Source organism: Deinococcus marmoris DSM 12784, assembly GCF_000701405.1.
GTDB lineage: Bacteria > Deinococcota > Deinococci > Deinococcales > Deinococcaceae > Deinococcus > Deinococcus marmoris.
The window spans coordinates 1-46,844 of record NZ_JNIV01000032.1 but is presented as its reverse complement, the minus strand read 5'-3'; the positions used below and the strand labels follow the sequence as shown (position 1 = coordinate 46,844).

The window sequence follows — 46,844 nt, the reverse complement described above, 5'->3', positions numbered from 1 at the left end:
TGCCCTGATCAAAATCGTGTCGCAGGTGGACAGCAAGCTGCTGTTGTTCGTCTGGACTCAGCACCGTGGGTGCGCCCTGGTTGTGCGCCCGGCCATCCCCTAAACCGTCCAGCCCCAGGGTGTGATACCGCTGCAAAATGTGACGCGCCCCAGAGACGGAGTATTTGGTCAGTTCCAAAAGCTCAGTTTCTGTTCTGCCTTCCGCAAGGAAGGCAAAGAACTGCGCTCTGCGCCGCTCCACAGCGCAGGTACTGGCCCGATAAATGGCCCAGAAATCGTCAGCGGAGTGCTGGAGTTGGATGGAAGAGAAGAATTTTTTGATCTGGACAGTCTACAAGATTTAATCGGAGTCCGTATAAAGCGGCACCTTTCCTCAAGGCTGGCTTAAGACGGAGCAAGGCCACGGCCGACAGGGTGAGGCGGGCAGCCACAAACAGGCCCCCTTGCAAGAGGGGGCCTGTTGATGTCGTCTGGCTCAGTTGGCTGTGGCCCTGGGATCCAGCCTGTTACGGAGACGCATCAGCAGTTCCTCGCCGCGCTCGTAGCCGGGGCGCACGAAGACCATGGCCATGTTGCTCCAGTCCTGCACGGCCGCAACCTCCTGGCCACCTTCGTTCAGCTTCAGGTGTGGATATGCGCCGTACTCCACGAAGCACTCGAATTCGGTGGCCACCTCCTCCAGGGTGAGGGTGCTCTGTTCGGTCCAGCGCACCAGAAACGGCAACAGGAACGCGGGCTTGCCGCATGAGCCGCCCAGGCCTACCAGGGGCAGGCCGGCGGCGGTGGGCACCTCGTCGCGCAGTTGGGCACGGACCAGAAAAGCCTGGCGGTCACGCACGAGGGCGGGGCCAGTCTTCAGGGAAGCAACGTAGGGGCCAACAGTGAGCCTGGTCATGGGTGTTCTCCTCAGGGGAGCGCGGAAAGTCAGGAACTTTCCGCGCAGATGGGCTTCAGGCGTGCGCAGGCAGGGAAGGTGGGGCAGCGACGGTGACCGCGTCCGGACTCACGGGGGGGCGGAAGCCGCGCAGCCTCAGCGCGTTGGAGAGGACGAAGACGCTGGAAAAGCCCATCGCCGCCGCCGCGAGCACCGGGCTGAGCAGGAGGCCGAAAGCCGGGTAGAGCACGCCCGCCGCGACGGGAATCAGGACGATGTTGTAAGCGAACGCCCAGAACAGGTTGAGCTTGATGTTGCGCAGGGTAGCCCGCGACAGGGCAAAGGCGTTGGGCACGCCGCGCAGGTCGCCCGACATCAGGATCACGTCGGCGGTTTCCACCGCCACATCGGTGCCGGTGCCAATCGCCAGACCGACGTCCGCCTGGGCCAGGGCCGGGGCGTCATTGATGCCGTCGCCCACAAAAGCCACTTTCTGTCCTTTCGCCTGGAGTTCCTTGACCGCGTCACTCTTGCCGCTGGGCAGGACTTCGGCCAGGACCTCGTCAATCCCCAACTGCCGGGCGATCGCATTCGCGGTGCGCTTGTTGTCCCCGGTGATCATCGCCACCTTCAGGCCCATGCGGTGCAGGGCATTGACCGCCTCCAGACTGCCGGCCTTAATCGGGTCGGCGACGGCGATGATGGCCGCGAGCTGACCGTCGATGGCGGCGTACAGCGGGCTCTTGCCCTCGTCACCGAGCTGCTGCGCCTGCTGCGCGAAGACGCTCACGTCCAGCCCCAGCCGGGTCATGTACCGGTCGGCACCCACCTGCACCAGGTGCCCGTCCACAGTCGCTTCCAGGCCATAGCCGGGCACGGCTTCAAAGGCCCCCGGCTTCAGGATGGTGATGCCCTCGCGTTTCGCGGCGTCCACGATGGCCCGGGCGATGGGGTGCTCGCTCTGGTCCTCGGCAGCAGCGACCAGCCTCAGGACGCCCTCGCGGTCAAAGCCCTGGGCTGTGACCAGATCGGTCAGTTCAGGCCGCCCCCTGGTCAGCGTGCCGGTCTTGTCCATGGCCACCACCTGCACGTCCTGAAGACCCTCCAGCGCGCCCCCGCCCTTGAACAGCACGCCCAGTTCGGCCGCCTTACCGGTGCCTACCATGATGCTGGTGGGGGTCGCCAGACCCATCGCGCAGGGGCAGGCGATGATCAGCACGGCCACCGTCGTGATCAGCGCGAAGGAGAGGGCCGTCTGCCCCCCGAGGAGCAGCCACAGCACAAAGGTCAGCGCGGCGATGCCCAGCACGACCGGGACGAAGACGGCGACAACCCTGTCGGCGAGACCCTGGATGGGCGGCTTGCTGCCCTGGGCCGTCTCGACGAGCTTGATGATCTGCGCGAGGGCCGTGTCCGCGCCGATGCGGGTGGCACGGAAGGTCAGGGCGCCGTTCTGGTTGATGGTGCCCCCCACGACGCCCGCGCCTACCTGCTTGCTCACCGGGACGGGTTCGCCCGTGATCATGCTCTCGTCCACGAAGGAGTTGCCGCTGACGACTTCGCCGTCGACCGGGATCTTCTCGCCAGGCCGGACGGAGATCAGGTCACCCACCAGCACTTCATCGGTGGGCAGGTCGAGTTCCTGCCCGCCCCGCACCACACGGGCCGTCCTGGCCTGCAGGGAGAGGAGCTTTTTCATGGCCTCGCTGGAACGGCCCTTGGCGATGGCCTCGAAGTACTTGCCCAGCAGGATCAGGGTGATGACCACGCCCGAAGCCTCGTAGTACACGTGGGCGGTGCCTTCCGGGAAGATGCCGGGCGCGACCGTGGCAACCAGCGAGTACAGGAACGCGGCCGAGGTGCCGATCATCACCAGGGCGTTCATGTCCGGGGATTTCATCTTCAGGCTTTTCCAACCCAAGCGGTAGAAGCGCCGCCCCGGCCCGAACTGGATCGGCACGGCGAGCGCCAGCATCACCCAGTTCAGGGTGCCCATCACGCCGTGCCCAAAGGAGTTCATCAGCCAGTCGTTCACGGCGGGAACAAGCATCGGCACCATGGCGATCAACATCAGGGGAAGGGCAAACGCCGCGCTGAACATCACCTGCCCGCGCAGGTGGGTGACTTCCCGCGCCCGCGCTTCGCGTTCCTGGTCCTCGCGGCTGAGGCCAGCTTGCTCCTCCAGGACCTCGTATCCGGATGCCCGAATGGCCGCCTTGAGTTGCCCGGGGCTCACGCTGGAGGGGAGGTACTGCACGGTGGCCCGCTCGGTGGCCAGATTGACGCTGGCAGCCAGCACGCCGTCCACCTTCTTCAGGGCACGTTCGACCCGGCCCACGCAACTCGCGCAGGTCATGCCCTGCACGCCCAGCTCAGTGTGGCTGACGATGGGTTCGTAGCCCACGTCCTTCACTTTGTCCAGCAAAGCCTGGGGCGTGGTGAGGGCCGGGTCGTAGGTGACCGTGGCGCGCTCTGTGGCCAGATTGACGTTGGCACCCTCGACCCCCTCCACCTTCTTCAGCCCGCGCTCCACTCTCCCGACGCAGCTCGCGCAGGTCATGCCCTGCACGCCCATCTCGATGGTCTTCGTCATTTCTCTGTTCCTCCGATCCCCCCAGGGAGGATATGAATGCTGCAATCATAGACCCTGGGATGGGGGATTGGCAAGAGGGCTCGGAAGAACTTTCCTGCCAGACGGTAGATTTCTAAGACAGTGTTGACACCCAGGGGGGGAGGGTGTAGCCTGAATTCAGGAGGAAGACCATGACCAAGATTGAACTGGACATCACCGGCATGACCTGCGGGCACTGCCAGACAGGCGTGACCAAGGCCCTTGAGAACGTCCCCGGGGTCACCGGGGCACAGGTGGACCTGAGCACCGGCAAGGCTGTGGTGCAGGGCGACGCTGAACCGCAACAGCTCATCGCGGCCGTCACCGAGGAAGGCTACGGCGCCCAGGTGGCGAACCCATAATGGCAGGGGAGACGACCGCTGCTCGGCTGCTGGACGTGACCCCCCCGGAGGGGGAACACGGCCATACGGGCCACACCCTCTGCATGCCAGAGGACAGCCGCAAGCGCGCCGCGCGTCGTCTCGCCATCGCCCGCGGTCACCTCGAGAGCATCCGCCGCTCTCTGGAAGACCCGGACGTGTACTGCGTGGACGTCCTGCGGCAGATCAAGGCGGTGCAGGGCGCACTGGACGGCGCGGCAGGCGTGATCCTGCGCGGCCACCTTGAAGCGCACGTGGCGACTGCCGCGACTCGGGGTGACGAGAAGGAAATCGTCGACGAGTTGATGGAAGTCTTTAAGTACGCCTGAGGTACGCGCTGAGCCTGCCTTCCCGGGGCGGACGCAGGTCCGCCCCTTCTTGTTGTGAGGTTCTCCATGCCAAACGTCGTCCTGTACGCGACGCCCACCTGCCCCGACTGCCATGCCCTGCGCCTGTGGTTCGCCCGGCACGGGGTTCGCTATGAAGAGCGTGACCTGACGGATCCTGCCGTGGCGGACGAGGCAAAGGCGCGGTACGGCGTGCGCGTCGCGCCCATGACCGTGATCGGCGAGCAGTTCTTTTACGGCACCTTCGACCAGCAGCGCCCAAAGCTCGAAGCGCTTCTGGCCTGACCCTTTACAGGAGCTGAACAGCCCCAACCTACGCTGAACGGATGGGCAGGAGAGACGCATGACGATGCACGATCACAGCGGGCACCAGGGCCATCAGCCTGCACCGGCCGCCGTCCTTGAAGTGGCGTTCAAGAACTGCCATGACGCTTCGGAGTTCGCCGATCTGGAACGGAGCCTCGCGCGGGTCCCTGGCGTGACCTCCGTCCACATCGACCGCACACGCGCGGTGGCGCACCTGGGGTATGACCCGGGAAGGGCCACAGATGCTGGGCTTCGGCGGCACCTGCGTGAGGCCGGCTACAACTGCGCCTGCCAGGACTGCCTGCCGTCCTCGGCTCAGTCCGGTCACCCGAGGGTCGGCCAGAGGCACAGGACGCCCGACAGCAGCGCAATGGTGCATGATCACGCCGCAGCGGACCACCCGGGGGCGGCCGGTGAGCAGGATCCGCAGGCTGCGGCCCGTCACGGCCCCCACGACGGTAGGACCGATGCCGGACATGACGCGCACGCCGGGATGGACCACGACGAACACGCGGGGCACGGCGCGGAGATGGTCAACGACATGCTGCGCCGCTTCGTGGTGTCGCTGATCCTCACCGTCCCGATCGTGCTGTACTCCCCGATTGGCGAGCTGCTGGGCTTCATGGCGCCGCCGCCCTTTGGCCTGTCGATGGCCTGGTTTGGGCTGATCCTCGCCACGCCGGTCGTGTGGTGGGGGGGCTGGCCGTTCATTTCTGCCGCCTGGCGTGCCCTCAAGCGGCGCGAGGCGAACATGATGACCCTGATCGCCACGGGCATCCTGGTCTCGTACGTCTACTCGGTGTGGGCCACCCTCTTCCTGCGGACGGATGAGGTGTTCTTCGAGGCTGCCGCGATGCTCACGACCTTCTCGCTGGCCGGGCACTGGCTGGAGATGCGCTCGCGCTTCGCCACGGGGCGGGCGGTGGAGGCCCTGTTGAAGCTGGCGCCAGGCACCGCCCGCGTGGTGCGGGGCGGGCAGGAAACCGAGGTGCCGCTGGAGCACGTTGTCGTGGGCGATGAGATCGTGGTGCGCCCCGGCGACCGGGTGCCGGTGGACGGCGAGGTGGTTTCCGGCGACTCCTACGTGGACGAGAGCATGATCACGGGCGAGCCCATCCCCGTTCAGAAGACGGCGGGCGAGCCGGTGACGGGCGGCACCGTCAACCAGAATGGAGCCTTCACCTTCCGGGCGACGGCGGTGGGGGCAGACACCGCCCTCTCGCGCATCGTCCAGATGGTGCAGAACGCCCAGGCGAGCAAGGCTCCGGCGCAGCGCTTGGCCGACACCGCCGGGAAGTACCTGGTGTTCGTGGCCCTGGGCAGCGGGTTGATCGCCTTTCTGGTCTGGACTCTCCTGGGAGCGGGCGCCGTGTTCGCCCTCACGGCCGCTGTCTCCACCATCGTGATCGCCTGCCCGGACGCGCTGGCGCTCGCCACGCCGACCGCCATCACCGTGGGCGTCGGCAAGGGGGCGCGGGAAGGCGTGCTGTTCAAGAACGCCACCGCGCTGGAGGGGACGGCCGGGGTGGACACCGTGATCTTCGACAAGACCGGGACGCTGACGGAGGGCAGACCCGCCCTGACCGACCTGGTGCCCACAGCCGGCGTGAATGAACGTGACCTTCTGCACCTGGCGGCTTCTGCCGATCAGCCCTCGCAGCACCCGCTGGCTGAGGCCATCGTCAAGGGGGCTGAGGCCCGGGGCATGACCGTCCGGCGTCCTGAAGCCTTTGACAGCGTCCCCGGCCACGGCGTGGTGGCGACCGTCCAGGGCCAGCGGGTGCTGATCGGCAACCGCAAGCTGATGGACCGGGAGGGAGTAGAGGTCGGCTCCCTGTCGGGTGAGATGGACCGGCTTGCGGCGGACGGCAAGACGGCCATGTACGTGGCCGCAGACGGGCAACTGCTGGGCGTGGTGGCGGTGGCCGACCAGATACGGGCGTCGGCGAGCGTGGCGGTCACGGAGCTGCGTCGCCTGGGCGTGCAGACGGTGATGCTCACCGGGGACAACCGCCGCACGGCGGACGCGGTGGCCCGGCAACTGGGGATCGACACGGTGATCGCGGACGTGCTGCCGGGAGAGAAGGCCGCCAAGGTTCAGGAATTACAGGGCCAGGGCCGCAAGGTCGCGATGGTGGGCGATGGGGTCAACGACGCGCCTGCCCTGGCTCAGGCCGAGATAGGCATGGCCATCGGGGCCGGAACCGATGTGGCCGTCGAGACTGCGGACGTGGTCCTGGTCAAGAGTGATCCGGCGAGCGTGGCGGTCGGCATCGCCCTGGCCCGGCACGTCCGGGGCAAGATCAAGCAGAACCTCTTCTGGGCTGCCATTTACAACCTGCTGGCGATCCCTTTCGCGGCGGGCGTGCTGTACCCGGGCTACGGCATCCTGCTGCGCCCGGAGTGGGCCGCGCTGCTGATGAGCGCCAGCACCGTGATCGTCACGCTCAACGCCCTATCGCTGAACCGACTGCGGTTTGACCGCCCCGCAGTGACGGCGACCTGAGCGCTGCAAAAGAAGTGCCCCACCGCAGATGGTGAGGCCTCGGCACGCTTCAGTGCTGCCCTGCCACTGGAGGCGCGTAAGCAGAGAGTCGCGCACGTCGCTCAGCTCAGCCTGTTCCAGGCAGGGCAGCGCCAGCGGGTGGGCAGGTGCCCAGTAGGCCACGGCCACCGCCATCCGTGGTGACGGAGAGCCGGCCGCCGCGCTGTGCGACCTGCTGGACAACGGTTCCCGTGCCGCTCTGGACAGCGCCTGCGAAGGCCAGGCCTTCGCCTAGCAAACTGTGGGGCCTACGGTCGACCTGCCGGCCCGCCTGCAGCGCGCGGCCGCCCCATTGCTTTCAGACCGGCGGCATGTCGCGTTCCGCTGCTGGACGGGGCAGGGTCAGCACGAAGGCCAGGCCCCCTTCCGGTGGACTGGACACCCTGACCCAGCCGCCATGCCGCGCGATCACCCGCCGCACATTCGACATCCCCAGCCGCCCCAGGGCGGTCCGGCGCACCACCGTGCGGTCCAGCACCTCGAACAGCCGATCCTGGGCGTCCTCGGGGACCCCCTCCCCGTTGTTCCAGATGGTCACCACCACATGCCCGTCCGGCATCTGCGCGCTGACGCCGATACACGGCTCCGGATGGTTCCAGGTGTTCTCTAAAGCGAAAGCCAGCAGCTCCAGGAACGCCTGGTACAGCAGCAGCGCGTCGCCGCGCACGTCGCACAGCTCCACGGTCTCCCAGCTCACCGCCCGCCCCCGGGTCAGCGGTTCCAGGTCATGGCGGACCTGGGTCAGCAGGCGGCCCAGGCTGACGGTCTCCAGGTGCAGGGGTTGCTGGTCCACCCGGGCCAGCGTCCGCAGCTCTTCGGTGCGCTCGGCCAGCATCTCGGCTTCCAGACGCGCGAAAGTGAACAGGCGGCGGACACGCTCGGGGGTGCCCTCGCCCAGATCGGCTTCAGCCAGTTTCAGGAAGCCGTGAATGCGCTCCAGCGGATCGCCCAGGTTCTCGGCCAGCGCGCGGGTGAAGCCGTGCAGCTCCAGGTTGCGCTCCTCGAGTTGCTGGGTGCGCTTGGCCAGCACGGCCTGGGCCGCCTGCTGCGCGTCCAGGATCACGGCGCGGTCCAGCGCCTGGCCGCCCAGCCCGGCCACCGAGAGCAGGAAGGCTTGCTCGTCCTCGTCTCCAGGCGTGTGGAACGGCCCGAAGACCAGCACGGCGACGCCGGGAGCCTGCTGGCGTCCGGGCAGGGGCAGCACCGTCTCGGGGGTGCCGAACGAGGCCACGCCGGACCAGGCGGCCTGACCCCAGGGGGTCTCCGTGTCCAGCGAGGCCCCGGACACCAGGGCCAGGGGCTGAACTTCTGGGGACGGAGGCTCTGAAGGCAGGGGGGCAGCTTGAGCGGGAGTGGGCGCTGAATCGGCAGGCGCGGAGGACCACACCTGATCCACCACCCGGTCCTTCCAGTTCAGCGTCGCGATGACGCCGTGGGGACGGCCGTCGAGCGTCGTCAGGGTGCGGAGCAGGGCTTCTGCGGTCTGTCCCACAGATTGCAAGGGGGCGAGGTCCAGGGCCAGTTGCTGGAGGGTGTGGGCGCGTGTTCGGGCCAGCGCTACGGTGTCGATGGGCGTCGGCTTGAAACGACGCCAGAGAGAGTCAACGCGGTCATCTTCCCATCCTAGTCCTTCCGGCGAGTTGGCGGAGAGGTGCGGGTCCGGTGAGCGAGTCAAGGCGCATCCCCGGTGGCATTTTCGGCTGTCACAGATAGAAAGCGTCGCCTGCCAGGGACACTGTCTCATCCTTTGTGAGAAGCGGACAGGCGTCAAGAGACCAATACGACTACACTGGAGGTTAGGAAAGATCAGATCCGCGTCCCCGTTCCTTGGCGCACCCAAAGGAACGCATGAGCGATCTCCTGGCTTTTCAGTTCCACCAGGCGGCGCTCGACGCCGTTGCTTCTTCCCTGGCCGTCCTGGATCATGACGGCCTGATCGTGGAAGTCAATCTGGCCTGGCTCCAATTTGGGCACGACAATGGTCTGTTGCCCGCTCACTCTTCCGTGGGCCGCAACTACTTCGATGCTTGTGAAGCGGCCGTCTCGGCGGATGGCCAGGCCGCCGTCCAGGGAATCCGTCAGGTGATGGCTGGCGAAGTCCCCCAGTATTTTCAAATGTATCCCTGTCACTCTCCGCTTGAACAACGCTGGTTTCAACTGCGCGTCACGCCTTTTGTCGATGCGCCTTTCGTGATGGTGATCCATGAAAACGTGACCGCTCTGCATAAGTCACAGCAACAGACGCTCAAAGACGCCCAGCTGATCGGTGACATTCTGGAGAGCGTTCAGGAAGCCTGTCTGTCTGTCGACAATGACTGGCGTCTGCTGTACTTGAATTCGCGGATGGCCGATTTCCTGGGCGGAACCATTCAGGAACTGCAGGGCCAGAACTTCTGGGAGATCCTTCCTGAGCCATTGCAGGTCCTGCTGTCCGCTCGGTTCCATGAGGCCGTTCATAAACAGCAGGCCACGCAGATCGAGGTCTTGGACGAAATTTTGCAGCTCTGGTTCGAGGTCCGCCTCTATCCTTATCCTGCTGGACTGACCGTCTATTCCTACAATATCAACGATAAAAAAATAGAAGAACAGGCCCAGATCGACCGCAACACCATTCTGGAGATGACGGTCCAGGGAAAAGACCTGACCCTGATCTTGCAGCAGGTCGCCATGATGCTCGAACGGCAGTGGCCTGCGTACGTCTGCACCGTTCTGCTCAAGCAGAAAGGGCGGCTCTACACCTACGCAGCTCCCAGCCTTCCACCTGAATTTGGTCATGCCATTGACGGACTGAACATCAGTGAGAGCGCAGGCATCTCTGCAACAGCCGCTTCACGTGGCGAACTGGTGGTCGTCGAGGACACGGTCAATGACCCCCGATACGCCGACTCCCTCAACATCCTGATCGCCAACGATTTACGGGCCTGCGCGTGCCTTCCCATCATTGACGGCCCGGGCATCGTCCTGGGAACGATCGCGCTGTACAGCCGGGAGCCGGGGTCTTTTCCAGAGCCGTTGCTGCGCGATCTCAAAAGGGCCAGTCATCTCGCTGCGGTGGCCGTCGAACACTCCCTGCTGGCCCAGCACCTGAGGCACCAGGCCAGCCATGACGCCCTGAGCGGTCTGGCCAATCGGGTGCTGTTCGGGGAGCAACTTCAAAACGTCGTCCAAACGGCGCTCACGACGGAAAGCCCGATGGCCCTGCTGTTTCTTGATGTGAACGACTTCAAAGGCGTGAATGACTCGCTGGGTCATCTGGCGGGGGATCAGGTGCTCAAGAGTATCGCCCAGCGCCTCCAGACATGCCTGCGCCCAGGTGAACTTCTGGCGCGAATAGGCGGCGATGAATTCACGGTGATTGTGCCCGTCACGGATCAGGCGCACGCAGTCCAGGCAGCGCAGCGCTGCCTGGACTGCTTTGCCCTTCCCTTCGTGGTTGCAGAGCGAGAAATCTATCTGAGCGTATCGATCGGGATCAGTCTGACACCGGAAGGTGGACGGACCGCCGAGGCCCTCCAGCGCAACGCCGATCTGGCGATGTACCACGCCAAGAGCAACAGGCTGGACATGGCGGTGTACGAGACCGCCATGAGTCGGCGCGCCTATGACCGCTTTGAGCTGATCAGCCATTTGCGCCGGGCCATTGAGATGAATGAACTCGAGGTGCTCTACCAGCCGCAGGTTCAGTTGGCGGAACGAACCATGATCGGGGTCGAAGCCTTGCTGCGCTGGAAGCACCCGCACCTGGGCGTCATCTCCCCGGTGGATTTTATTCCCCTGGCCGAAGAAACGGGCCTGATCATCCCGATCGGGGCGTGGGTGTTGATGGAAGCCTGTCGCCAGGGAATGCGCTGGCGCAAAGCGGGGCATCCGGCCATCCGGATCGCGGTGAACGTGTCGTCGGTGCAGTTTCAGCATGCTGGCTTCGTCGAGATGGTGGCCGCCTGCCTGCATGAAACGGGGTTGCCCAGCGAGCAACTGGAGTTGGAACTCACAGAACGGCTGGTGATGCGTGACACGGAAACCTCAGTGCGGCAAATGCGGGAACTCCGGGGACTGGGCGTGTCCATATCCATCGATGACTTTGGGACCGGATTTTCGAGTCTGAGTTATCTGGTGCGGCTCCCGATCAATCTGTTGAAAATCGATCGGTCCTTCGTCACTGGTTTGAGCAAGACGTCAACGAGCTTTCCGGTGGTCAAGGCGATTGTCGATCTGGCCCGGAGCCTGAACCTGGGGGTGATTGCGGAAGGCGTCGAAACCCAGGAGGAGTGCGTCACGCTCGAGCAACTCGGGTGTTCTCTGGGACAGGGGTACCTGTTCGCGCGTCCCCGGGTGGCCAGTGAGATCTTTCCTGTCGGAGACAGGAAAGACGTGGGACTGGACGTGACTTGAGGACCCGACTCTGGTCACCCTGTCAAACAGCAGGTCAGACCTCGCACGGGGGGGCGTGGCGTGAGCCACGCCCAGGGGGTGGGTGACGAACGGACCTGCGCGGCTGATCCCAGCAAAGGAGACCACCATGACCGATGCCCGCACCCTGCTGAGCGCCTGGGCCAACCTGCCACCGGAAGTCCGTGCCCTGGCCACGCCCATTGACACCGAGCAACAGTACGACAAGACCGTGGCCACCTATGAGGCCGTCCTGAACGAGGGAGAGAAACAGACCACTCATCCCCTGGACAGTCTGGCCGGGCTGTTGCGGGAGCGCCTGGAGGCTTACGAGGATCTTGTCTTCCTCCTGCCGCCCGCACCGCCACACCGCCTGCTCGCCTTTCTGAGGCAGGAGCGGGCCATGACCCAGACAGAACTGGCCAGGGTGCTGGGCATCTCGCAGGTCAATGCCAGTCGCCTGCTGGGCGGCCAGACGGCGCTGTCATTGAAAGCGGTGCGGACGCTGGCGGCGCAGTTCCGTATTCTTCCAGAGGTCTTCCTGGCCTGGCGACAGGTCCAGGAGCAGGTGAGGAAGTTAGAACCGTTCCAGTGGTCGCCGCTCAGGCCGTGGCCCAGCCATCAGCACAGATGGGAGCTGCACCTGTTTCTCTGGAGACGGGTCGGCATCTGCGCCAGATCAGGACCAGCCGCCAGACCAGCGGAGTGCCCAGTGCAGGCCACGGACCAGGGTCAAGGCGTGAAGGGGCCACGACAAGACTGAAACTGATGGTGAACCTGCAATGGCCAGTGCTGAGACAGGGAAGTGTCAGGTCAGGGTCTTAGACCCTCGGCCCAAGCTGTCAGACAATCCAAAAACCAACCCTGATCTGACGCTTTTTAGCCATCAATCTGACAAATGCCAATCTAGCTGCGGCTGGATGCCCGTGCAGACATTGGACTGACCACTCAAGGACCAGGCACTGGGCTGGCCTGCCAGCTATTGGCCTTCGTTCCTCCATCACGTGGCTGGTTGTCACCTGTAAAGATGAATCCGTCGCCCAGGGCTGCTGCGACGCCCGACACCCGGAGTTCAGGCAAGGAACTCAGGGCCGTCCAGGTCCTGGCTTGCGGGTCATAAGCCGTGACCTGATCGGTCGGCACGTCATGTGACGTCTCGCCGCCCGCCACCACGATCCGCCCACTCAGGACGAACGTGGAATTGGTGGTATGGCTCAACGCCTGCGGCATCGGTGGCAGCGTGGTCCAGCGGTTGGTGGCCGGATCGTAGGCTTCCGCTGAACTGAGGGTGGTCAGGCGGTCGTCGTGACCCGTCTGACCGCCGATGGCGTAGATCAGATTGTTCAGTACCGTCGAACCCAGGTGGTTGCGCCCCACCTGGAGCGGGGCGGCACTCCTCCATTGGGTGTCACCGGCAGCCAAGTCCAGCACCCAGTGCGTATTCAGGTCCTGGTTTCGTTCAGGATTGGTGCCGCCGAAGTAATGCAGCTTGCCTGCCAGATATTCCAGTTGCCCGGCAGCGCTGGCCACTGGCAGATCGGGGAGAGGGATATAGCTATTCTTGACAACGTTGTATTTCCAGACGGCGCGCGTCCCGAAGATCTGCGCGGTCCAGCCTTCGTCGGTGGTGTACCCGCCAGCGTAATAGATGTCGGTGCCGTCAGTGGTCATGCCTGCATGCGTCACGCCCCGCTCAGGCATGGGGGCCAGCGCTGTCCAGCGGTTATTGGCCGGATCATACTTGTGTGCGCGGTTCGTGGGGGTACAGCAGGCTTTGAGGCTATCGAAGCCGCCGAATACGTACAGTTGGCCGCCTACCATCTCGCCCTGCGCCTCACCGACGGGCTGAGGCTGGGGTGCGATTGTTGCGTACGTGAACGTGTTGGTGGGCGCGGGCGGAGCTGGTGGAGTGGGATCGGGTGGCGTTGGGTCTGGCGGCGTGACCTCGGTGGGTTCGCAGTTCACCTGAGCCTCGGCCCAGTCGGCATGGTCATACGCGATACCGTCCCCGCCGTCTGTCACCACCAGCTTCAGTTCCTTGATTCCAGTGATAGCCACTGAAAACATCTTGGCCGCATTCGCCCCCGTCATTTTGCCGCTGTCGCCGCCGCCGAGTAGTTTGCCGTCCCCGAACACCTGAAACACCACGCTGCCACGGTCGGCCACCTCCTCGTCGATGCCTACAGTGGCGCTGAAGGTGGAACACTGACCGTTCAGGGCATAGACCAGCGTGCTGTCCGCGTGAACTCCCAGACCTTTTTCAAAGCTCTGGGTGCCAATCTTGAGGGTCTGGCCGTCCCCCTGTTCTTGATCACCGTTGCTCCTATCCAACTCGGTGGGACCCCAGGCATTGCTGGCTGAGGTGTAGCTCAGATCGGACAGGAAGTTTGGACCCGTCTTGATCGGCCTGCCATCGAGACCGCCCGCCTCGCTCCAGGGATAGGTCTGGCCGCCCGCATAGGGATCGGGCAGTCCTCCAGGTTCGGGGGAAGGAGGGGACGAACAGCCGATCAGCAGGCCCATCCCCAGCAGGATTGTGGCCAGTTCCCTGAACACCCTTGGTCTCAGATTCGCTGATTTCATGGTCCCCTCCTTCGCTCCCTTCACGCCCTCAACACCTTTCCCCACCATTACACAGTCAACCGATCTTTTGGAGGGTGCCTTTTCAAATCAGGGTTAGCGCTCGACGGTGTAGTCCAGACTCAGCGCCTGCCCTTTTGTTCCGGCTGCGAACATCTTGTCGAAGGGCGTGGCGGTCAAGCGGTGCTGACCAGGCGCGAACTGGCCGGAACCGCAAGGGAGGTAATCACCCTTGTTGCCCTTCTGGTCCTTGGTGTCGCCGCACAAGGCGAAGGGGGCCTCGTTCTCCACATAATCGTTGACGCCCTTCTGAGCGAAGCGGACACTGTTCACGCCGCCGCCCACGTTGGCCCGCATGTTCAGGCGCGGTGGCAGTGCCGACAGCCGCAGGCGTGCGCCGGGGCGCAGGGGATCGAAACCAGGAACAGGCTGATTGGTGTCAGCGTTGATCAGGGTGAAGCTGGCCACGGCCAGGGCAGGGACGGGTTTCTGGACCGAAGGCTGGGGACCTGCCACCACCGTGTAGGTCAGTGAAGCTGCCAGCCCCGCTGTTCCGCCGCCATTGGCCGCGTCAAAGGGCGTGACCAGCAAACTGTGCTTGCCGGGCGCGAAGACTGCCGCCGGGCAGGGTTCATAGTTGCCGCCACTGTCGTTGCATAGCGAGTACGGCGCGCCGCCCTGCAATCGGTAATTGCCGTTGCCGTCCAGACCGAACCACACGCTCCTGACTGCGCCTGAGACGTTGGCGCGCACATTCAGCCGTGCGGGCAGCTTGGCCTTGTCCAGCGTGGCCCCGGGCCGAATCGGATCGAAACCAGGAACAGGTTGATCGGTATCGGCATTGATCAGGGTCAGACCTGTGACGGTGGGCGGAGCAGTGGGGTTGACTGAGATGCTCTGGCCCTTGACGGTCTGCGCGGCGGCAGGAAGGGCGAGGGTAGCGAGAGCGAGAGCGCCCAGCAGGGCAGCGGTGGAGAATGTGGTCTGGGACATAGGACTCCTGAGATACGGCGGGATGCCAGAAGATGGCAGGAAGGAGATGACGGGAACCGCCGTCTGTACCCCTGATCTACCGGGTCAGGATGATGGCAGGCTGACTGGGGCGCACATTCGCGCGGTCGCCTCAAGCACCCGAAAATATCCGTTCAGTTCATGGGGAGACAGCCAGATCTAAGGGACACGCCACCTCAATCCTGGCCAGACCAAGCATGTCGTTAAGCAGACTCAGTCGGAAATTCTGGCCTCTAGTTTCTGGTGAGTGGGGTGACCAGCCTCACCTGCCCCAGGGACAACTGAAGACATCCCTAGGCTCTGACTTCGAGTCAATGGAGTGACCCAGCAGGCGTTGAACTGGGGTGTTAGCAGATTTTTGACCTGTTCGCCTGACCATCCATGCATCTGGCGGGTAGACCCAAAATTGACAGAAGTGTTGCGGATGAAGGCTGAGCCTGTCCTATGGGACAGGCTCAGCCTTCTGACCCAGACGGGGTCACCAGCGTTGCGCCGTTCAGTGTGGGCTGTGGCTTACAGCGTCACGGCCTGGCCGTCGTCCGGGACCAGCAGCTGCGCTGCACAGCCCTGCTCCGCTGCGAACGTGCGCAGTTCGTCCCGCGACAGCACCGAGTGGTTGACCGCTTCCATGTGCGAGGCCACCAGGATTGCGTCCGGCGCGGCGCGGTGGACGGCCAGCACGTCCTCCTTGTTCATGATGATCGATCCCAGCCCGACCACCTGCGCGTCGCCGCAGTTGAGGATGATCACTTCCGGGTGATACGCACCCAGCGCCTGCTGGACGTGATCGTTGTAGAGGGTGTCGCCGGCCAAGTACAACGTCTTCTCGTCCGGGTGTCGGAACACCACGCCGCTGACCTCCCCGAGAATCTCGCCGATGGCGGCGATGGCCGCGTCCGAGCCGTGCTGCCCGGAGGTTTTGGTCAGGGTGACGCCTCCAAATTCGCTGGTCTCGCTCAGCAGGCGGACGTCCGTGAACCCGGCGGACCGCACCAGCTGCGCGTCCGCGTCGTGCTGCACGAAGATGGGCAGGGTCCTGGGCACCTGCTGCTGGGCGACGTCGTCCCAGTGGTCCTGGTGGGTGTGGGTGACGATCACGGCGTCCACGGCAAACAGCTCGCTGAGCTGAACGGGCAGCGCCACCGTGGGGTTGCGGCGGTCACTGTTCACGGTGCCCTCCAGGCCAGGATAGGCGCCCTGCTCGGCGAGCATGGGGTCAATCAGGAAGGTCTTGCCGGCGTAAGTGAGCTTCAGGGTGGCGTTGCGAATCTGCTGAATCTGCATGGTGGAACTCCTTGTGCGGTGGGTGGCTGGGTATGAGGAGGGAACGCACAACCGGACAGGTCGGGTGCGGGGAAGAGCGCGGAGCTTCAGTCGGTGGGGCTGACCTGTCCGCCGACCGCCTGGGCTTCCAGGTGCCGGGCGTCCGCTTCGAGCTTCTCGCGCAGGCGCTGGAGGGCAGCGATCCGTGCGTCCACGTCCGCGATCTTGCGGACGTACAAGGCGCGCACCTCCTCCACGGGGGCGTCCAGCGTGGTGTGCCCGGAGCGAAAGCAGGGCACCCGTTCGCGAATTTCGTCGAGCCTGAACCCGGCGCCGAGGAACAGCTGAATGAGCTTGACCCGTTCGACGTCCTCCATCTGGAATGCCCGGTACTGGTTGTCCCCCCGGGTGGGGGTCAGCAGGCCGAGGCCGTCGTAGTGGCGAATGGCGCGGGCACTGACGCCGGTTGCGCTGGCGAGTTGTCCGATCCGCATCGTCTCCACACCGTCAGGGTAGACCCTGACACCTGTGTCAGGGTCAAGGGCTCAGGTCAGACATGGAGCAACGATAAAGACGGCCTGGCCCCTTGGCGGGCGTACAGAATGGAGGGCATGTTCATTCCCGGCCTGACCCTGCCCCCACTTCCAGATGCAACGTTGGTGAGCCTCCCGGGGCCTGCCGGCGAGCTGGGCGGATACTTCTGGCGGCACCCGGGTGAAGCTCCTGCGGCGCTGCTGCTGCACGGCTGGGGGCAGGATGCGGGCGCGATGGTTCATCCGGCCCGGCAGGTGCACGCCGCCGGCTGGCACGCCCTGAGCCTGTCCCAACGCGGTTGGCGGGGCTCGGCGGGCTGTGACGACTACGGCCTGAGCGGGCCAGCCGATCTGGGCGCGGCGCTGGCGTGGCTGACCGGACAACCTGGAGTCCGGGAACCGCTGGTTGTGCTGGGCTTGAGCATGGGTGGACTGAGCGCGCTGCTGAGCGTCTCCGTGCCCGGGGGACAGGCCTCCCGAGCCACGCACGTGGTGGCGGTGAGTGCGCCCACGGATCTGCGTGCGGTGTATGACGCGTCCAGCATCCGCTTCCTGAGGCGCTGCTACGACGCGATTCTGACCCCGGAACAGTGGTGCGAAGGCTCGCCGGTGACCCACGCCGCCGGGCTGAAAGTGCCGACCCTGGTGGTGATCGGCGCGCGCGACCGCATCTGTGCGCCGGAGATCGGCCGGCAGTACGCCGAAGCCGCTGAAGTCCGGCAGATGGAGGACGCGAACATGGCCCACGAGCCGGACGAGGCCCAGTGGGCCGTCATTGTTCGCGAGCTGGTGACCTGGACCCAGAAGGCTGAGGAGAGCACCCACACACTCGGCATCAGGCCAGCCCTGTAACCCTGGGAGAGTGGACATCCCAACAGGCTTCCAGGACCCCCCTACGGTTCACGGGGGCCCTGGAAGCGTCGGCCTGAGAACCGTGATCGTCCGGCTGTTGGAATGTTCGCGCTTGTAGTGTCAACAGCTCGCGCTGAACAACTGGAAGACGGGCGGTGGGCGAGGCGTGATGATTCTGCCGACCGGAGCAGTGAAGACTCTGGGCGCTCAGTCGGCCAGGCGCGACACGCCCCGGAGCCCCCTGATCTGCGTACCCACCCAGGATCTGACGCACCACTGGGACTCGGGCCTGCTTCAGGACGCCGGTCCAGATGAAGGCTCTTCGGGCCAGTCCGTCGGAAGTGCTTGACGGAAGGACGACAACGGGAACCCGGACAACGCATGGGTTCCCAGAAGTTGTGGACGGCAGAAAAAAGGCGATTGGTCCTGAGAACCCAGTGGAGAGACCCGTCCGGGACAGCTCAGTCCGACGCCACCTTTTCCAGCGCGTCCAGCGGCCCAAAGATCAGCGACTGGTGCAGACACACGCCTGCGAAGACACCGTCAGCGGCGGCCATGCTGGCGTTGGCGACGCGCGGCGTCAGATCGCCCGCCGCATAGACCCCCGGTACGGTGGTCTGCTTGAACGCGTCAGTCTGAAGCAGCGGCCCCTGCATCCCCTCCTCGGTGGCACAGCCCAGTTGCCCGGCAATGTCGCTGGCAAAGCGGATCCGTGAACCCAGAAACAGGGCGTCCAGTGGGATCAGGCGTCCATCCTCCAACCGGACACCACTCAGGGCCGGAGACTCACCTTCCAGTGCCGTCACCACGCTCTTTTCTATCTTGATGCCGCGCCCCTTCAATTTCGCCAATGTCAGTTCGTCTGGATGCGGCTGTCCATTCAAGAAGTAGGTGACTGGCCCCCAGTCGGAGATCAGCAGGGCCTGATGGGGTGAGAAGGGGCCAACACTCAGCACGCCCAGCCGCGCGCCCTTGACCTCATAGCCGTGACAGTACGGGCAGTGCAACGCCGTGATGCCCCAGCGCTCCTTGAGGCCAGGAAGGTCAGGCAGGATGTCCACCACACCGTAAGCCAGCAGCAGTTTTTTGGCATGGAACGTCTCGCCGGCTTCAGTGGTCACACTGAAGCCGCTGTCCTCCTGTGCGGCGGCAGTGGCCCGTGCGTCCAGGAAGGTGACATTCGGGTAGCGGCCCAGATCAGCGCGGGCCTGCGCGATCATCTGCGCTGGACCCTGGCCGTCCTGCCCAAAGAAGCCGTGTGAGTGAGCGGCGAAGCGGTTGCGTGGTTGGCTGCTGTCGATGATGCAGACGGGACGGCCACTGCGGGCAATCTGCATCGCACCGGACAGGCCCGCATAACTGCCGCCGATCACGATAGCGTCATAGGGGGCTGCAAAAGAGTGTGACTCAGCGCTGGTCTGGGATGGCATGGGGATTCTCCTTGTGGGTGTGGGCGTAGATCTTGATGCGTTCACTGAAGTCGGTCGAGAGGGCGGACAGGGTCAGGGTGCCGAGCTGCGTGGTAATCAGATTCTCGGCTTCCCGAAAAGCGTCGTTCAGGGCCACGTTGACAGCCTGCTCAATCAGGCAGGTGGGCGCGTCGTGGCGGTTGCCCACCGCAAACAATCGGGGAGAGCCAAGCGCCTGATACACGTCCAACACGGTGGTTTTTGCCGGGTCACAGCTCAGCCGCCAGCCGCCGCCGTGGCCCTTCTCGGAGCGGACCAGTCCGGCGTCACGCAGTCCGGCCATCGTACGGCGCACCACGACAGGATTGGAGTTCATGGCGGTGGCGAGCTGTTCAGAGGGAATGGCATTCTCGGCCTCCATCAGGTGCAGGAGCAGGTGAAGCACGCTGGAAAGTCGGCTGTCTAAATTCATGACACATCAAATGTTGCATGATTTGGCGCAGTCTGTCAATGGCCACCTGAACTCTTGGGGAAGGCTCATCCTGCGTTCTGGGGGCCGGGATCAGAAGCGGGGTGAACAGCGGCTCCAATGGCGAATAACCACAACAATGGGTGTTCTCTGGACGCTGACTTCTGGTCAACAGCGTGACACAAAACGCCCCACGGTGAGCCGAAGTCGTCTCTCGGGCAGGATGTCAGTTTGGGGTACACCCAATCTGACATTAGGTGCGCCACTAAGCCGATCCCCAACGATGTCCATCCTGACTTGAGGGGCTTGAGCTGACACCAGCAGGAGTCCTGTTGAATTCGGATGACAAGTTGGGCTTTGCTGGCCAGCAGGCGTGCCCTGTTCTCAGCTCCTGCCTCATCCGCTTGGCTTTGACTCATGTGACTGCGCTGTGAGGGAGCATATTGGAAACTGCGCCCATGTCTTTGCGTGGCCTCACCTGGACGCCACCTTTCCTGGCCGTCTATCTGGTGTGCTACGCAGCCTGGCTCCTGCTGGGCGCGCCCTCCGGGACCTACGCACCGTTGCTGGCCAATCTGTTGATCGTCCCTCCCTCCCTGCTGGGGGCATTGGTGGTCTGGCAGGTGGCCCGGCGGTCAAAGATGTCTCCCTTCCGGACCTGGCGCTGGTTCAGTTACGGCCTGCTGTTTTATGGACTGGGATTGGTGGTCTACACCATCTATAACGCGCTGGGTCAGTCGCCCTTTCCGTCGCTCGCAGACCTGGCCTACCTGGCGGCCTTGCTCTGCTTCTCCGTGGGCCTGTTCGCCTTAAAGCGTGAGCGGCTGGGCCTCCTGCATACGCTCAGCTTCCTCACCGACGCCGCGCTGGTCACGCTGGTCCTCGGTGATCTGCTGTGGCAAATCTCCATTCGGGACACGCTGAACGAATATGCCCAGCCTTCTCTGGCCCTGTGGGCTTCACTGGCATATCCGGTGATGGACCTGCTGCTGTGCGCCGCCACCGTCACGCTCGCGTTGTGGCGGCCCCTGGGCATTCAGCGGCGTGTGGTTGCCCTGCTGGCCGCCGGGATGCTGTCTTACCTGGGAACTGACGTCGTGTACTACGACATGCTGGCCCGCGAAACCTATGCCCCTGGGGCGCTGATTGATTTTGGCTGGCCGCTTGGCGCGTTCCTGATCGCCTGGGCTGCATATCTCAGCAGTCAGGCCCAGGCCCATTCCCTCCTGCACCACCCGTCCGGTGAACGCTGGAAGCGGCTGCTCCCGCACTACGCGGTGCTGACCGTGTTCGTGGCGTACCTCGGCACCCACCTGCGCGCGCCCCTGGACGTCCCGCAGCAAGTGGTCCTGTGGCTGGTCGTGGCCCTGTTCGTCCTGCGCCAGTTTCTGGTCCTGACCGACAACCAGCACCTGCAAGTGCGGCTCACCCACCGCGCCGAACACGACCCACTCACGGGGGTGCGCAACCGCCACGACCTGGAGGGTGGACTGCAACGCCAGATCGACGAGGCCCGCACCTGGAACGGTACGGTCGCGGTGCTGTTCGTGGATCTGGACCGCATGAAACTGATCAACGACACCTTTGGTCATCCGGTGGGGGACCAGATCCTGCGGGCGGTGGCTGAGCGGTTGGCCGCCCAGTTGCCACCGAACGCCGTGATCTCGCGTTTTGGCGGTGACGAGTTCGTGGCGGTTCTGCCCAACGCTGCTGCGCCCCAGGCAGCCCAGGTGGCCCAGGCCCTGCTGGACGCGGTGGGGCAGCCGTTCCAGATCGGTCCTGAGATGCTGAATCTCACGGCCAGCATTGGGGTGGCGCTGGCCCCTGATGATGCCAGCGACGCCGCCGAGGCCATTGGGCACGCGGACGCGGCCATGTACCGGGCCAAGCAGGCGGGCAAGGGGACCTGGCGCTTTGCCAGTGAGCAGCTCAACGGTCTGCACATGCCACAGGCCCAGATGGAAGTGCTCCTGCGCGGCGCGCTGGAACGCGGCGAACTGTCGATGCACTTTCAACCGTTGCTGGATCTGGGCAGTGGCCGGGTTCGCAGCTTTGAGGCCCTGATGCGCTGGGTCTCCCCGTTGCTGGGGTCAGTTTCACCCGCCGACTTCATCCCGGTGGCGGAGGCCCGCGAGATGATGGGCAGTCTGGGGCAGTGGGCTTTGCGGGAGTCCATTCGGCAGATGTGCGCGTGGCAGACCGAACTCCCCGGCGTGAGCGTGGCGGTCAATGTGTCGGCCATGCGCTTCGCCCATCCAGATTTCGTGGCGGACGTCTGCGCCGCGCTGGCAGATCACGGCGCGCTGCCCCAGCTCCTGACGCTGGAGGTCACCGAGAGTGCCGTGTTGGCAGACGTCAAGCAGGCACGGCATCAACTGATGGAGCTGCGGGCGCTGGGGGTGCGCGTGGCACTGGATGACTTCGGGACGGGCTATTCCAGCCTGGGACAACTGCGCTCGCTGCCAGTGGACGTGCTCAAGATCGACCGGGTCTTTATCCAGGACAGTCAGACGGATGGGGCCTTTATCGAGGCGATGGTGGCTCTGGGGCATAGCCTGGATCTGATGGTGGTGGCCGAGGGGATTGAGGACGCGTGTACGGTGGCCCGGCTTCGTCAGCTGGGCTGTGATCTGGGGCAGGGCTTCTACTTTGCGCGGCCCCAGCCCGCAGATGAGGCGGTGGCGGCGATGGTCCAGGCTCAGGGGAGCCTGCTGTCTGAGTTTCAATGGCAGCCAGACGGTGTGGAGTGACATGAAAGGGGGACAGCTCAGGATTTCAGTCCAAAGCGTCCCCCTTTCCGGTAAGTGGCGTTACCAAGAAGACTTGCCCCGGGGACAACCGAAGTTAGCTCTGGGGTCTCACTCCCAGAAGTCAGCGTGACCACAAGGGGACAGATAGCCTGAGAAGGTGCCCAGTCCGCCCGCTTCTTCCTCGCTGTCTGGGCGGAGCGGGCGGACGATCTGCTCAGCGATCTGGATCCTGCTCAGGCGGCCAGACGAGCTCGTTGCCGGCGAGGGCCGACTCAGCGGTGCCACCAGTGCCAGTGCGGCAGGTGAAAATTTTGCGGAGATAGTCCGCAATTGTTTCCAGCTGCTCGGTCACCGTCTCCACCTGCTCAGCCATCCGTTCCAGCTGCTCAGCCATCGTCCCCTGACTGGCCTGCAACTCGTCCTGGCGGTCCTCCACCCTGGCGAGGGCCGTGTCCAGTGCGTCGAGGCGATCCATCAGCTCAACCACGCTGGCCGGCGGGATCGGCTCGATGTAAAGCATTTGTCCGAATGGAAGCATCAGAAAAAAGACTTCTGATGCTTCCATTCTCTCCTTCGGAGCTGTACCAGTCCCAAATTCTCAGTAAAATCCACTCACTTCGTTCGGTCAAAAGCGAACAGCTCTTTTGACAAATGCTCTACTGGCCCAGCACGCGCTCCAGCGCTGCACGGAACGTCATGTTGGATTGTCCCAGGGTGAGCCTCCGGGCGCGCTGCATGTCGTCCACGGTCTGGCTGTCGAGCCGCGTCTCGGTGGTCCGGCCCGTGAGCTGGGCGTGGATGGCGAGCCATTTATGGACGGTCGAGGGCGTTGTCTTGAGTTCGTCGGCCAGTTCTGATCGGATCATTCCCTGACCGTAACTGGAGGGTCTGTGGTCCACCTGGCCGCGTCCTGCTCCAGGCTGGCCGCGTTGTGCAAACCCGCCGGCTGGACACTCCGGGCCCCTGTCGGGGGCCCGGGCTGGGGGCACCAGGAGCTTGGTGGATCTGACGATGCTGGCGCCAGCGGCATGGCTGCCATAAGGAGAGATCGCTCAGGAGCTGCTGGCCTGTGAGTATCCATATTCATCGCCGGCACTGGTTGATCGCACCCAGACCACCGTGCGCACTGTCGCGTGTGCCTGTACCCACCATGGGTTGTCAGTTGTGGGCGGCGGCCCAGCCTGAGCAGTGTGCGTACGCAGCATCCACGTTGCCCTTGGCGCCGGCGCTCCATTACTGGGGGGCTTAACCTGACTACGCGTCGTGGGCCTGGCTGGGCGTGTGCCTGGCGGCACGCCACTGTGCCGTCAGAGCAGCTCTCATCTTTTTGCAGCGCAAGCCCCAGCAACGCCCGCGTGGACGGATCGGGCGGTTCTGCACAGGACTCAGCAAAACTTTGAATGACCTAGAACTTCTAAGCCGAGCTGTCCTCCCCTTCAACGGGCGCGATCTACCGTGTAAATGCGCGGCTCAGCCACATTTCCCCACGGATTCCCATCCCCGCTCGCCAGCATCGTCGGCAGCGTTTGCACGGGCCGCAGCCACGGTGCAACCCACCGCGCGCGACATCCCACGCTGCAATTCACCGTGCGTTGCATGACGCACCTAGACCTACTGCGCGCTGCATCTCACGCTGTAACCCACCATGCGCTAGATCCCACGCTGCACCCATCGCGCGCGACATCCCACGCCGTAACCCACCGGGCGTTGCGTGACGCGCTCGGACCCACCACGCACTACGTCCCACGCTGCAATTCACCGTGCGTCATGTCGCGTGGGTGACCTACCGCCGGCGAGTGGCAACGCGGCACCGAACACCGCCGGCGGATTGTGCAGGCTCCACCCACCGCTGGCTCTGTCAACCCATCACCAGCAGCATCGGCGGTGAGTGAAGCCACCAAGGGCTGGCGGCGTAATCCCCTTCACGCCGCCAGCGGTGCGTTGTCATTGCGCCGCAGACCTGGGTGGGGAGTACTGGGGATTCCGGCGATGGGTGCTCCGTCAGCATGTCGCGGCAGGTTCTCATCTGCCAGCGTGCTGGATGGCCTGAATGCCCTGCTGCACAGTCAGCTCAGGTAACCACGGGAGGGCGCAAAACTTTGAATGACCTAGAACTTCGCCCCAGTTGTACCAGGGTGGCCGGAAGCGGGGCCGCGTTGACTGGCACCTTCCCAAAGGGTCTGTCTTCCCGTCGGCGGCGCACCAGTCGGCCTTCTGAAGCCCCGCTCCCGGCTCCCCCCGCACGCATCATGGCCAGCACCAGCGCGCCCTGGAGCCACGTTTCGCCGCCGCATGGCTGGACCCACCGTGGGGGTCACCACGCACGTAAACCCATCGCCAACCCACCGTGAGCGGCCACGGGCCGGGCCGTCACCCACCGTGGGCCCACCCGCAGCGCCGGCGGCGGAGAAAAGAGCAGGAGGGTCACCTGGGGAAAGTGAAAAAAGCCTGTGCTGAACGGGACAGAATAGACCAATCCCCTCAGCCAGGAGCAGGAATGAACGACCAGACACACCACACCTCCCACGTGATTCGCGTGGACCGCAGCACCTACCGGCACCTTCAACAGGCCGTCGCCTCTGGGCAATTGCAGCCCAACGCCGAGCACCTGGACGTGATGACCCATGGGCAGATCTACCGCCCGAACGTCCAGATGTTGAACGCCCAGATGCTGATACATGACCGCGAACTCCAGCTTGGTTCTCTGACGATCACTGGCGAGTTTTACCGCGTCCCAGAACAGGAATACACGTCCATCATCACCGCGTCGCTGGGTGCCTACCGCCAGTACCCGGACGTCTACCCGCTGCTGACCGCGCTGCTGTCGCCGATGACGCCGGCGGACGAGACGACGTGGTTGCAGGACGTGCGCTTCACTGTCGCCCAGGGCCGGCAGCTGGCGAGCGGCACGGACATGGTTGACGACATCTGGACACCCACTGCGTGGCTGCGTGACCGCACTCGCCTGATTGAGCTGGGCGGCGACTGGTTCATCGTGCTGTACGTTGCCCAGCCCCCGCGCCGCGCTGTGCCAGAGGGACACGACGTGATCGGTGTCGACATCGGTCTGAATCCGTTGGCGACGGCGGCGTGGGGCCAGCAGCATGCGGTGACGTGGCGCCTGGCTGAGCCGGCTGTGCCCGCCGGCGAGTCGGCTGAGGTGCGCTTGCTCGCCGAAACCCTGACCTACGCCGCGGCGCGCGCGGCGCTGGAGGACCTGATGGTGCAGGTGCTGCCCCAGGCGGGCACGCTGGTGCTGGAGACCATCGGCTACGCGCAGTTTCGGGGCGATTTCACTGCGTCAGCCCGCCGGCGCGCGGTGGCAGATTGGCACCAGTCCTGGGGGCCGCAGCGCGCGTACGCCCGGGGCATTCGGGTGGTGCGGGTCCCTGCAGCGTTCACCAGTCAGACGTGCAGCCAGTGCCGGGTCTACACCCTGGGCACCCGGCAGGGGGCCACGTTCACATGTCCCCAGGGGCATGTTCTGAACACCCACATCAACGCGGCACGGAATTTGGTGCGCCGCTACTGGGGGCTGCAGGCCCGCGCCCGGCGCCGGCGCGTGGCTTGACCGTCACGAACCAGGGGGGCAAAATGCTTTGCCCTCCCACTTTGCACCGACTTGGTCACTTGCAGGCCGCGCTGCCAGCGGAACTGCTGGAACTGGAAACTTGGTTGCCGTGGCTGGCCCTGCCCCGGGGCAATGGCAGGACAGGCAAAGTGCCGGCGCTGCCCAAGGCCGGCACGCTGCGCCCGATTGACTGCCGTGGGGCCGGGGTGACATTGGAGGCGGCCCACGACTTGGCTCGCCGCCACCAGGCAGGAGGGATCGGGATCGTCCTGGCCCCCGACATGGGACTGACTGTGCTGGACCTGGACGCGCCGCTGACCCTGGCTGCTCAGGCGCTGCTGCGGGATGTTGCCGGCTACGCAGAGCGCTCGCCGGGCGGTGGCGTCCATGTGTGGCTGGGCGGCAGTGTGCCACGCAACCGACGGCATCTGGGGATCGAGATGCTCGGCCACGGGTTCGTGACCGTGACCGGCGCGGCGCTGAGTGGACGGGGCCGCGCCCTGGGCACCCTGGGATCCGTGCCGGAGCAGCTGGGCAGCGCGCCCCCAGACTCGCCCAGAGCGCTGGCCCCCACCCTGGCGGACCGCGAGGTGCTGCTGCGGCTGTTCGCGGCCGCCAACGGCGCGCGCGCGCGGGCGCTGTTCGAGAGGGGGGACTGGGCCGGTCTGGGGTACTGTTCGCCCAGCGAGGCCGACCTGGCCGCAGTGCGCATGCTGCGTTTCTATTGCACCGATCCAGAGCAGCTGGCCCGCCTGATGCAGGGCACCGCGCTGTGCCGAGCAAAATGGGGGCAGGGCGATTACCTGGCACGCACCATCCGGCACGCGCTCAATCTCGGTGGACCCGTGTGGTGCGTTCCGGCGGGCTGACTGTACCTGTCACACCGATGATTTTGGACACAGGGAGAGGGAACTCACAGGCCAGCAGAAATGAGCGCTCAGAGAGCAGCAGCAAAAGGCGCCGCCTCAGAGGGCGGCGCTTCAGCGCGTGTGAGAGACCGGAGAGGATCAGGGGGCTGAAGGTGTCGTGGCGGGCAGCAGTCCCAGGGCCCGTGCCGCTGCCATTGGGTTGCCATCGAACCGCCCGCTGACGTTCCAGGCGGCCCTGAGGGTCATGGCCAGCACGGCCACATCGAAGGGGTGCATGGCCTCGATTCGCCACTGCAGGTTGGTCCCATCGATGTCCCACTCCTCGGCCAGACCGTATTCCAGCGCGTCCTCCAGCCACAACGCGAGGTGATGGGCCGATCCCGGCTCAATGCCAGTGCCGTTCATCATGGACAGCAGGGCACCCACCTCGGGCTCCGTCAGGGTGAGTTGCTGAACCGCCCGCTCCGCGTGCACCACGAACATGGCGAGCGAGTCACGGGCGATCTCGTTGATGTGGACGTCCACCGGGGCAGCGACCAAGCGCATCAGCCTCTCGATCCGGGGGTCCCCCTGGACTGGCAGGTTAATTCGGAGATTTTCGTCCATCGAATCTGTTTCCACTGTGTCACGCTCCATTTGAAAGGGCTCGGCCCTTGATTGGGTTGTCATTCAGGCTGGTGGGCGTCAGGATTCGAACCGCTCACGGCGTGCGCCCTCGCTGGCCAGCCAGTGCAGGGCACCAGGCCGACCATCGCAGTTCAAAAACGAGTGGAGATACCGCAGCGCCCGGGGTCCTTGGGTCCACCCGGTCAGCGCGATGATCCAGCCTCTGCGGTCTACCTGGCGGAAAGGGCGATCCAGGTCCCCCTCCAGGTTGTGTCGCCGGGCACGGGCCAGCGCTGCGGGGGCCAGATCCCACACCCGGTCATTTTCCAGAAGCTGGACGATCTCGGCCGGGGGGCGGAAAAGGCGGATCCAGGGGTTAAGCACCTGGCAGGCCCAGGGCAGGTGCGGTGATCCGGGCATCAGGGCACCAAGGGCCTGACTCATGCTCGGCAGATTGGTGGGATCAAAGGGCTTGTCTTTGACCCGGACCTGCCGCCCCTCGGTGTCGATGTCCTCTATCACCGTCTGCGGAAGCAAATCGAGCAGCGCATGGATGGCCAGCAACTGCTCATGGGGGGGGACGGGACGGCCCCAGGTGATGCGTCTTAACGCCACGGCGCCAGGATTTCCAGAGATGATCAGCGCGTTCAGCTGGTCATTTAAAGGGCTGGGCTGAGGGGTGAGGGGCAGGTTGGTCAAAATCAAATTCCTCCAATGGGGGCTGTCTTCCCCAGGGTCATGTTTTAAAGCAATTGGCCTGACTTTGAACCCCCGCACCGACGTGTTGTATCCCGGTGCACATTTTCCGAGGCGTTGATGGCGAGGCGGTGGGGTGGGGCAGACCTGTGACGGGGGTGGGGTGAATGATCGTTACGCCTGAGGGTGCCCGGGGCGCTTTTCTGGGCATGGTGCTCGCTGGAGCGCCGCTGCACCCGGACGCGGTCAGACTGGGCTTGCGACTGACGGACGAGCAACTGGCCGGCGCACTCGCGCTTGCGGCTGAATGGACCGGGCGCTGTGCGGGTGAGCGCTTTTCCATCCGGCAGCGCGGTCCCGGGACGCAGCGCCATGCAGGCTTTGACGGGCCTGGACCTGATGCTTCCTCTGACGGGCTGTACTTCGACTTGGACGCTGTTTCGACGGCTGTCATCGTGACCGCGTTGGTGGCCGAGATGGAATAGGAAAGCGGCGCCCGCCGCAGGCGGGGGCCTGGGCTTTTGTGAGAGCACGACGTGAGAGGCCACGGGGAACCCTTTCCCACGGCTGAGGGCCTGCGGTGCGGGAACCTTCAGAGCTCGATCACCGTCTCGACGTTCGTGGCGGCCTTGCGCGCCTCCGGAGTGACTGAGAACAGTCCGCTGCGGTCGCCGCACAGCAGCCGGCGCGCCTCGTCCATTGCCGGAATGCCGCTCCGGCGCATGTAGTCCAGCGGTGTCTGGCTGCTGAACGGGGGGCGGGCGTTCGGCCGCTTGAACCAGTCCGCCGCAGTGCTGGCGTCGTAGAGGAGGTGCTGCTTGCCGGCTGCCGATCAATTCCCGACGTCACCCAGGTCCCCGTTCCCAGCGGCCCCACCGTCTTTCACGGCACCTACATCGGCACCCTCACCGAAGCCCTCGAGATCATCGCCGCCGCCCCCAGCCTGGACGGCCAGCACCTCTACGCCGCCGCCCGCACCTCCGAGCACACCACCCTGCTGGACCTGGACCCGGCCACCGGACGCGAGCTGCGCCGCGTGAACGTGCCCGTAGGCGAGCCCCGGGATCTCGCAGTGCGGGCAGACGGGGCGCTGATCCTGGCTGGGTGGAAAGGGAGCGCCACGCTGGACCCCGGCACCTTCGACGTCCTGACCCGCCTGCCCTGCGCCGAGCGCGTCAGCGCAGATGGCGGGCGGCTGCTCTCGCTGGAGTTGGTACGCGGTGTAAGCCGGGTCCGCACCCGCGACGTCAGCACGATTCCGACGATCGCGCTGACGTCGCCCTTTGAGCCGGGAGTGGAGAACGTGAGTCGCGACCTGGAATGGGCCGCCATCGAGAACGGGAACGCCGTGATCAACCTCTCGACCGGGGCACGGATCGACACGTCCTCCGGCCACCTGGGCCCATGCCCGACGCCATCCACTTCAAGCCTGGGGGTGGTCGCCCTGGCCGCCTCCGCTGACGGGTTCGTACTGGGGCGTGAAGACCACACCCTGGAATGGCGCAACCTGGACGGCAGCCTGCGGGCCGCGCGCTGGCTGGGCAGTCGTGCGACTCGCTCAGCGCGCCCAACTGGGTGCTCACCCTGCAGGGCACACAGGTGGGCTACCAGTGGGCCACCAGCACGCCAGGCGAGGTGGCCATCGGGCGCTGGGTCCCCGGCAGGGAGCCGCGGTCATCGCGCGGACCACCAAGACCAGCGGGCTGCCCTTTCGCGGTACTTTCGCCCTGGGCACGCCCGAGGCTTACCTGCAATTGATCGCAAGTCCTGCCGAGGGGGTGCGGCTGGGCGGGCGCTGGGAGCAGGCATATGCGCCGCCGCGCTTCCCGGTGACGGCCCAGGTGACGGCGAGCTACGACGGCGAGACGAAATACGCCATCCGGGGCACAGCAAACACCCTGGGCCTGACCTACGCGGTGCAGGGCACCGGCCGCAACTCAGGGGGGGCGGGGAGCATCGTGTTCACCCAGGCGATCTGCGGCATCCCTCCGTTCGCCGGAACCTGCCCCAGCACGGCGTGGGAGGCGAATCTGCTCCAGGGGGGGCAGCAGGTGGGCCGGTTCTTCGGCTTCGATCAGGACCCCAACCGCACTGGACCGGGGCGGGCGATGCAGGAGGGCCAGTTGCTGGTGTCGCTGGACGGGGAGTACCGCAGCTTTGGCTTCCGGCTCACGCCCGGTGCTGGGCCCCAGTAATGACGGACTCCGATTGAAAGGTTGACGCGTGAACCTGAAATCCGGGCGAAGCGAGCAGGAGAAGGTGCAGATTTTGTGGTGGGGAGCCGCCTTGCGGTGCTCTCCCGATTGTTGCGTATTCCGTCTACCCGCTCTGTGTAAAGGTGGCGAACTTCGCCGCCTTTGAGCGCGCTGCGGACAGCACCCTGAGTGGACTGTGCTGATCTGCGCCGCGCGACGGGGGCCAGACGATGGGGCGCTTCTGATCGCTCAGGTTCTCTCCCGCCGGCCTTTGGGCACGGGGGGGGAGGTGTGGGCAGGGTCAGCGTCAGTGGGCCCAGGGGACCGCCAGGTCTCCGGCCTCTTCAGCTGTCAGCTTCTCCTCGAAGTGCGCCCTGGTGCGCCGGCGCCAGCCATGCAGGTCCGGCAGGCCCTCCTCAAAGTACTCGATGCCGCCCCAATCGTCCTCGACTGGGGCTCCAGGTCGGGGCTGCGGCAGATCCAGGGCGTCCACGGCCACCGGCACCTGTTGGGGCTGACCGGCAGGGCGGCGCGCGCCGACTTTGCCGCTGCGCTCCGCCTCGTGCATTTCCGCAAGGTCAAGCCAGTTCCCGGTCTCCTGCATCCACTCGAAATAGGCTTCCGGGTCGAGCGCGAGGAGCGCCGCCATGGCCGCCTGCAGGCCCAGCCACGCCGCGGCGGTGTCGCGCAGACAGGCGCGCAGGCGCAGGTCGCTCACCGCCTCGCGCAGCGCGCCGGCAGCCCCCTGGTGCTCATCAATGTCCAGGCCGAACGCTGGGCGCCACTGCGCGGCCAGCCGCCAGGCCAGTGCCGTGTGGCCCCGACTGTGCTCTGCCGTGCCGCCGGGGGTCAACTGCACCAGGCTCCCGTCGTAGCGCGCCTGGCCGCTCGCGGCGCCGCAGCGCGTGATCTGCGCGTGTCCCCGCAGCAGCAGCCCGGCCGCGTTCACGCGCGCGTCACGCACGCAGCGGTCGACCGTTTTCTCGCTGCAGCCGCCCATCTGGGCGAGCACGCCGCGGGTGATCATGAACGCGCTGGGGGCCTGACCGGGCGCGCGGCCAGTGATCAGCGCCCCCACCAGGGCCACGGCAGTCAGCAGCTCACGGGACGTCGCCGGCAGCTCACCCTGCTGAGCGGCCCACGAGCGCGCCTGGGTGACCAGATCGGCCAGCCCGCGCAGAGTCGCGGGCCCCGCAGGATCCTCAGGCGGGCCACCGACCTCGTGCCACCCGCCACTCAGCTCGTCGTACGCCAGGTTGGGGGTCCACCCGAGGGCCTGCCGCTCCGCCGCCTGGGCGCGCTGACGGGCGTGGCCGATGGCGTTCAGGAGTGACACCGCCACCTGGTTCAGCAGCGGGGACTGCTGCTGGAACGGCCGGTTGCGGTCCACACCACGGGCCACGGCGGCCCGGGCGATGGTGCGGACGTTCGGTGACGTGGACGCTTTCCGGGCAGAACGAGAGGGAGGAGAGAGCGGCATGACGGACATTCTGGCCCCCTGGGCTCCGGCCCACATCCCCATCAGAACGCCCTGGTTGCCAAGCGCTCTCATGCACGCGCCGGTGTGGGGCGCGAGGGCTGACCAGAGGCGTGACAGACGCGGTCCGCAGACTGTCCAGACTTCTCCAGGTACACCTTTGTGCCTTCGGCAGCAGCCTCTTCTTCTAGTTTGGACATGCCTTGCGCTGCCTCAGGGACGGCCTTTTGCGGAAAACGGCCTCCCGTGGCCGTGGGGTGCCAGGCCCCGCCCTGCCCAGTGGGCTTGCCCAGCATGGTGTGAGTCCGGTTCCGGGAGAATTCCCCTTCCGAACTTCGGCGTCTGATCAAGGCGATGCCTGTTGAGGTTGGAGAAGAGATCAGCCGCTCCATCGCCAGCCATTTCGCGGAACTGCGACAACCCGGGACCTGCGCGGGGCGAGGTTCGCCTGTTCTGGAAGGTGGTGTTCGCAGGGGACGGCCCCTGATTCATGGGCTGCAGACGTTCCCGCAGCGGGGTAAAGCTCCGCCCGGGTGACTGGAGACCGGGGCGATAGGCTCTCTGCCGCGATCAGCGCTGCTCCGGTCAGCCGGAACTCCACACTGCCGCTGTTCTTCGGCAACACGCCGCCCCACTGTTCTCTTCCCGCTGAACCCATCACACTGCAGCAACGCTTCAGGCGTCCTGCTGATGACACAATTGACGGATGGCGGCGGCCAAATGTGGATGCACGTTCGAATGGGCCTCCAACCACGCCAGGATGCACCGTGCCGAAGCCTGATTGCTCCCGTAGCCCTGCATCATCCCTGGCAAAAGGGGGGCCACGCCAGGAAAGCGCAACTCAAAGCGCCGCTCTGGCATGAAGAGATCGGCACCGCTCTGTTCGGCACCGTCCTGTTCGGCACCTCGCAGCGCGGCCAGCGCCAATATCTGGTCAACGGCGTAGCCTTGAATGAAGCGGGTGGCCGTCAGCCGTTCTCCCCGCGCTTCCCGGTGCAGGCCCACCAGGAGATGGGTCAGCGCCTCGTTGGTGTGCCAGTCCCGTGAGGGCGCTGGGCGCGTGGCCTGAACACTGGAGGCCGCCGCCAGGTCGGGAACATCCTCTCTTTTCCAGACCACCCGTCCAGTGGTGTAGGAAATGTGCGGCAGCTCACCGAGTTCGAAGACGGCGTACTCGGCGAAGATTCCGTCCTCGAACAGGAGTTTGCACCCATCCGGCGTGTTGCGGAAGCTGAAGGCCACGGGATGCACCTGTTCGAGCCAGTCCAGGGCGCCGAGATACCTGAGCTTGGCTCCCGGCGCGACAATGACGAAAAAGTCCAGATCGGAGTGCTGGTCAAGGCGGTGGGTGTCCAGGCCAACAGAACCGAGCGCCAGCAGCGCAAGAGCGTCCCCACGCTCCCGCAGTGCAGCGGCCAGCGCATCGAGGCGAGCGAGCAGTTGAACAGGGCTGGGCATCAGGGAATTCACTGTACTGCGGGTGATCACCGCATGGGTGGTTGTGCCAGGCCGCAGGAAGCTGAGGTGTGGAAACGAAAAGCCGCTGAGCCGCCACTCTGGTGAACCCTGTAAAATCAGGGCAATCTGAAGCTGTCATCTGACTCCACCACACGTTCAAAGTTCAGAGTGCGGGCACAGGCTGGGTGGCTCTCCGAACTTCACGCAGGTGGACCCCCGTGAGGTCGAGGGTACGCACGTCCAGTTGCTGCATCTGTCCAGCGACGACGACCTGGAGCTGATGTGGGGAGAGGTGGGCACCGCGCACTTCCTCATTCAAGGGCTGGAGCCCGCGCTGGACACGGGCTGTGCTGACAGGCTGGAGTTGGAGTGACACTGATGGCAACGGCACCACTCAGGCCGAAGCATGGGGCAGTTGTGTCCCACACTTCGGCCTTCTCTCTGCGCTTGCAGGCCCCAACACGCTGGCGTCGGCAGGTCCACGGCGGTCTGACGTTGGGGCCTCAGCCGCCAGGCGGCTTGCAAGCCACATCTCAGGCTTAAGCAGGCCCCTGCCTTGACGAACGGGTCCAGTGAATTCAGGTCAGGATGTGAGCTATTTTGCATTCTACGTCGTGCTGGACGGTCATTCCTGGCGGGCGCTATGCTGCGCGGATGCCCGATCACATCGGGGCGCCCGCCGCGCCTTCCTCCCTGGCCGAGCGCCTCCAGGACGTCACTGAAGCCCTCGCTGCAGCGGCCACCTCCGCGCAGGTCTTCGACGTCGTCCTCCGGCCTGCCCTGGAGGCGGTGGACGCGGTTGCCGGCGCAGTCCTGCTGGTAGGCGCTGCGGGCGACCGCCTTGAGATCGCGGCCACGCATGGGCACGCAGGCGGCGCGCAGACCATCTGGCAAGGTGGCCCGCTGGACAACCGCGTGCCGGCTGGGGACGCCCTGAAACAGCAGGCCGCGCTGTTCTTCGAGGACGAGGGCAGCCTGACGGCGGCCTATCCCGGGCTCGATGGGCGGCTCGGTGCCGCCGCTCCGGTGGCGAGCGCCGTGCTGCCGATGGTGCTGGCGGGGCAGGCCCTGGGCGTCATCGTGCTGGACTTCCTTGAGCCGCATCACTTCGCCGCGGAAGAGAAGCGCTTCCTGAGCATCCTGAGCACGCAGTGCGCCCTGGCCCTGGGCCGTGGGCGCCACGCGGCCGCCCTGCAAGGTCAGGTGGCCGCGCACACCCTGGAGCTCGAGCAGGCCCGCGCGCGCGCTGAAGTCCTGGCCACTCTGGGTGACGCGTTGCAGGGCGCTCGCTCGCTGGAGGATGTGGCGGCCCTGGCCCTTGAGCCCCTGGCACAGGGGCTGGGCTTGAGCGGCGCCATGGTTGCGCAACTGGCGCGCGGGAGCCTGGAGGCGGCGGCCATGTGGGGAGAAGTCTTCGCGGCGGCGGATTTGCAGGCCGGGGGCGTCCCGCTGGTGCAGGTGCCCGTGCTGGCCAGGGTTGCCCGCACGGATAAGGGCGAGTACCACGCGGATGACCGTGAGACCTGGGGCGCGCCCACCCCCACCCGTCTGCCCATGCGGGCGTTTGCCGTGGAGCCCATTCACACGCCGGGAGACAGCGTGGCCGGATTCCTGTGTGTCTGGCGCTCCTCAGCAGATGCGCCCTGGCGAGAAGGCGACCGCGACCTGCTGCGCCGCGCGGCGGGCACCCTCGGTCAGGCCCTGGAGCGCGTCCAGCATGCCGCGCAACTCCAGGCCTACACCCAGCAGATCGAGGAGCAGCGCGCGGCGCTCGACGCCTTCGTCGCGTACAAGACCGCGGTGGGCAGCGAGAGCGACGTGCTGGCCCTGGCGCGCCAGGCGGTGCAGGTGGTGCGGGCCAGCCTTCCGAACGTGAGCGCCGCGTACTACGAACTCGACGGTGAGTTGTGGAAGGCGCGGGTGTGGTCTGACGATGTGCTGCCCGAGGTGGCTGCAGAAATTCAGGCGGGCGTGCCCAGAGGCGCCCCCGATTTCAAGGAGGCGGCACACACGCGCGCAGCGGTGTTTGTCGACGGGTGGGAGGCGGAAGTCAACGGTCTGCCCAGCACGGTGGCGTACGGCGCGGTCGCTCTGTTGCCGCTGGTCGTGAACGGCCAGACGCGCAGTCTCCTCGCCGTGGGTACACGCGACGCCCATGCGTGGCAGGAGCGTGAGAAGGCGCTGATTGGGGCGGTGGTGCGCGGCCTTGAGCTGACGCTGGACCGCACGGAGATCACCCGGCGCCTCCAGGAACAGAACGCGGAACTCGACGCGCGCACCCGGGCGCTGGAGGGCTTTGCGGACCTCACCCGCGACCTGAGCGTGGAGGTGGACGAACCGGTGCTGGTGGGGCGCGCCCAGGAGGTGGTGATGTCGCTGCTGACCCCGGGTTACGCGCTGTACTACGAACGTCATGGCGGGTTGTGGCGCAACATTGTGCAGACCGGGGCGCTGGGCCGCAAGCCCGGTGAAGGCGACGCTTTGCAGGCGGTGATCGACGCGGGCTTTCCGTACGACGGGCCGCAGAGCCTGGTCGTGCCCTGGGCAACCCGGCAGCCCTTTTACCAGGACACCTACGTGCGGGGCAGCGACACCGACGCGGCCATCGTGCAGCACGTGAACACCGTGGCCACCCTGCCGGTCTTCGTCAACGGGGAGACCGTGGGCATCATCTGCTTCGTGCTGTTTGATTCGCGCACCTGGACCGGGACGGATAAGGCCGTGATGGTCACGGTGGTGCGCAGTCTGGGTCTGGCCCTGGAGCGTGCACGTGGTGTGGCGGAACTGACCCGGGTGTCGCGCTTCAACGAACTGGTGCTCAGCAGCATCGGCGAGGGGCTGACCACCGTGGACCGTGAGGGCCGCAGCGTGCTGGCGAATCCCGCGGCGCTGAAGATGCTGGGCTACGCGCCTGAAGAATTTCTGGGCCGCCGGCAGCACGCCCTGATTCACCACTCGTACCCGGACGGTTCGCCGCTGCCGATTGACGCCTGCGGGATCTCTGCGGCGTTTACCAGAGGAGAGGTACACCACGCCAACGATGAGGTGTTCTGGCGCGCTGACGGCAGCTCTTTCCCGGTGGAGTACACCAGCACGCCCATCCTGAACGGGGCAGGGGAGACCGGAGGCTCGGTGCTGGTGTTCCGGGACGTCACCGAACGCCAGCGGGCCGAGGAGACCCTCAAACGGGCCAACGAGGAACTTCGCCGCTCCAATGCCGAACTCGAGCAGTTCGCGTACGTCGCCAGCCACGACCTGCAAGAACCCCTGCGGACGGTGACGAGCTTCTCGCAGCTGCTGGCCAGCCGGTATGCCGGGCAGCTCGACGACAAGGGTCAGTTGTACATCCGGCTGATGGGCGAGGGCACGGCCCGGATGGGTCAGTTGCTGCACGACCTGCTCGCGTTCTCGCGGGTGGCCAGCGGCGAGGTGGTGCCGGAGCGGGTGAACATGGGCGCGGTCCTGGCCCACGTCCAGCAGGACCTGGACGCGCAGGTGGGGCAGGCCGGTGGACAGGTGGTCGTGGGCAAGTTGCCCGACGTGCGGGGCAACGCCTCACAGCTGCGTCAGCTGTTCCAGAACCTGATTGGCAACGCCCTCAAGTTCGCCCACGCCGACCGGCCGCCTGAAGTGCGCGTCGACGCCACGCGCGACGGGAACTGGGTGCGCTTCAGCGTGCAGGACAACGGCATCGGGGTCGAGCCGGAATACTACGAGCGTATCTTCACGATCTTCCAGCGGCTGCACACCCGCGAGCAGTACCAGGGAAGCGGCATTGGTCTGTCGATTGCGCGCAAGATCGTGGAGCGGCATGGGGGCCAGCTGTGGCTGGAGAGCACGCCGGGCACCGGCACCACCTTCTCTTGCACCCTCCCGGCGGTGCGGGGCGCATGAGCGGCGACCGGGCCACGGGGCCTGACCGTCATCTGGTGCCCCCGGAAGATCCCTGGGTGATGCGCGTGCTGCTGGTCGAGGATCATGTGGTGGACGCCCTGTTGTTCTCAGAGTTGCTGGAGGTCGAGGGCCTGGCGTGGGAGGTGGTCCACGTGCAGACCTTTGCGGCCGCCGCCTCATGCTGGGAGGGCGGCGGATTCGGTGTCCTGCTGCTGGACCTGTCGCTTCCCGACGGCTCTGGACTGGACCTGATGAGACGCGGGCTGGCGCTGGCCGCAGCAGCGGTCCCGGTGGTCGTGCTGAGCGGGCGTGATGACGCGGCGGTGGCCGCGCAGGCCGTAGAGCTGGGCGTGCGCGCCTACGTGGTGAAGGGGTCACGCGCAGTGCAGGACCTGCGGGCGGTTCTGGAGGGGCAGCGGGGCCTGTGACAGCGGACAGGCCCCATGGTCTGCAGGCTGGGCGATGCCCGAACCGGTCAGGCGTCGGCGCTTGCGCGCGGCCGCTTTCAGGTCTTCAGGCCAAAGGGAGGATTTGTTTTGCAAGGGTGGTGCCCAGCCCGCAGCAGGGGGGTCTGAGCGCGGGCCACCGGTTCGCTGAGGCGGTCGCCCGGGACATGTGCGAGATCGGCCAGATGCCCAAGGCCGGTCAGATGGCTTTCCAGGCCACGCGGCGCTTCTCGCAGCCGCACGGGCGGGCGAAATCCTGAGACATGAGGCGATTTCCCGCACTTTGCGACTCAGGGTTGATTCGCAAATCGGCTAGAATCGAATCATGACGTTCGCCTCGCCCCAGTACGCGCACGAGACGCCGGCGTGGCCGGAGTTCCACTGGGACCACACGGCATTTGGGAAGGCCCTCGCCGACGTGCACTTCCGCCGCGGCGCACTCGTCACCGCCATGGGCGATCTCGGCTTCGCCACCCAGCAGGAGACTGTGCTGGAGGCGCTCGTGCAGGACGTGACGCAGAGCAGTGAGATCGAAGGGAAGCATCTGGACGCGCAACAGGTGCGGTCATCGATCGCCACGCGGCTCGGCCTGGACACGGCGGGGCTCCCGGTGCCGGACCGGCACGTGGAAGGCGTTGTCGACATGATCCTGGACGCCACCCAGCGCTTCGAGGCGCCGCTGACCGCCGATCGGCTTTTCGGCTGGCACGCGGCCCTGTTCCCCACGGGCCGCAGCGGCCTGCACCGCATCATCGTTGGGGCGTGGCGTGATGACCGGCAGGGGCCCATGATGGTCCTCAGCGGCGCTCCGGACCGCCCTGATCGGCAGGTGGTCCATTTTGTGGCACCAGCCGCTGACCGGGTGCCCGCCGAGATGGCGCGCTTCCTGGCCTGGTTCGAAAGTGCGGACCTCGATCCCGTTCTGAAGGCGGCCACCGCACATCTATGGTTCCTGACCATTCACCCGTTCGACGACGGCAACGGCCGCATGGCCCGCGCCATCGCGGATCTGGCGCTTGCCCGCGCAGACGGGAGCAGGCAGCGCTATTACTCCATGTCGGCGCGCATCCGGCTGGAGCGCCAGAGCTATTACCGGGTCCTGGAGGAGACGCAGAAAGGCGGCATGGACGTGACCGGGTGGATCAGCTGGTTTCTGGAGTGCCTTCACGCCGCACTCGACACCACTGAACATCTGATCGCTCAGGTGCGCTTCAAGCGGGCGTACTGGCATGCCCACGGGGGGCAAGACCTCAACGCACGGCAGCGCAAGATGCTGAATGCACTGCTCGACGGCTTTGACAGCAAGCTGCGCTCGAGCAAATATGCGGCGTTCACGGGGTGCTCTCAGCCCACCGCTGTTCGTGATCTGGGCGATCTTGTGGAGAAGAAGTTGCTGCGGGTCATGGACGGCACCGGCGGGCGCGGGACCGCGTATGAACTCGTGCTGCCCGCCGCCCACCCTTGACCGGAGACGCCGCCGCAGTTCCTGCTCACACTCCTGGCACGATCCGGGCATGAAGGCGGGCAGCCCGTGGGCGCAGGCGCGCCGGAAATGGTCATCGGTCTCTCGTGCAAGGTGATTGGCGGGCGGGCGGGGATGTCGACAGTTCCATCGCTCGCCGCCTCGCTGGGCTGCTTTGACGTGAGGCCCTGCACAGGGGTGGGCTTCGCCCAGGCAGAACGTGCAGAGCGGGGTTCGCCTGTTCTGGAGGGTGATGTCTGTCGGGGCCCTCCCCTGGTTCATGAGTCGCGCACGTTCTGATGGGGGGTAAGGGTTCGCCTGTGGGCAGTAACGTCTGGCCATGAATTCCCCTCCCCCCGAGATTTCGCGCCTGATTGAGGCGATGCCTGTAGAGATTGTGGCCCTGGTCTTGGCCGGGCACGTCACCCAGCCCTGCACCATGCACCTGACGGCCCGCACCCTCCAGGCGGCCCCCGATTTGCAGCCCCGCCTGCTGGCCCACATCAGCGACGGCCCCTCTGAACTGGCAACACAGATGGGGTTGGACGAGCCGTTGTCCTGGGCCCTGTGGGGCCTGTGGTACGACATTCAGCACGAACCGGTGTCTGCCCGGGTGACTCAGCTGGATCGCCAGTTGCAACTGGACGTGTTCCTGACGGCCGGTTACCCACATCTACGGGAGACCTACGAGCGCGAACACGGCCTGGTCTGAGCCGCATCTCCTTACTTTCCAACCGCCGCTGGCATGCTGCTGCAGGGCCGCAGCACTCTTACGCTGCTCTGAGGCTCGCGGGCCACTCTCAGGACGCCGAGGCAGCATGGATGGTGGTCCGCATCCTGAGGTGGTCCGCTGGATCCGGAGGGGACTGGCGCCGACCAGCGATTCAGCACGAAACAAACGAAAGGCCGCGTCTCTATCGGGGAGACGCGGCCTGAAGGCGGTGTGGACTCAGGTGGCCGCGAGCGCTTCTCTGGCCAGGCGGCTGGCCACGGCGCCGTCGTACTGGCCGGCGTGGTTGGTCTTGAGCACGTTCATGACCGCCCCGATGTTCGTGGCCCCGGCGTCGATGGCCCCGCGAATGACGCCTGCCAGGTCAGGCTCGCTCATCAGCGCCGCCGATTTCTCGGCGTCCTGCTGCGCCTTGATGGCCGTCACCTCGCCGTGCAGCGCCTGGAGGATGCCCAGTTCCCGGGTGGCCATCTCGGTGTTGCGGCCCAGCTTGGTGAGGTCCTGCACCTCTTTTTCGAGGGATGTGCGCTGCGCGCCTGTGACGCCAGCGATCAGGTCAAGGTGAGCCATTCCAGGCTTGTTCTTGGCCTGGGTCTCGGCGTCGCCCAGCACCCGGCTGAGCACGGCTGCTGTTGCGGCGGCCTGCGGGTCGGTGCGCGCGGCCTTGCGGGCTTCGAGGTGGCGGGCTTTCAGGGTGGTCAGGTCCATGGTGGGGCTCCTTTGTGGGGCGGTGGATCTTGAATCAAAGGACCAGAAGATGGCTCTCCCGGTCCGGGTCTGAGCGGCGCGTCTTTAGAGGGCGTCGAGCAACCCGCGCAGGCCGTGGACCGCCACTCCGGCTGGCTGGGTGACGCCGGGCTGGAAGCAGATGACGGTGTCGCCTGGGCTGAGCGCACGCTGCGGCTGGTCGGTAATCAGCAGTGTGGGGCCTGCGGGCACGTCGGCCACCTCGTCCATCTCCATCATGCGCCCCTCGGCGGCGTCGATCAGGCCCAGCTGCACGCGGCGGGCAAAGTCCTCGCGGCCCTCGGCGGCCTGACGTTTCCAGCTCTGCGCGCCGCAGCGTACAGTCTCGGCGCGGGCCAGGTGAGGCGCGGTCAGCAGAGTCAGCGGCATGCCGCTGCCGGCCTGGGCGATGCTCAGGGCCAGGCTCTGCATCGCGTCGCGCTCGATGACCTGGTAGCCGCCGCGGTCGCCGGCCAGTTCCAGGAAGATGACCTGTTCCTGGCCCGGCTCGCGCAGGTCGATGGCCAGCAGCGTACACGAGGTCTGCTCGCCGCGCAGGTCGAACTTGAGGCGCACGGTTGACAGGTCCATCTCGCGCGCCCCTTTGGCGGTGTCCGCGCGGCTCATCAGCCCGCACGACGCGCGTTCCATCCCCAAGAACGGCACCGAGGTGAACGAGTACACCGAGGCTATGATCAGCGTGGCGCCGCTCTTCCGCAGCTGCTCAAGGTCCAGATCGATGTACTCGGTGGCACCGACCGGCAGCGGCGCGCTGCGCAGGTCGCCGGAATGCACCATGCCGGGGGCCCGCAGGCTACTGAAGGTGCACTGGCCGATCTGCTCGCCTGCAGCGTTGTACGAGACGGCCGACAGGTCCAGGTCCGATGGAGCCGGCGCGGTCCTTCTGGGCCCAGTGCATGAACAGGCGGGCGGTGGTTGTGGCCTCCGTGCCCTGGGGCGTCAGGGGCAGCATGCTGCCGGGGGCCAGCCCTTCCAGGCCTCCGGACGCCGCCCGCGCCGAGGCCGCGACACGCACGCCCACCACCTGCGGGTCCAGTTCCAGCAAGCCCAGTTCGGGCGCCGCCGCGCCGCGGCGCAGCAGCTCGTCTTCCAGGAGGTTTTGCACCTGCCCAATTAGCTCCGGGTGCAGCGTCATGCGGGTGTCGCCCAGCGCGCGTGGTCGCCTTGCCGCGCGAGCGGAACGAACGCGTGTTGTCGGGCATGAACCGGCTGGCCACGTGGGCGTGCAGGCCCGCCACCATGACACTGGTCAGGCGCGGCGCTGATGAGGGTCGTCAGGGTGACGGGTGCTTTCGCGGTGCCCCGGCTTTCCTCGCGCAGCAGGTGGTCGAGGCTGCGTCCCAGACAACGGTTGTTGAGTCCTGTGTCACCGGAACCGCGCGTGCTGGCGCAGGTGGACGAAGGCGGCTAACAGCAGCGCATCGTAAAGCGGCTGAGCGACCCGCCGACGACGCTGGCGTGGCTGGAGGAGCGGGCCATGCAGCGCAGCAGCTGAGGTTGCACAAAGACACGCCCTGGTGGAGCGAAAGTTCTCGGTCCTCCCCGATCAGGGGCCGTCTACGGCTCCGGCGGGCGCCGTCCGTTGACCCGAATCACACGCCCCAAGAGGCGCGGCCTGGCGCATGCCACAGCATCCATCAAGGACTAGCCGAACACACAAAGGCTCCATTCCCAGGGATGGCCCAGCGTCCCCCACCGCCAATCGTCGGCCAGCGTGATGCCATAGTCCCCATTCGGCAGCACGAACCCGTCCCATGGATCTCGGTATCCCAGGGCATCTGGCGCAGGCTCTTCCAGCAGATGGGGGTTATACCGGCAGCAGGTGTGGTGCGGGTCCAGCCCATACACCCACTCATCCGGCCGCGCACAGGCACGGATATGCCCCTTCATCAACGCGAGAAACTCTTCACTGGCGGCGGCGTCCCATTCGGTGGAGAGGGCGCAGGTGACGGAGGGCACGGGTTCACGAAAGCTGGGCCAGTCCCGGGATGACGTGCTGGGATTGAAGTCGAACGTCAACCTGAAGTCGCTCCACACCTGCGAGTCCTCCGGCTCTTTAATTTCCCACCATACGGGTTGGTCTGGCATTTCTACCTCACCTTGCTGGCGTGTTCGCGAATCGTCGGGCCAGCAGATGCTGGCTTTTCCGGGCCAAGGCGGTGTGCTGGGACGACGCGGCGCGCTCCAGCAGCGTTCCTGGGCAGTCGGGCTGTGAAATCAGCTCGAACAGCATGGCGCGCCCCATGGCCTGATCAGGATCCGAAGTGCCCAGATCCCACAGGCAGTCAAATTGCGTTGAGGTCAGGATGCTGTTTGTCCAGAGGAACTGCGCGAACGCTGACCACCGGTAGTGCTCCAGATTGAAGTCGATTCCTTCTGCCCACCGGGCGCAGAGCTCACACAGCACCAAGTGCGTGAGGTCGTGCAACATGCCCCACGCCACCTGGACGAACAGGCGTGCCCGCCCCAGGTGGGCGTTGAGGCCTTCCAGAGGGCCACGAAAGGTGGTGCACGGTCCGAGGCGGGGCAGGCTCCGATTTTGACTGCCAGAGGCTGCCAAGAACGACTTCGAAGTGTTGGGCGAGAACTCCGGGTAGAGCAGAAGGGCAGTGTGACCCGGCGAGACTGCCTCCGTCCGGGGGCTTGACGCCCGTTCATCTACCCCCCAAGCTCATGGGGAGCTTTGGCCTTGATGACCGATTTCGTCGCATGGGCCCCCCTGACTGTCTTTACGGCGATGGTCTGGCTGGTCACGGCCCTGGTCGCCGTCATCACCCTGCTGGTCGCGCTGTGGCGACCATCGTATCCCGGCTGGCGTACCTGGACCGTCGGCCACAGCAGTCTGGTTCTGGGCTTCATGGTCTCGGCCGCCCGCACCGAAGGGTCCCTGCAGGTGTCAGTCCTGCTCGGCAACGGTCTGGTGATGGCTGGAGCGGCGCTTTACCTGAATGCCTTTCAGCGCTTCTGTGGGGAGGCGCCAGGTCGCCGTGAGGTGAACCTGACGACCGCGGCCGGGCTGGCGGTACTGCTTGCCCTATGGTTTCTGACCACTATCAGAGATGACATATTGTTGCGTCACGTCCACGCATCATGCCGCAGCCCAGCCGTGCCCGTGCCACATGATGCGCTCGTGGAAGCACGGTCAGAGACAAGCGTGTGGCGGCGAGTTCCGCCGCCCCATGCCCGGAGCATGACCACTGATGTGCGGGAGCGGCCCCGGAGTCAGCCCGTGGGAGCACGGCCGCGCCCGCTGCAGCAGTTCTCGACGTCGGCACCGGCTTCCCAGTCGCCCGGTCCAGTCCAGCCACAACAGCCCGCCACCGGGGTCTACACTGATCTATGAACCACCGGCCGGGGTCACCGCCGGGTGCGCTCGCCCCGCTGTATGGCCGCGAGCATGACCTGCGCCAATTGCTCAAATTGCTCCAGGATGGGGTACGCCTGCTCACGCTGCGCGGCCCCGGTGGGATGGGCAAGACCGCTCTGGTCCTGCATCTGGCCCATGCAATCGAGCGAGCAGGCGAGTCGCCTCAGCTTGACCACGTCCAGTTCATTGACCTCAGCGCCGTGCGCGAACCGAAAGGGGTGCTGGGCTTGATCGCCGCCGCCTTGCCGGAGCATGGACTCCGAGGCGCACCAGAACGGCAAATTCAGGACTTCGCGGCCCGCCGCCGCACCCTGCTGATCCTGGACAACTTCGAGCAACTTCTCCCTGCTGCCCCAGACCTGGCTGACCTCCTGGCCCGCACGGACACGCTGCAGCTGGTGGTGACCAGCCGGGCGGCGCTGCGACTGCATGACGAGGTGGAGTACCCAGTCGAGCCACTGGGGCTGCCCCAGCGCGTCCGCGACGCCGCTTCGAGCGCGGCGGTGCAGTTGTTTGTCGCCCGCGTCCACGCCCTGACCCCTTCATTCACGCTGAACGAAGCCAATGCCGCCCAGATCACGCGGCTGTGCGGGCTGCTCGAGGGAGTCCCCCTTGCGCTGGAACTGGCGGCCATGCGGACCCGCAGCTACGCGCTGGGGGACCTGCTGACCCGGCTGGAACATCCGCTGGAGGTGCTCAAGGCGGACTTCCGGGATCGGCCCGAACGCCTGCGGTCCCTGCGGGCGACGGTGGAATGGAGCTACGAGCTGCTGGACGAGATGGACCGGGCAGTGTTCGAATGCTGCGCTGTGTTCAGCGGCCCATTTACCCCGCAGGCGCTGGCTGCGGTGTGGGGGGACGACACGGTGCTGGAGCGGGCCGAAGCGCTGCTGGAGCAGAGCCTGCTCCAGCGGCTGGACACGCCGAGCACCCTGTGGAAGATGCTCCAACCTTTGCGGGAACTGGCCGTTGAACGCCTGAACGGCCACCCGCAAGAGGCCATCTGGCGAGAGCGACACGCCTGGCACTTCCTGGAGATGGTAGAGGGACATCGGCACCGCGTGGAGTTGGACGGACTGAACAGCTTGAAAGCGGACCTGGCGCACTACCCCAACATCCGGGCCGGGATGATCTGGACTGTAGAACAGCGCCACTCGGATCTGGCCTACCGTTATCTCGGTGCCATAGGTGTCATGTGGTCGGCCCTGGGCATCGATCTGCAGGAGGCGCCCCTGGTGGACGGGGTCCTGGCCCTACCCCCGCCCAAGGACCGCCGCACACTGCTTCAGGCGTTGAAAATCAGCGCGAACACCCTGAACTATATGGGGCGACTTCAGGCCCGTGAAGCACAGTTGCTTGAAATCGTGGCGCTGTGCCGCGAACTGGGCGACGTGGAAGGAGCGGCCGGGCAGACCCTCAACCTGGCAGACGTGATGAGGGAAACGGGGCGGCCTGAGCAGGCATGGACGGTCAGACAGCAGCTGATCCGCGAGGTGCACGAATGGCTGGGTGACCGGCCTGCGACCCGTGAGCAGCAGAGGTTGCAGGGATTTGCCCACCTCTGTGCGTCCACGGATCTGCTGGAGCTGGGCCAACACACGCAGGCCCTGAAGTATGCCCGGCTGGCCTGCGGGTACTTCCAGGACATGGGCGGCAGGGTGGAATACCGGACCGCCAGGACGACGGTGGGGCTCGTGCTGGTGTCCGTGCACCAGTTGCCTGAAGCCCGCACGCTGTTGCTGGCGTGCCTGGACGAAGCCGTGGGCGACGGCCTCCGGGGCATGGTCAAGCATGTCCTGCGCTGGGGCCTCGTCTTCGTGGCGGCCGAGCAGCACGAGTGGACAACGCTGGTGCAGTTCACCGCCTTCGTCAATGATCCTGTCGGGGAGCGTTCTCAGGGCGTGCTGGACCGCCGACTGCACCAGGACCTGGCCCTTGCCCGCAAGGCGCTGGGCGAGGCTGCCTACGGCCAGGCCTGGACGACGGGCCTTCACCTGCAGATAGAAGACGTGGTGAAACTGGCCGGGGGGCTGGCCCTGACACCAGCGCCGCGTCCAGACCTAACGCCCCGCGAACTGGAGGTGCTGGCCCTGGTGGCGCAGGGCCACCCGGACCGGAAAGTTGCGCGGCTGCTGAACATCAGCTCCGGCACCGCCAGCAAACATGTGGCGAACCTGCTGGGCAAGCTGGGCCTGCACAACCGCGTGGAACTGACCCGCTGGGCCATGGAGCATGGACTGGCCGAAGGCGATGAATCCACGCCACCCACCTTGTGAGGAGCACGGGCTGACCTCAGGGCTGAACATGCCAGCGCCAAAGCACAGAGAGAGCTGCTCCAGCCAGATGTCTGCTGGCTTTTTCCTTGCGACATCCCGCTTCCGAATGGGGGGGGGTCTACATCATTCTGCCAGGGTCACCTGCCCGCGCCGTACTTACTTCTCCCGATGTGTTTTGAACTGGAAACGCGCACCCTGGGGACATCAGCCCAGCGCTGAGATCAGGCAGGAGCCGGGCACCCGGCTCCCCAGGTCTGCGGCATCGTTCACCCGTCTCTCTTCACGCCGTCCCTGGTTCCGTCTGGAACGAGAGGCGCGGCGGCAGGTCTGCCCTGCACAGGAGAACGCATCATGCCTACAGTCCACCCGTTGGCCCGCCGCCTGTCCGTCGCGCTACTCACCCTGGGGCTGCTGGGCGCACCCGGGGCGCTGGGGAGACAGGCTGCCCCCGCTGAGACCCTCGGTAACCAGTTGACCGCCATGTCCGCAACGGGGCTGAAGCTCGCCGAGTGCGAGCAGCGCATGCAGGCCCTGGGGACCATGCTGAGCCAGGCAGGGTACGTCTCCAGGCGTTCGCACCTGGGCGCGGACGCCGTCATGACTGGGGTGTGGTACCACCCGCAGCGCCAGACCACCGTCGTGGCGTTCTCGGGATGGCAGGCGGCGGACAACGCGTTCTCGGCAGCGGAGATGGACGGCCAGGTGCGCTGGAACGAACTCCTGGCCACGCC

The 46,844-nt window shown here is 65.9% G+C and carries 41 protein-coding genes; 20 read left to right on the top strand and 21 right to left on the bottom strand.

Features of this window, described 5'->3' with window-relative positions; all coding sequences use genetic code 11:
- Positions 1-475 precede the first annotated feature (475 nt).
- Both Q319_RS0109640 and Q319_RS0109635 read right to left on the bottom strand, forming a co-directional pair.
- The gene (locus tag Q319_RS0109640) at positions 476-895 is read right to left on the bottom strand and encodes a hypothetical protein (protein WP_029482158.1); all 420 of its coding nucleotides are present in this window, start codon (positions 893-895) and stop codon (positions 476-478) included.
- Between the two features lie 55 nt (positions 896-950).
- Entirely contained in the window at positions 951-3,467 is a 2,517-nt protein-coding gene (locus Q319_RS0109635) for a heavy metal translocating P-type ATPase (protein WP_029482156.1), read from the bottom strand.
- A 170-nt stretch (positions 3,468-3,637) separates the two neighbouring features.
- Between Q319_RS0109635 and Q319_RS0109630 the strand changes: the two genes are divergently transcribed.
- From Q319_RS0109630 to Q319_RS0109615, 4 genes are all read left to right on the top strand, one after another.
- Positions 3,638-3,847 (top strand): CopZ family metallochaperone, encoded by a 210-nt coding sequence (locus Q319_RS0109630; protein ID WP_029482154.1) that lies wholly within the window; start codon positions 3,638-3,640, stop codon positions 3,845-3,847.
- On the top strand, positions 3,847-4,194 hold the full coding sequence (locus Q319_RS0109625; RefSeq protein ID WP_415813298.1) for a metal-sensitive transcriptional regulator: 348 nt from the start codon (positions 3,847-3,849) through the stop codon (positions 4,192-4,194). Before Q319_RS0109630 ends, Q319_RS0109625 begins: the two co-directional genes overlap by 1 nt.
- A gap of 66 nt (positions 4,195-4,260) precedes the next feature.
- Positions 4,261-4,497, top strand: a complete 237-nt coding sequence (locus Q319_RS0109620) for a glutaredoxin family protein (RefSeq protein ID WP_029482150.1) — start codon at positions 4,261-4,263, stop codon at positions 4,495-4,497.
- A 58-nt stretch (positions 4,498-4,555) separates the two neighbouring features.
- Positions 4,556-7,024, top strand: coding sequence for a heavy metal translocating P-type ATPase (locus tag Q319_RS0109615; protein ID WP_034414507.1), 2,469 nt, complete (start codon positions 4,556-4,558; stop codon positions 7,022-7,024).
- A 337-nt stretch (positions 7,025-7,361) separates the two neighbouring features.
- On the opposite strand, the gene Q319_RS0109610 is transcribed toward Q319_RS0109615, so the two are convergent.
- Positions 7,362-8,738 carry a sensor histidine kinase gene (locus Q319_RS0109610; RefSeq protein WP_162178633.1) on the bottom strand — a complete coding sequence of 459 codons (1,377 nt, stop codon included), beginning with the start codon at positions 8,736-8,738 and terminating at the stop codon, positions 7,362-7,364.
- A 173-nt stretch (positions 8,739-8,911) separates the two neighbouring features.
- Between Q319_RS0109610 and Q319_RS0109605 the strand changes: the two genes are divergently transcribed.
- Both Q319_RS0109605 and Q319_RS0109600 read left to right on the top strand, forming a co-directional pair.
- Positions 8,912-11,455 carry a sensor domain-containing protein gene (locus Q319_RS0109605; protein WP_051655245.1) on the top strand — a complete coding sequence of 848 codons (2,544 nt, stop codon included), beginning with the start codon at positions 8,912-8,914 and terminating at the stop codon, positions 11,453-11,455.
- Positions 11,456-11,582: 127 nt separating this feature from the next.
- Positions 11,583-12,215 carry a helix-turn-helix domain-containing protein gene (locus Q319_RS0109600; protein ID WP_029482144.1) on the top strand — a complete coding sequence of 211 codons (633 nt, stop codon included), beginning with the start codon at positions 11,583-11,585 and terminating at the stop codon, positions 12,213-12,215.
- A 185-nt stretch (positions 12,216-12,400) separates the two neighbouring features.
- Here the strand turns inward: Q319_RS0109600 and Q319_RS25485 are convergent, their stop codons facing one another.
- From Q319_RS25485 to Q319_RS0109580, 4 genes are all read right to left on the bottom strand, one after another.
- Positions 12,401-14,035: an NPCBM/NEW2 domain-containing protein gene (locus Q319_RS25485; RefSeq protein WP_162178632.1), complete on the bottom strand. Its 1,635-nt coding sequence runs from the start codon at positions 14,033-14,035 to the stop codon at positions 12,401-12,403.
- Positions 14,036-14,128: 93 nt separating this feature from the next.
- Complete coding sequence (locus tag Q319_RS0109590; protein ID WP_051655243.1) at positions 14,129-15,025, bottom strand: hypothetical protein; 897 nt, start codon at positions 15,023-15,025, stop codon at positions 14,129-14,131.
- A 531-nt stretch (positions 15,026-15,556) separates the two neighbouring features.
- A complete protein-coding gene (locus Q319_RS0109585) occupies positions 15,557-16,327 on the bottom strand; it encodes an MBL fold metallo-hydrolase (protein WP_029482138.1) in 771 nt (256 codons plus the stop codon).
- Between the two features lie 86 nt (positions 16,328-16,413).
- Positions 16,414-16,800, bottom strand: coding sequence for a MerR family transcriptional regulator (locus Q319_RS0109580; RefSeq protein ID WP_245619087.1), 387 nt, complete (start codon positions 16,798-16,800; stop codon positions 16,414-16,416).
- A gap of 117 nt (positions 16,801-16,917) precedes the next feature.
- On the opposite strand from Q319_RS0109580, the gene Q319_RS0109575 reads away from it, so the two are divergent.
- Positions 16,918-17,691 (top strand): alpha/beta hydrolase family protein, encoded by a 774-nt coding sequence (locus Q319_RS0109575; protein WP_245619085.1) that lies wholly within the window; start codon positions 16,918-16,920, stop codon positions 17,689-17,691.
- Positions 17,692-18,152: 461 nt separating this feature from the next.
- Here Q319_RS0109575 and Q319_RS0109565 read toward each other — a convergent pair whose 3' ends face one another.
- Both Q319_RS0109565 and Q319_RS0109560 read right to left on the bottom strand, forming a co-directional pair.
- On the bottom strand, positions 18,153-19,121 hold the full coding sequence (locus Q319_RS0109565) for an NAD(P)/FAD-dependent oxidoreductase (RefSeq protein WP_051655241.1): 969 nt from the start codon (positions 19,119-19,121) through the stop codon (positions 18,153-18,155).
- Positions 19,099-19,572, bottom strand: coding sequence for an Rrf2 family transcriptional regulator (locus tag Q319_RS0109560; protein ID WP_029482129.1), 474 nt, complete (start codon positions 19,570-19,572; stop codon positions 19,099-19,101). The genes Q319_RS0109565 and Q319_RS0109560 overlap by 23 nt, the downstream gene beginning before the upstream one ends.
- Positions 19,573-20,027: 455 nt before the next feature.
- On the opposite strand from Q319_RS0109560, the gene Q319_RS25480 reads away from it, so the two are divergent.
- Positions 20,028-22,319, top strand: a complete 2,292-nt coding sequence (locus Q319_RS25480; protein ID WP_051655240.1) for a putative bifunctional diguanylate cyclase/phosphodiesterase — start codon at positions 20,028-20,030, stop codon at positions 22,317-22,319.
- 214 nt (positions 22,320-22,533) lie between these two features.
- On the opposite strand, the gene Q319_RS0109550 is transcribed toward Q319_RS25480, so the two are convergent.
- Together Q319_RS0109550 and Q319_RS0109545 are read right to left on the bottom strand one after the other, a co-directional pair.
- Positions 22,534-22,884, bottom strand: coding sequence for a hypothetical protein (locus Q319_RS0109550; RefSeq protein ID WP_034414502.1), 351 nt, complete (start codon positions 22,882-22,884; stop codon positions 22,534-22,536).
- A 91-nt stretch (positions 22,885-22,975) separates the two neighbouring features.
- Positions 22,976-23,185, bottom strand: coding sequence for a hypothetical protein (locus Q319_RS0109545; RefSeq protein ID WP_029482124.1), 210 nt, complete (start codon positions 23,183-23,185; stop codon positions 22,976-22,978).
- A 1,631-nt stretch (positions 23,186-24,816) separates the two neighbouring features.
- On the opposite strand from Q319_RS0109545, the gene Q319_RS0109540 reads away from it, so the two are divergent.
- Together Q319_RS0109540 and Q319_RS0109535 are read left to right on the top strand one after the other, a co-directional pair.
- Positions 24,817-25,890: a zinc ribbon domain-containing protein gene (locus Q319_RS0109540; protein ID WP_029482122.1), complete on the top strand. Its 1,074-nt coding sequence runs from the start codon at positions 24,817-24,819 to the stop codon at positions 25,888-25,890.
- A 41-nt stretch (positions 25,891-25,931) separates the two neighbouring features.
- A complete protein-coding gene (locus Q319_RS0109535) occupies positions 25,932-26,759 on the top strand; it encodes a phage NrS-1 polymerase family protein (RefSeq protein ID WP_156039258.1) in 828 nt (275 codons plus the stop codon).
- 138 nt (positions 26,760-26,897) lie between these two features.
- Here the strand turns inward: Q319_RS0109535 and Q319_RS0109530 are convergent, their stop codons facing one another.
- Positions 26,898-27,305: a hypothetical protein gene (locus tag Q319_RS0109530; protein ID WP_156039257.1), complete on the bottom strand. Its 408-nt coding sequence runs from the start codon at positions 27,303-27,305 to the stop codon at positions 26,898-26,900.
- Between the two features lie 138 nt (positions 27,306-27,443).
- Positions 27,444-28,064, bottom strand: a complete 621-nt coding sequence (locus tag Q319_RS0109525) for a hypothetical protein (RefSeq protein ID WP_029482116.1) — start codon at positions 28,062-28,064, stop codon at positions 27,444-27,446.
- Positions 28,065-28,228: 164 nt separating this feature from the next.
- Here Q319_RS0109525 and Q319_RS0109520 point away from each other — a divergent pair, with 164 nt between their 5' ends.
- Complete coding sequence (locus Q319_RS0109520; protein ID WP_029482114.1) at positions 28,229-28,546, top strand: hypothetical protein; 318 nt, start codon at positions 28,229-28,231, stop codon at positions 28,544-28,546.
- Positions 28,547-28,893: 347 nt separating this feature from the next.
- Here the strand turns inward: Q319_RS0109520 and Q319_RS26975 are convergent, their stop codons facing one another.
- Positions 28,894-29,049: a hypothetical protein gene (locus tag Q319_RS26975; protein ID WP_156039256.1), complete on the bottom strand. Its 156-nt coding sequence runs from the start codon at positions 29,047-29,049 to the stop codon at positions 28,894-28,896.
- Between the two features lie 622 nt (positions 29,050-29,671).
- Here Q319_RS26975 and Q319_RS26970 point away from each other — a divergent pair.
- Positions 29,672-30,256, top strand: a complete 585-nt coding sequence (locus tag Q319_RS26970) for a hypothetical protein (RefSeq protein ID WP_029482112.1) — start codon at positions 29,672-29,674, stop codon at positions 30,254-30,256.
- 307 nt (positions 30,257-30,563) lie between these two features.
- On the opposite strand, the gene Q319_RS0109500 is transcribed toward Q319_RS26970, so the two are convergent.
- Positions 30,564-31,745, bottom strand: coding sequence for a hypothetical protein (locus Q319_RS0109500; RefSeq protein ID WP_156039255.1), 1,182 nt, complete (start codon positions 31,743-31,745; stop codon positions 30,564-30,566).
- 663 nt (positions 31,746-32,408) lie between these two features.
- Positions 32,409-33,191 (bottom strand): hypothetical protein, encoded by a 783-nt coding sequence (locus Q319_RS0109495; protein WP_029482110.1) that lies wholly within the window; start codon positions 33,189-33,191, stop codon positions 32,409-32,411.
- A gap of 139 nt (positions 33,192-33,330) precedes the next feature.
- On the opposite strand from Q319_RS0109495, the gene Q319_RS26165 reads away from it, so the two are divergent.
- The 5 genes from Q319_RS26165 (at position 33,331) to Q319_RS0109465 (ending at position 39,705) form a co-directional block, all read left to right on the top strand.
- Positions 33,331-33,564 (top strand): DUF1963 domain-containing protein, encoded by a 234-nt coding sequence (locus tag Q319_RS26165; RefSeq protein ID WP_081845969.1) that lies wholly within the window; start codon positions 33,331-33,333, stop codon positions 33,562-33,564.
- 227 nt (positions 33,565-33,791) lie between these two features.
- Positions 33,792-37,085: an ATP-binding protein gene (locus Q319_RS24380; RefSeq protein WP_245619082.1), complete on the top strand. Its 3,294-nt coding sequence runs from the start codon at positions 33,792-33,794 to the stop codon at positions 37,083-37,085.
- A complete protein-coding gene (locus Q319_RS0109480) occupies positions 37,082-37,513 on the top strand; it encodes a response regulator (RefSeq protein ID WP_051655246.1) in 432 nt (143 codons plus the stop codon). The genes Q319_RS24380 and Q319_RS0109480 overlap by 4 nt, the downstream gene beginning before the upstream one ends.
- Before the next feature lie 343 nt (positions 37,514-37,856).
- Complete coding sequence (locus Q319_RS0109470; protein WP_029482107.1) at positions 37,857-38,996, top strand: Fic family protein; 1,140 nt, start codon at positions 37,857-37,859, stop codon at positions 38,994-38,996.
- A 337-nt stretch (positions 38,997-39,333) separates the two neighbouring features.
- On the top strand, positions 39,334-39,705 hold the full coding sequence (locus Q319_RS0109465; protein ID WP_029482106.1) for a hypothetical protein: 372 nt from the start codon (positions 39,334-39,336) through the stop codon (positions 39,703-39,705).
- Between the two features lie 237 nt (positions 39,706-39,942).
- On the opposite strand, the gene Q319_RS0109460 is transcribed toward Q319_RS0109465, so the two are convergent.
- The 5 genes from Q319_RS0109460 to Q319_RS0109440 form a co-directional block, all read right to left on the bottom strand.
- Positions 39,943-40,431 carry a hypothetical protein gene (locus tag Q319_RS0109460; RefSeq protein WP_029482105.1) on the bottom strand — a complete coding sequence of 163 codons (489 nt, stop codon included), beginning with the start codon at positions 40,429-40,431 and terminating at the stop codon, positions 39,943-39,945.
- Positions 40,432-40,515: 84 nt separating this feature from the next.
- The gene (locus tag Q319_RS0109455) at positions 40,516-41,247 is read right to left on the bottom strand and encodes a TerD family protein (RefSeq protein ID WP_029482104.1); all 732 of its coding nucleotides are present in this window, start codon (positions 41,245-41,247) and stop codon (positions 40,516-40,518) included.
- A 16-nt stretch (positions 41,248-41,263) separates the two neighbouring features.
- A complete protein-coding gene (locus Q319_RS0109450; RefSeq protein WP_029482103.1) occupies positions 41,264-41,605 on the bottom strand; it encodes a hypothetical protein in 342 nt (113 codons plus the stop codon).
- Positions 41,606-42,114: 509 nt separating this feature from the next.
- Entirely contained in the window at positions 42,115-42,558 is a 444-nt protein-coding gene (locus Q319_RS0109445; protein ID WP_029482102.1) for a DUF2716 domain-containing protein, read from the bottom strand.
- Between the two features lie 7 nt (positions 42,559-42,565).
- Complete coding sequence (locus tag Q319_RS0109440) at positions 42,566-42,901, bottom strand: hypothetical protein (protein WP_029482101.1); 336 nt, start codon at positions 42,899-42,901, stop codon at positions 42,566-42,568.
- 261 nt (positions 42,902-43,162) lie between these two features.
- Here Q319_RS0109440 and Q319_RS0109435 point away from each other — a divergent pair, with 261 nt between their 5' ends.
- From Q319_RS0109435 to Q319_RS24370, 3 genes are all read left to right on the top strand, one after another.
- Entirely contained in the window at positions 43,163-43,813 is a 651-nt protein-coding gene (locus Q319_RS0109435) for a hypothetical protein (RefSeq protein WP_029482100.1), read from the top strand.
- On the top strand, positions 43,810-46,113 hold the full coding sequence (locus tag Q319_RS25475) for an ATP-binding protein (protein ID WP_081845968.1): 2,304 nt from the start codon (positions 43,810-43,812) through the stop codon (positions 46,111-46,113). Before Q319_RS0109435 ends, Q319_RS25475 begins: the two co-directional genes overlap by 4 nt.
- 351 nt (positions 46,114-46,464) lie before the next feature.
- On the top strand, positions 46,465-46,844 hold a 380-nt coding region (locus Q319_RS24370), incomplete at its 3' end, for a hypothetical protein (protein ID WP_029484489.1).

Coding starts and splice junctions, on each gene's coding strand:
- Q319_RS0109640 (WP_029482158.1), bottom strand. CDS start 895: ATGACCAGGCTCACTGTTGGCCCCTACGTTGCTTCCCTGAAGACTGGC.
- Q319_RS0109635 (WP_029482156.1), bottom strand. CDS start 3,467: ATGACGAAGACCATCGAGATGGGCGTGCAGGGCATGACCTGCGCGAGC.
- Q319_RS0109630 (WP_029482154.1), top strand. CDS start 3,638: ATGACCAAGATTGAACTGGACATCACCGGCATGACCTGCGGGCACTGC.
- Q319_RS0109625 (WP_415813298.1), top strand. CDS start 3,847: ATGGCAGGGGAGACGACCGCTGCTCGGCTGCTGGACGTGACCCCCCCG.
- Q319_RS0109620 (WP_029482150.1), top strand. CDS start 4,261: ATGCCAAACGTCGTCCTGTACGCGACGCCCACCTGCCCCGACTGCCAT.
- Q319_RS0109615 (WP_034414507.1), top strand. CDS start 4,556: ATGACGATGCACGATCACAGCGGGCACCAGGGCCATCAGCCTGCACCG.
- Q319_RS0109605 (WP_051655245.1), top strand. CDS start 8,912: ATGAGCGATCTCCTGGCTTTTCAGTTCCACCAGGCGGCGCTCGACGCC.
- Q319_RS0109600 (WP_029482144.1), top strand. CDS start 11,583: ATGACCGATGCCCGCACCCTGCTGAGCGCCTGGGCCAACCTGCCACCG.
- Q319_RS25485 (WP_162178632.1), bottom strand. CDS start 14,035: ATGAAATCAGCGAATCTGAGACCAAGGGTGTTCAGGGAACTGGCCACA.
- Q319_RS0109590 (WP_051655243.1), bottom strand. CDS start 15,025: ATGTCCCAGACCACATTCTCCACCGCTGCCCTGCTGGGCGCTCTCGCT.
- Q319_RS0109585 (WP_029482138.1), bottom strand. CDS start 16,327: ATGCAGATTCAGCAGATTCGCAACGCCACCCTGAAGCTCACTTACGCC.
- Q319_RS0109580 (WP_245619087.1), bottom strand. CDS start 16,800: ATGCGGATCGGACAACTCGCCAGCGCAACCGGCGTCAGTGCCCGCGCC.
- Q319_RS0109575 (WP_245619085.1), top strand. CDS start 16,918: ATGTTCATTCCCGGCCTGACCCTGCCCCCACTTCCAGATGCAACGTTG.
- Q319_RS0109565 (WP_051655241.1), bottom strand. CDS start 19,121: ATGCCATCCCAGACCAGCGCTGAGTCACACTCTTTTGCAGCCCCCTAT.
- Q319_RS0109560 (WP_029482129.1), bottom strand. CDS start 19,572: ATGAATTTAGACAGCCGACTTTCCAGCGTGCTTCACCTGCTCCTGCAC.
- Q319_RS25480 (WP_051655240.1), top strand. CDS start 20,028: ATGTCTTTGCGTGGCCTCACCTGGACGCCACCTTTCCTGGCCGTCTAT.
- Q319_RS0109550 (WP_034414502.1), bottom strand. CDS start 22,884: ATGGAAGCATCAGAAGTCTTTTTTCTGATGCTTCCATTCGGACAAATG.
- Q319_RS0109545 (WP_029482124.1), bottom strand. CDS start 23,185: ATGATCCGATCAGAACTGGCCGACGAACTCAAGACAACGCCCTCGACC.
- Q319_RS0109540 (WP_029482122.1), top strand. CDS start 24,817: ATGAACGACCAGACACACCACACCTCCCACGTGATTCGCGTGGACCGC.
- Q319_RS0109530 (WP_156039257.1), bottom strand. CDS start 27,305: ATGCGCTTGGTCGCTGCCCCGGTGGACGTCCACATCAACGAGATCGCC.
- Q319_RS0109520 (WP_029482114.1), top strand. CDS start 28,229: ATGATCGTTACGCCTGAGGGTGCCCGGGGCGCTTTTCTGGGCATGGTG.
- Q319_RS0109500 (WP_156039255.1), bottom strand. CDS start 31,745: ATGTCCGTCATGCCGCTCTCTCCTCCCTCTCGTTCTGCCCGGAAAGCG.
- Q319_RS0109495 (WP_029482110.1), bottom strand. CDS start 33,191: ATGCCCAGCCCTGTTCAACTGCTCGCTCGCCTCGATGCGCTGGCCGCT.
- Q319_RS0109480 (WP_051655246.1), top strand. CDS start 37,082: ATGAGCGGCGACCGGGCCACGGGGCCTGACCGTCATCTGGTGCCCCCG.
- Q319_RS0109470 (WP_029482107.1), top strand. CDS start 37,857: ATGACGTTCGCCTCGCCCCAGTACGCGCACGAGACGCCGGCGTGGCCG.
- Q319_RS0109465 (WP_029482106.1), top strand. CDS start 39,334: ATGAATTCCCCTCCCCCCGAGATTTCGCGCCTGATTGAGGCGATGCCT.
- Q319_RS0109460 (WP_029482105.1), bottom strand. CDS start 40,431: ATGGACCTGACCACCCTGAAAGCCCGCCACCTCGAAGCCCGCAAGGCC.
- Q319_RS0109455 (WP_029482104.1), bottom strand. CDS start 41,247: ATGGTGCATTCCGGCGACCTGCGCAGCGCGCCGCTGCCGGTCGGTGCC.
- Q319_RS0109450 (WP_029482103.1), bottom strand. CDS start 41,605: ATGACGCTGCACCCGGAGCTAATTGGGCAGGTGCAAAACCTCCTGGAA.
- Q319_RS0109445 (WP_029482102.1), bottom strand. CDS start 42,558: ATGCCAGACCAACCCGTATGGTGGGAAATTAAAGAGCCGGAGGACTCG.
- Q319_RS0109440 (WP_029482101.1), bottom strand. CDS start 42,901: ATGTTGCACGACCTCACGCACTTGGTGCTGTGTGAGCTCTGCGCCCGG.
- Q319_RS0109435 (WP_029482100.1), top strand. CDS start 43,163: ATGACCGATTTCGTCGCATGGGCCCCCCTGACTGTCTTTACGGCGATG.
- Q319_RS25475 (WP_081845968.1), top strand. CDS start 43,810: ATGAACCACCGGCCGGGGTCACCGCCGGGTGCGCTCGCCCCGCTGTAT.